The 55,812-nt window shown below is 73.7% G+C and carries 55 protein-coding genes, 1 tRNA gene and 1 pseudogene (2 of these 57 only partly in view); 19 read left to right on the top strand and 38 right to left on the bottom strand.

Translation table 11 applies throughout. The annotated features are described in order from the left end of the window. Positions 1-936, bottom strand: partial view of an adenosylhomocysteinase gene (gene ahcY, locus BJ976_RS08415; protein WP_167736907.1) — the 5' portion only. Its footprint begins 624 nt before the window's first position; 936 of the gene's 1,560 nt are visible here — the first part of the coding sequence; it begins with the start codon at positions 934-936; the stop codon falls past the left edge of the window. Between the two features lie 55 nt (positions 937-991). After that, the gene (locus BJ976_RS08420) at positions 992-1,237 is read right to left on the bottom strand and encodes a DUF3499 family protein (protein WP_135028968.1); all 246 of its coding nucleotides are present in this window, start codon (positions 1,235-1,237) and stop codon (positions 992-994) included. A gap of 73 nt (positions 1,238-1,310) precedes the next feature. Between BJ976_RS08420 and BJ976_RS08425 the strand changes: the two genes are divergently transcribed. Further along, on the top strand, positions 1,311-1,802 hold the full coding sequence (locus tag BJ976_RS08425; RefSeq protein ID WP_184231840.1) for a hypothetical protein: 492 nt from the start codon (positions 1,311-1,313) through the stop codon (positions 1,800-1,802). 29 nt (positions 1,803-1,831) lie between these two features. On the opposite strand, the gene BJ976_RS12025 is transcribed toward BJ976_RS08425, so the two are convergent. After that, positions 1,832-2,368: a WhiB family transcriptional regulator gene (locus tag BJ976_RS12025; protein ID WP_135028966.1), complete on the bottom strand. Its 537-nt coding sequence runs from the start codon at positions 2,366-2,368 to the stop codon at positions 1,832-1,834. Positions 2,369-2,514: 146 nt separating this feature from the next. On the opposite strand from BJ976_RS12025, the gene BJ976_RS08435 reads away from it, so the two are divergent. Further along, positions 2,515-3,171 (top strand): TIGR03089 family protein, encoded by a 657-nt coding sequence (locus BJ976_RS08435; protein ID WP_229667207.1) that lies wholly within the window; start codon positions 2,515-2,517, stop codon positions 3,169-3,171. A 19-nt stretch (positions 3,172-3,190) separates the two neighbouring features. On the opposite strand, the gene BJ976_RS08440 is transcribed toward BJ976_RS08435, so the two are convergent. Beyond that, positions 3,191-3,766 carry a GtrA family protein gene (locus BJ976_RS08440; RefSeq protein WP_135028964.1) on the bottom strand — a complete coding sequence of 192 codons (576 nt, stop codon included), beginning with the start codon at positions 3,764-3,766 and terminating at the stop codon, positions 3,191-3,193. A 161-nt stretch (positions 3,767-3,927) separates the two neighbouring features. Here BJ976_RS08440 and BJ976_RS08445 point away from each other — a divergent pair, with 161 nt between their 5' ends. The 4 genes from BJ976_RS08445 (at position 3,928) to manA (ending at position 8,633) form a co-directional block, all read left to right on the top strand. Next, entirely contained in the window at positions 3,928-5,139 is a 1,212-nt protein-coding gene (locus BJ976_RS08445; RefSeq protein WP_135028962.1) for a 5-(carboxyamino)imidazole ribonucleotide synthase, read from the top strand. Between the two features lie 62 nt (positions 5,140-5,201). Further along, positions 5,202-5,693 carry a 5-(carboxyamino)imidazole ribonucleotide mutase gene (gene purE, locus BJ976_RS08450; protein ID WP_135029203.1) on the top strand — a complete coding sequence of 164 codons (492 nt, stop codon included), beginning with the start codon at positions 5,202-5,204 and terminating at the stop codon, positions 5,691-5,693. A gap of 4 nt (positions 5,694-5,697) precedes the next feature. Then, complete coding sequence (locus tag BJ976_RS08455; RefSeq protein WP_135028960.1) at positions 5,698-7,320, top strand: LCP family protein; 1,623 nt, start codon at positions 5,698-5,700, stop codon at positions 7,318-7,320. A 38-nt stretch (positions 7,321-7,358) separates the two neighbouring features. Then, complete coding sequence (gene manA, locus BJ976_RS08460) at positions 7,359-8,633, top strand: mannose-6-phosphate isomerase, class I (RefSeq protein ID WP_135028958.1); 1,275 nt, start codon at positions 7,359-7,361, stop codon at positions 8,631-8,633. Positions 8,634-8,675: 42 nt separating this feature from the next. On the opposite strand, the gene glpX is transcribed toward manA, so the two are convergent. Continuing rightward, positions 8,676-9,692: a class II fructose-bisphosphatase gene (gene glpX / locus BJ976_RS08465; protein ID WP_135028956.1), complete on the bottom strand. Its 1,017-nt coding sequence runs from the start codon at positions 9,690-9,692 to the stop codon at positions 8,676-8,678. 110 nt (positions 9,693-9,802) lie between these two features. Between glpX and BJ976_RS08470 the strand changes: the two genes are divergently transcribed. Genes BJ976_RS08470 through BJ976_RS08480 form a run of 3 tightly spaced genes read left to right on the top strand, consistent with a single transcriptional unit; the run spans position 9,803 to position 12,523 of the window. After that, complete coding sequence (locus tag BJ976_RS08470; RefSeq protein WP_135028954.1) at positions 9,803-10,387, top strand: DUF4245 domain-containing protein; 585 nt, start codon at positions 9,803-9,805, stop codon at positions 10,385-10,387. A gap of 35 nt (positions 10,388-10,422) precedes the next feature. Continuing rightward, complete coding sequence (locus tag BJ976_RS08475) at positions 10,423-11,058, top strand: carbonic anhydrase (protein ID WP_135029201.1); 636 nt, start codon at positions 10,423-10,425, stop codon at positions 11,056-11,058. Positions 11,059-11,101: 43 nt separating this feature from the next. Further along, the gene (locus tag BJ976_RS08480) at positions 11,102-12,523 is read left to right on the top strand and encodes a class II fumarate hydratase (RefSeq protein WP_135028952.1); all 1,422 of its coding nucleotides are present in this window, start codon (positions 11,102-11,104) and stop codon (positions 12,521-12,523) included. Between the two features lie 265 nt (positions 12,524-12,788). Here the strand turns inward: BJ976_RS08480 and BJ976_RS08485 are convergent, their stop codons facing one another. Next, positions 12,789-13,292 carry a prepilin peptidase gene (locus BJ976_RS08485; RefSeq protein WP_135028950.1) on the bottom strand — a complete coding sequence of 168 codons (504 nt, stop codon included), beginning with the start codon at positions 13,290-13,292 and terminating at the stop codon, positions 12,789-12,791. Positions 13,293-13,721: 429 nt separating this feature from the next. Continuing rightward, positions 13,722-14,634 (bottom strand): annotated as a pseudogene (locus BJ976_RS08490) (PhoH family protein). 182 nt (positions 14,635-14,816) lie between these two features. On the opposite strand from BJ976_RS08490, the gene BJ976_RS08495 reads away from it, so the two are divergent. After that, positions 14,817-15,476: a rhomboid family intramembrane serine protease gene (locus BJ976_RS08495; RefSeq protein ID WP_135028948.1), complete on the top strand. Its 660-nt coding sequence runs from the start codon at positions 14,817-14,819 to the stop codon at positions 15,474-15,476. Positions 15,477-15,501: 25 nt separating this feature from the next. On the opposite strand, the gene BJ976_RS08500 is transcribed toward BJ976_RS08495, so the two are convergent. After that, positions 15,502-16,275, bottom strand: coding sequence for an isoprenyl transferase (locus BJ976_RS08500; protein ID WP_135028946.1), 774 nt, complete (start codon positions 16,273-16,275; stop codon positions 15,502-15,504). A gap of 77 nt (positions 16,276-16,352) precedes the next feature. Here BJ976_RS08500 and trhA point away from each other — a divergent pair, with 77 nt between their 5' ends. Continuing rightward, on the top strand, positions 16,353-17,069 hold the full coding sequence (gene trhA, locus BJ976_RS08505) for a PAQR family membrane homeostasis protein TrhA (protein ID WP_135028944.1): 717 nt from the start codon (positions 16,353-16,355) through the stop codon (positions 17,067-17,069). Positions 17,070-17,097: 28 nt separating this feature from the next. Here the strand turns inward: trhA and BJ976_RS08510 are convergent, their stop codons facing one another. Together BJ976_RS08510 and mca are read right to left on the bottom strand one after the other, a co-directional pair. Continuing rightward, entirely contained in the window at positions 17,098-17,499 is a 402-nt protein-coding gene (locus BJ976_RS08510; protein ID WP_135028942.1) for a hypothetical protein, read from the bottom strand. A gap of 57 nt (positions 17,500-17,556) precedes the next feature. Then, positions 17,557-18,477: a mycothiol conjugate amidase Mca gene (gene mca, locus BJ976_RS08515; RefSeq protein ID WP_135029199.1), complete on the bottom strand. Its 921-nt coding sequence runs from the start codon at positions 18,475-18,477 to the stop codon at positions 17,557-17,559. A gap of 136 nt (positions 18,478-18,613) precedes the next feature. Here mca and BJ976_RS08520 point away from each other — a divergent pair, with 136 nt between their 5' ends. From BJ976_RS08520 to BJ976_RS08530, 3 genes are all read left to right on the top strand, one after another. Next, a complete protein-coding gene (locus BJ976_RS08520) occupies positions 18,614-19,051 on the top strand; it encodes a DUF4307 domain-containing protein (RefSeq protein ID WP_135028940.1) in 438 nt (145 codons plus the stop codon). Between the two features lie 180 nt (positions 19,052-19,231). Next, positions 19,232-19,726, top strand: coding sequence for a transcription elongation factor GreA (gene greA / locus BJ976_RS08525; RefSeq protein ID WP_135028938.1), 495 nt, complete (start codon positions 19,232-19,234; stop codon positions 19,724-19,726). 73 nt (positions 19,727-19,799) lie between these two features. After that, entirely contained in the window at positions 19,800-20,444 is a 645-nt protein-coding gene (locus BJ976_RS08530; RefSeq protein WP_135028936.1) for a GOLPH3/VPS74 family protein, read from the top strand. Positions 20,445-20,450: 6 nt separating this feature from the next. Here BJ976_RS08530 and ilvA read toward each other — a convergent pair whose 3' ends face one another. The 20 genes from ilvA to BJ976_RS08630 all read right to left on the bottom strand — a co-directional run bounded on the left by ilvA (position 20,451) and on the right by BJ976_RS08630 (position 43,639). Continuing rightward, positions 20,451-21,719, bottom strand: a complete 1,269-nt coding sequence (ilvA, locus tag BJ976_RS08535; protein ID WP_167736920.1) for a threonine ammonia-lyase — start codon at positions 21,717-21,719, stop codon at positions 20,451-20,453. Positions 21,720-21,769: 50 nt separating this feature from the next. Further along, entirely contained in the window at positions 21,770-23,029 is a 1,260-nt protein-coding gene (locus tag BJ976_RS08540) for an AI-2E family transporter (RefSeq protein ID WP_184231841.1), read from the bottom strand. Continuing rightward, positions 23,026-24,063, bottom strand: a complete 1,038-nt coding sequence (locus tag BJ976_RS08545; protein ID WP_135030947.1) for an aldose 1-epimerase family protein — start codon at positions 24,061-24,063, stop codon at positions 23,026-23,028. The genes BJ976_RS08540 and BJ976_RS08545 overlap by 4 nt, the downstream gene beginning before the upstream one ends. A gap of 181 nt (positions 24,064-24,244) precedes the next feature. After that, complete coding sequence (locus BJ976_RS08550) at positions 24,245-25,138, bottom strand: Bax inhibitor-1/YccA family protein (protein ID WP_135030946.1); 894 nt, start codon at positions 25,136-25,138, stop codon at positions 24,245-24,247. 198 nt (positions 25,139-25,336) lie between these two features. Next, positions 25,337-25,410: transfer RNA gene (locus BJ976_RS08555), tRNA-Leu, on the bottom strand. Between the two features lie 78 nt (positions 25,411-25,488). After that, complete coding sequence (locus BJ976_RS08560) at positions 25,489-26,901, bottom strand: NAD(P)/FAD-dependent oxidoreductase (protein ID WP_135030945.1); 1,413 nt, start codon at positions 26,899-26,901, stop codon at positions 25,489-25,491. 63 nt (positions 26,902-26,964) lie between these two features. Beyond that, a complete protein-coding gene (locus BJ976_RS12190) occupies positions 26,965-28,542 on the bottom strand; it encodes a DUF501 domain-containing protein (protein ID WP_135030944.1) in 1,578 nt (525 codons plus the stop codon). Between the two features lie 35 nt (positions 28,543-28,577). Next, the gene (locus BJ976_RS08570; protein WP_135030943.1) at positions 28,578-29,330 is read right to left on the bottom strand and encodes an FtsB family cell division protein; all 753 of its coding nucleotides are present in this window, start codon (positions 29,328-29,330) and stop codon (positions 28,578-28,580) included. Positions 29,331-29,517: 187 nt separating this feature from the next. After that, the gene (gene eno, locus BJ976_RS08575; protein WP_135030942.1) at positions 29,518-30,795 is read right to left on the bottom strand and encodes a phosphopyruvate hydratase; all 1,278 of its coding nucleotides are present in this window, start codon (positions 30,793-30,795) and stop codon (positions 29,518-29,520) included. Positions 30,796-30,858: 63 nt separating this feature from the next. Continuing rightward, positions 30,859-31,686: a MazG nucleotide pyrophosphohydrolase domain-containing protein gene (locus tag BJ976_RS08580; protein WP_135030941.1), complete on the bottom strand. Its 828-nt coding sequence runs from the start codon at positions 31,684-31,686 to the stop codon at positions 30,859-30,861. Positions 31,687-31,711: 25 nt separating this feature from the next. Then, positions 31,712-32,932 (bottom strand): adenosine deaminase, encoded by a 1,221-nt coding sequence (locus BJ976_RS08585; protein WP_135030940.1) that lies wholly within the window; start codon positions 32,930-32,932, stop codon positions 31,712-31,714. Between the two features lie 34 nt (positions 32,933-32,966). Beyond that, positions 32,967-33,614: a DedA family protein gene (locus BJ976_RS08590; protein WP_184231842.1), complete on the bottom strand. Its 648-nt coding sequence runs from the start codon at positions 33,612-33,614 to the stop codon at positions 32,967-32,969. Between the two features lie 4 nt (positions 33,615-33,618). Continuing rightward, positions 33,619-34,977 (bottom strand): thymidine phosphorylase, encoded by a 1,359-nt coding sequence (locus BJ976_RS08595; protein ID WP_135031005.1) that lies wholly within the window; start codon positions 34,975-34,977, stop codon positions 33,619-33,621. A 100-nt stretch (positions 34,978-35,077) separates the two neighbouring features. Further along, positions 35,078-35,503 (bottom strand): cytidine deaminase, encoded by a 426-nt coding sequence (locus BJ976_RS08600; protein WP_135031006.1) that lies wholly within the window; start codon positions 35,501-35,503, stop codon positions 35,078-35,080. A 3-nt stretch (positions 35,504-35,506) separates the two neighbouring features. Continuing rightward, a complete protein-coding gene (locus BJ976_RS08605; RefSeq protein WP_135031007.1) occupies positions 35,507-36,802 on the bottom strand; it encodes an ABC transporter permease in 1,296 nt (431 codons plus the stop codon). 38 nt (positions 36,803-36,840) lie between these two features. Further along, positions 36,841-38,220: an ABC transporter permease gene (locus BJ976_RS08610; protein WP_135030101.1), complete on the bottom strand. Its 1,380-nt coding sequence runs from the start codon at positions 38,218-38,220 to the stop codon at positions 36,841-36,843. Beyond that, positions 38,217-39,746, bottom strand: a complete 1,530-nt coding sequence (locus tag BJ976_RS08615) for an ABC transporter ATP-binding protein (protein ID WP_135030099.1) — start codon at positions 39,744-39,746, stop codon at positions 38,217-38,219. The genes BJ976_RS08610 and BJ976_RS08615 overlap by 4 nt, the downstream gene beginning before the upstream one ends. Before the next feature lie 109 nt (positions 39,747-39,855). Further along, positions 39,856-41,007, bottom strand: coding sequence for a BMP family lipoprotein (locus tag BJ976_RS08620; protein WP_135030097.1), 1,152 nt, complete (start codon positions 41,005-41,007; stop codon positions 39,856-39,858). 189 nt (positions 41,008-41,196) lie between these two features. Next, a complete protein-coding gene (locus tag BJ976_RS08625; RefSeq protein WP_135030095.1) occupies positions 41,197-42,453 on the bottom strand; it encodes an amidohydrolase in 1,257 nt (418 codons plus the stop codon). 64 nt (positions 42,454-42,517) lie between these two features. After that, a complete protein-coding gene (locus BJ976_RS08630; protein WP_135030127.1) occupies positions 42,518-43,639 on the bottom strand; it encodes a mannose-1-phosphate guanylyltransferase in 1,122 nt (373 codons plus the stop codon). Positions 43,640-43,840: 201 nt separating this feature from the next. Between BJ976_RS08630 and sdhC the strand changes: the two genes are divergently transcribed. The 4 genes from sdhC to BJ976_RS08650 all read left to right on the top strand — a co-directional run bounded on the left by sdhC (position 43,841) and on the right by BJ976_RS08650 (position 47,418). Continuing rightward, entirely contained in the window at positions 43,841-44,245 is a 405-nt protein-coding gene (gene sdhC / locus BJ976_RS08635; protein WP_135030093.1) for a succinate dehydrogenase, cytochrome b556 subunit, read from the top strand. Positions 44,246-44,247: 2 nt separating this feature from the next. Beyond that, positions 44,248-44,724, top strand: coding sequence for a succinate dehydrogenase hydrophobic membrane anchor subunit (locus tag BJ976_RS08640; RefSeq protein ID WP_167736938.1), 477 nt, complete (start codon positions 44,248-44,250; stop codon positions 44,722-44,724). An 82-nt stretch (positions 44,725-44,806) separates the two neighbouring features. After that, on the top strand, positions 44,807-46,594 hold the full coding sequence (gene sdhA, locus BJ976_RS08645) for a succinate dehydrogenase flavoprotein subunit (protein ID WP_135030091.1): 1,788 nt from the start codon (positions 44,807-44,809) through the stop codon (positions 46,592-46,594). Beyond that, positions 46,594-47,418 (top strand): succinate dehydrogenase iron-sulfur subunit, encoded by an 825-nt coding sequence (locus BJ976_RS08650; RefSeq protein WP_184231844.1) that lies wholly within the window; start codon positions 46,594-46,596, stop codon positions 47,416-47,418. The genes sdhA and BJ976_RS08650 overlap by 1 nt, the downstream gene beginning before the upstream one ends. A gap of 88 nt (positions 47,419-47,506) precedes the next feature. Here the strand turns inward: BJ976_RS08650 and BJ976_RS08655 are convergent, their stop codons facing one another. The 8 genes from BJ976_RS08655 to BJ976_RS08690 form a co-directional block, all read right to left on the bottom strand. Beyond that, complete coding sequence (locus BJ976_RS08655; RefSeq protein ID WP_135030089.1) at positions 47,507-48,034, bottom strand: hypothetical protein; 528 nt, start codon at positions 48,032-48,034, stop codon at positions 47,507-47,509. A 7-nt stretch (positions 48,035-48,041) separates the two neighbouring features. Continuing rightward, a complete protein-coding gene (locus BJ976_RS08660; protein ID WP_135030087.1) occupies positions 48,042-48,563 on the bottom strand; it encodes a hypothetical protein in 522 nt (173 codons plus the stop codon). 155 nt (positions 48,564-48,718) lie between these two features. After that, on the bottom strand, positions 48,719-49,417 hold the full coding sequence (locus BJ976_RS08665) for a hypothetical protein (protein ID WP_135030085.1): 699 nt from the start codon (positions 49,415-49,417) through the stop codon (positions 48,719-48,721). A gap of 75 nt (positions 49,418-49,492) precedes the next feature. Beyond that, positions 49,493-50,779, bottom strand: coding sequence for an ABC transporter permease (locus BJ976_RS08670; RefSeq protein ID WP_135030083.1), 1,287 nt, complete (start codon positions 50,777-50,779; stop codon positions 49,493-49,495). Continuing rightward, complete coding sequence (locus tag BJ976_RS08675; protein WP_135030081.1) at positions 50,776-51,534, bottom strand: ABC transporter ATP-binding protein; 759 nt, start codon at positions 51,532-51,534, stop codon at positions 50,776-50,778. Before BJ976_RS08675 ends, BJ976_RS08670 begins: the two co-directional genes overlap by 4 nt. A 106-nt stretch (positions 51,535-51,640) precedes the next feature. After that, on the bottom strand, positions 51,641-52,747 hold the full coding sequence (trpS, locus tag BJ976_RS08680) for a tryptophan--tRNA ligase (protein ID WP_135030079.1): 1,107 nt from the start codon (positions 52,745-52,747) through the stop codon (positions 51,641-51,643). A gap of 20 nt (positions 52,748-52,767) precedes the next feature. After that, positions 52,768-53,691 (bottom strand): exodeoxyribonuclease III, encoded by a 924-nt coding sequence (locus tag BJ976_RS08685; RefSeq protein ID WP_135030077.1) that lies wholly within the window; start codon positions 53,689-53,691, stop codon positions 52,768-52,770. Next, complete coding sequence (locus BJ976_RS08690; protein WP_135030076.1) at positions 53,691-54,242, bottom strand: phage holin family protein; 552 nt, start codon at positions 54,240-54,242, stop codon at positions 53,691-53,693. The genes BJ976_RS08685 and BJ976_RS08690 overlap by 1 nt, the downstream gene beginning before the upstream one ends. A 119-nt stretch (positions 54,243-54,361) precedes the next feature. Between BJ976_RS08690 and BJ976_RS08695 the strand changes: the two genes are divergently transcribed. Then, positions 54,362-55,812, top strand: partial view of an MFS transporter gene (locus tag BJ976_RS08695; RefSeq protein WP_229667213.1) — the 5' portion only. 73 nt of this gene lie beyond the right edge of the window; 1,451 of the gene's 1,524 nt are visible here — the first part of the coding sequence; the start codon lies at positions 54,362-54,364; its stop codon lies off the right edge, out of view.

The following is a 55,812-nucleotide window of genomic DNA, read 5'->3' on the forward strand; positions in this document are numbered from 1 at the left end:
CCGGGCGCCCTGGCCGCGCAGCGCCTCGGCGGCGCCCTTGCCCACGTCCCCGTAGCCGCACACCACGGCCACCTTGCCGCCGATCAGCACGTCCGTGGCCCGCATGATGCCGTCCGGCAGGGAGTGGCGGATGCCGTACTTGTTGTCGAACTTGGACTTGGTCACCGCGTCGTTGACGTTGATGGCCGGGAAGAGCAGGGTGCCGGCCTGGGCCAGCTGGTACAGGCGCATCACGCCGGTGGTGGTCTCCTCGGAGACGCCGCGCAGGGTGCCCGCGGTGCGGGTCCAGCGCTGCGGGTCCTCCGCGAGGGAGCGGCGCAGGGTCTCCAGGATGATCCGGTACTCCTCCGGGTCCTCCTCCGTGGCGGAGGGCACCGCGCCGGCCGCCTCAAACTCCACGCCCTTGTGCACCAGGAGGGTGGCGTCCCCGCCGTCGTCGAGGATCATGTTGGGGCCCAGCTCCGGGTCCTCCGCGGCGCCGGGCCAGGTGAGGATCTGCGAGGCGGTCCACCAGTAGTCCTCGAGGGACTCGTTCTTCCATGCGAACACGGGCACGCCCCGCGGGTCCTCCGGGGTGCCCTCCCCCACCACGACGGCGGCCGCGGCCTCGTCCTGCGTGGAGAAGATGTTGCACGAGGCCCAGCGGACCTCCGCGCCCAGGGCCGTGAGGGTCTCGATCAGCACGGCGGTCTGCACCGTCATGTGCAGCGAGCCGGCGATCCGGGCGCCGGCCAGGGGCTGGGACTCGCCGAACTCCTCGCGCAGGGACATCAGGCCCGGCATCTCGTGCTCGGCCAGGCGGATCTGGTGACGGCCGGCCTCGGCCAGGGAGAGGTCGCGGACCGCGAAGTCGAAGCGCGCGCCGGGCACGGTGGTGCGGTTGGCGTACGCGGGGTCCACGTCGGGGGTCTGACGTGCGGAGGGGGTGTTGGTCATGGACCCCAGCCTACCGAGGCGCCCGGACGCCGCAGGCGGGCCGGGACGGCGCAGGTCACCAGGCGTCGTCGACGGCGCGCAGCGGGCCCCGCGCGGGGGCCGCCGGGGCCGGGGCGTCGATGCGCAGGACCTCCCAGCCGCGCGGGGCGGTGATGCGGTCCGCGTGCGCGGCGCAGAGGTCGTAGGCGTGGGGCTCGGCGAGCTGGGACAGCGGGCCGATCACCACCTGGGAGTCGGCGTAGTTGTACGTCAGCGTGGCCAGGGCAGGCTCCTGGCACGGCGTCTTGCTGCAGCGTCGCATGGCTCCCACGGCAGATCACCCTACCCGCCCCGGGGGACCGGGCGGCCTGCGCCCGCTGGCCTAGCATGGGCCCATGTCCGCCGACCCCCTCGCCCCGCTGCCGCCGACGTCCCCGCGCGCGCCGGGCCACGGGCGTCGACCGGGCCGGCGCCGGGACGTGCGCGGCCGCGGGCTCCGGCACCCCCTGCCCTTCGGGGTGCGCAACCCGCGCGGGCGCGTGGAGGCCTTCGTGGACGCCGTGCAGTCCGCCGTGGAGCGCCTCGCCGGCCTCGGCGTCCCCGGGCTGCGCCGGGTCACCGCGCGGGTGGAGCGCATCCCGGACCGTCTGGACGACCGCCTGGCCCTGCTCCGCGCCCGCGCGGACGGGGACGACGAGGAGCTGTTCGGCCGCGCGGAGACCGACGGGCCGGACGGGGTGGTGCTCACCCTCTTCGAGCGGCCCCTGCGGGAGACCGTGGAGACCGCCGACCTGGAGGACGCCGTCTACGGGGTGGCCCTCAGCCGCTGTGCGGCCGCGCTCGGCGTGGACCCGCAGACGCTCGACCCCTCGTGGGGTCGGGTCTGACCGACCGCACCGGCCGGACCGAGCACCGGTCAGCCGCGCTCGCGGCGCAGGCGGCGGCGCTCCCGCTCGGAGAGCCCGCCCCAGATGCCGAACCGCTCGTCGTTGTCCATGGCGTAGTCCAGGCACTCCTGGCGCACCAGGCACGCGGCGCACACCCGCTTGGCGTCCCGCGTGGACCCGCCCTTCTCCGGGAAGAAGGCCTCGGGGTCCGTCTGGGCGCACAGGGCGTCCACCTGCCACGCCAGCTCGCCCTCCACGGGCTCCATCACGACGCCGGGCACCGGCTCCCAGCGCTCGGCCCCCTCGGCGCGGGCGGCCTCGCGGCGCGGGGCCAGCTCGGTGACGGTGGCGCCCGGGGTGCCGGCGTCGTCGTCGTCGTCGTCCAGGAGGTCATGGGCGGCGAGGAGCGCCGAGGCCCGGTCCTCGAGGGAGCCGGAGGCGTCCCACGCCCCGGCGGCGGGGTCGGCGGGGTCCAGGAACCAGTCGCTGGGAACGGCGCGGGAGCGGGCGGCGGCCTGGGCGCGCTCCGCGTGGCCGGCGTCCTCGATCCGCTGCGTGTCCTGCATGGTCAGCACTCTCCTGTGGCCCTTGCTCGACGGTCCCGTGGCCCGGGACGGCGCGCGGCGCGGCCCCAGGACTCCGACCAGATTACACGGTTGTCATTCGCCCCCCGGCCGGTCGCCGGCGCGGTCCGGGGTGCCAGACTGAGGCCATGGTCTCCCTCTCCACACCCCGCGCCCAGGGCCCGCTGGTCACCCGGCTGGCCGCCTCGCCCCGCCCCGCGCTGCGGCAGGATCCCGCACCGGATGCCGGCGGCGGCCACGGCGGCGTGGACCAGCGGATCGAGCTGTCCGGCGCCGTGGTGGTGAACTGGGCGGCCAAGGCCGCCGGCCTGCTGCTGGACGAGGGCGTGGGCCCCGGGGACGCGGTCCTCGTGGACCTCCCCGACCACTGGCTCTCCCGCGCCCTGGCCCTGGGCGTGCTGGTGTCGGGCGCACGGCTGGACCCCGCCTCGGGCGCCCCCTGCCCCGCCGAGGACGCCACGGCGGCCGCCGTGCTCACGGACCGCCCGGAGGCGTGGCAGGACCCGGCGCTGACGGTCGTGGCGGTGCGCCTGCCGCGCGGGCTCGAGCCGGACTTCGGGGACGGCTCCGCGGACCCCTCCGTGGTGGACCTCGCCGCGGAGATCCGCGCGCAGCCGGACACCCTGCCCGGGCCCGTGGACCACGTGACGCCGGACGCGGTCCCGGCCTCCGGTGCCGGCACGGGTGACGGCCGCGGCGAGGGACGCGCGCGGCTGGGCGCCGACGTCGTGCGCGGGACCCTGGAGGAGTGGGACGCGGGGCGCTGCGCCGTCGTGCCGGCCTGAGACCGGCGCGGGGCCGCGGTCAGCGGGCGTCGTCCTCCGGGTGCGGCCGGTGGCGGTGCACCACGCCCGGGGCGTGCTCGGCGTGGTCGTGCAGCACGGGGATCTGGCCGGTGATCACCGCGATGTCGTTGGCGAAGCCGGGCTCCTCGTCCAGCTCCTCCCGGAACACCCAGAAGCGGTAGGCGAAGTACCGGAACATGGTGCCGAAGAACAGGCCCACCACGTTGCCGGCGATGAACAGGCCCGTGGGGTCCGTGATCCCCATGAGGTACTGGGCGATGAAGACGCAGCCGGCCTGGATGCCCAGGCCGATCGCGTTCATGAGGAGGAACATCACGAGCTCGCGCACCTTGTTGGTGGAGCGCTTGTCCCGGAAGGTCCAGTAGCGGTTGGCCACCCAGCTGAACATCGTGGCCACCACGCCGGCCACGATCTTGGCCTTGACGTTCGAGCCCTCGAGCGGGCCGGTCATCATCCACCAGAAGACGAGCGAGTCGATCACGAACGCGGCGGCACCCACCGTGCCGAACTTGGCGACCTCGCGCCACAGCATGGAGACGACACCGGTGGCGCGGCGCCAGAGATCGGACGGCATGGGGCGGGACACCTCGGTTCGGACGACGGGGTCCGTGCGGCGGTCGGCCGCCGGACGGCTGGGGAACACTGTAGTGCCGGGCGGGGCCGGCACCGGCCCCGCGGAGACGGCACGGCGGCGATCCTGACGGAGTTCCCAGCCTGCGCCACTAGCCTGGTGCCGTGACTTCCCCTCGACTCGGTGTGATCGGCGGTGGCCAGCTGGCCCGGATGATGGCGGGCCCGGCCGCGGAGCTGGGCGTGCCCTTCCGCGTGCTCGCGGAGGCCCCGGACGCCTCCGCGGCCCAGGTGGCCCCCCACGTGGTGGGCGACCACGCCTCCCTGGACGACCTGCGCGCCTTCGCGGCCACGGTGGACGTGGTGACGTTCGACCACGAGCACGTGCCCACGGAGCACCTGCGGACGCTCGAGGCGGAGGGCGTGGCCGTGCGCCCCGGCCCCGACGCCCTGCAGTTCGCGCAGGACAAGCTCCTGATGCGGGAGGCCGTGGAGCGCCTGGGCCTGCCGAACCCGGCCTGGGCGCCGGTGAGCACGCTGGACGAGGTGGTGGCCTTCGGCGACCGGCACGGCTGGCCCATGGTCCTGAAGACCGCCCGCGGCGGCTACGACGGCAAGGGCGTGCTCGTGGTGGACTCCGCCGAGGACGCCCGCGCCGGCGCCGAGGAGGGCACCCTCGCCACGTGGCTGGGCGCGGGCATCGCGCCGCTGCTGGCCGAGGCCATGGTGCCGTTCTCCCGCGAGCTCTCCGCGCAGGTGGCCCGCACGCCCTCCGGCCGGATCGCCGCCTACCCCGTGGTCGAGTCGGTGCAGACGGACGGGGTGTGCGACGTCGTCACCGCGCCCGCCCCGGACCTGGACCCCGCCGTGGCGGAGGCCGCGTCCGCGGCGGCCGCCCGGATCGCCGAGGAGCTCGGCGTGGTGGGCATGCTCGCCGTCGAGCTGTTCGAGACCCCAGGCGTGGGCCCGGGCTTCCAGGTCAACGAACTGGCCATGCGCCCGCACAACTCCGGCCACTGGTCCATGGACGGCGCCGTGACCGGCCAGTTCGAGCAGCACGTGCGCGCCGTGCTGGACCTGCCGCTCGGAGACACCTCGCCCCACGGCCGCGGCACCGTCATGAAGAACATCCTGGGCGGGGCCCGCGAGGATCTGCATTCCGGCTACGCCGACGCCATGGCCGCCCATCCCCGGGCCAAGGTCCACACCTACGGCAAGGACGTGCGCCCCGGCCGCAAGGTGGGCCACGTGAACGTGGTGGCCGAGGCCGGGCTCGGCCTGGCCGACGCCGCCCTCGCCGCCGACTCTGCCGCCGCCGTCCTGCGCGACGGCACCGCGCCCCGTCCCCTCGACCCCGCCCCGGAGGCCCGCCCGTGACCGCACCCGACGCCCCCTTCACCCAGCCCCTCCAGGACGCGGCGCCCGTGGTCTCCGTGGTGATGGGCTCCGACTCCGACTGGCCCGTGATGCGCCAGGCGGCCGAGGCCCTGCGCTCCCTCGACGTGCCCGTGGAGGTCGGCGTCGTCTCGGCGCACCGCATGCCGCATGAGATGACCGCGTTCGGCGCGTCCGCGCACGAGCGCGGGATCCGCGTGATCGTGGCCGGCGCCGGCGGCGCGGCGCACCTGCCCGGCATGCTCGCCGCCGTCACCCCGCTGCCGGTGATCGGCGTGCCCGTGAAGCTGAAGTCCCTGGACGGGCTGGACTCCCTGCTGTCCATCGTGCAGATGCCCTCCGGCGTGCCGGTGGCCACCGTCTCCGTGGACGGCGCCACGAACGCCGGCCTGCTGGCCGCGCGCATCCTCGCCGCGGGCGACTCGGACGAGGCCGCCCGGCTCCGCGACGCCCTCACGGCCCACGCCGCGGACCTCAACGCGCAGGCCCAGGCGAAGGGGGCCCGACTCCGGGACCGGCTGACCGCCGAGGCCTGAGACCGTGCCCTCCTCCCCCCTGCACCTGCACAGCACCGCGGACCCGCTGCGGGACCCGCGGGCGGCCTCCCCCGCCGAGCGCCGCCGCCGCGCCGGCATCCTCTTGCTGCTCACCGCCCTCGTGCCCGGCGGCGCCCAGGCGGTCGCCGGCAGCCGCCGGCTCGGGCGCGCCGCGCTGCGGGTCACCCTGACGGTGTGGGCCGTGCTGGCCGCGGCGCTGGCCCTGTACCTCGCCTCCCGCGCCACGCTCCTCTCCCTGCTGGCGAACGACGTCGTCCTGATCGGCCTCGGCGCCGCCCTCGTGGCGCTGGGCCTGGGCTGGGCATGGCTGTGGCTGGACACCTTCCGGCTCATCCAGGCGCGCCTGCTGGCGCCCCGGGCGCGCGCGGCGACGGCCGCCGCCACCGCCGCGGCCGTGCTGGTCACGAGCGGCGGACTGCTCTACGGCGGCTGGGCCTCCCAGGCCGGCCGCGGGGCGCTGGGCAGCGTGTTCGGGGACGGCCCGGCCCTCGCGGCCGCGGACGGCCGGTACAACGTGCTCGTCATGGGCGGGGACGCCGGCGAGGGCCGCACCGGCCTGCGCCCGGACTCCATGCACGTGGTCTCCCTGGACGCAGACACCGGCGCCGCGGCCATGTTCTCCCTGCCCCGGAACCTGCAGAACGCCCCGTTCTCCGAGGGCTCCCCCCTGTGGCAGGCGTACCCCACCGGCTACGACTGCGGGGACGCGTGCATCCTCAACTCCCTCTACACGGACGTCGAGGAGAAGCACCCGGACCTGTACCCGGACGCGGAGCATCCGGGCGCGGAGGCCATGATGGACGCCGCCGGCGGGATCCTGGGGATCGAGGTGCACGGCTACGCCATGATGGACATGGCCGGGTTCGCCCAGCTGATCGACGCGATGGGCGGGGTGGAGGTGGTCTCCGGCGGCTACGTCACCCACCGCGGCCAGCGCCCCGACGGCGAGTGGGGGGACATCTGGTGGGCTCCCGGCACCCACCGGTTCGACGGCGAGGACGCCCTCGCGTTCGCCCGCTCCCGCAAGTTCGCCACGGACTACGCCCGCATCCGTCGCCAGCAGTGCATGCAGGCGGCGATGCTCGAGCAGTTCACCCCGGCCACCGTGCTCACCCGCTTCCAGGGCATCCTCGACGCCGGCCAGCAGATCGTCACCACGAACCTCCCCCAGCGTCAGCTGGGCACCTTCGTGGACCTGGCGGAGGGGTCCCGGAGGTACGAGATGCCCCGCCTGACGATCGGCGCCCCCGACTTCGGCACCGCGGCGGACCACTTCACCGCGGACCCGGACTACGACCTCGTGCACCGGCGCGTGGCCGAGATGCTCGACGCCGAGCCCGAGGCGCGCGCCCGGGCGGGGGCCGCCCGGACCACCCCGACGACGACGGCCGCCGGGGCGGTCCCCGTGCTCACCGTGCTCGCCGCCCCGGCCGCCGGGCGGCAGGACGGCGTGGACGTGGACGACCCGGACACGTGGCCCGACGCCCCCTCCCATGCGGACGGCAGCCCGTACTCGGCCGAGGAGCTGATGGCGCTGCAGGACGCCGGGTACGAGGCGGAGCTCGTGCGGATCGCCTCCACGAACGACCTGTGCGCCCCCGCCTGACCAGTGGCCCACCGGCCGGTCTGGCCTACCCTGGGGGCATGCATGTGCTCGACGCGGCCGTCCGCGACTACGCCTGGGGATCCCCCACGCTCCTGCCCCGGCTCGAGGGCCGGGAGCCCACCGGCGCCCCGGAGGCGGAGAAGTGGCTCGGGGCCCATCCGGGGGCGCCGAGCGCCGTCGTCGGGGAGGACGGGAGCCGGCGCGGCCTGGACGAGGTGATCGCCGCGGACCCGGAGGGCACGCTCGGGGCCGCCCGGCGCTTCGGCCGGCTGCCCTACCTGATGAAGCTGCTGGCGGCCGCCCAGCCGCTGTCCATCCAGGCCCACCCCACCCTGGGCCGGGCCCGCGAGGGGTTCGCGCAGGAGGAGGCGGCGGGCGTGCCCGCGGACGCCCCCCACCGCAACTACAAGGACGACAACCACAAGCCGGAGATGATCGTGGCCCTCACGCCGTTCTCCGCGCTGTGCGGGTTCCGTCGGCCGGAGGAGGCCACCGCGACCTTCGAGCGCGTGGCCCTCGCCCTGACCGAGTGGGCGGACGGGGACTCCACGCAGGTGGCCGTGGCCGCGCGCCGCATGGCCGTGCTCCTCGCGGACGAGGACGTGGAGGGCGCCTTCACCGACATCCTCGACCCCGCCTCCGTGTGGACCGCCGAGGGCGGCGTCGACCAGCTCGTGGAGGCCCTGCGCGGCATGCCGGACCTGATCCGGCAGGACGAGGCGCTCGAGACCGCCCTCCAGGTGGCCGAGCACTTCCCCGGGGACCCGGGCGTGGTGGTCACCCTCCTGCTCAACCGCGTGGACCTGCAGCCGGGCCAGGCCGTCCACCTGCCGGCCGGCAACGTGCACGCCTATCTGCGCGGCCTCGGCGTGGAGGTCATGGCCGCCTCGGACAACGTGCTCCGGGGCGGCCTCACGGACAAGCACGTGGACCTGGCGGAGCTGCGGGCCGTGGTGGAGTTCGAGCCGATGCCCGTGCCCTACACGGATCCCGAGGCGGACGGCGACGGCGTCACGCGCTACCGTCCGCCGTTCGACGAGTTCGAGCTCACGCGCCTGAGCGCCGACGCCGGTCGGCTCGCCCCGACCGGGGACGCGCCGGGCGCCGGGGTGCGCGCCCACGTCGCCGGGCCGGCGATCGCCGTGGCCACCGAGGGCACGGCCGTCCTGCGCTGCGGGGACGAGGCCGTCCGTCTCACCCCCGGCCAGTCCGTGTTCGTCCCGGCCGCGCAGACCGCCGACGCCCCTCTCGCGCTGACCGCCGAGGGGCACGGCCGCGCCACCGTGTTCGTGGCCGCCCTGCCCTCGTCCTGACGGCCGAGGGCCGGGCCCCTGCGGGCCCGGCTCAGCGGGACGTCACCCGCGGCCGTCGAGCCACTTGGCCCACTTCTGCACGTCGTGCTCGGCGTCCACGGTGCGCACGGTGCCGGACTTGGAGCGCATCACGATGGACTGGGTGTGCACCCGGCCGTGCTGGAAGCGGACGCCGCGCAGCAGGTCGCCGTCGGTGATGCCGGTGGCGGCGAAGTAGCAGTGGTCCGAGGAGACCAGGTCGTCCGTGGTGAGCACCGCGTCCAGGTCCAGGCCGGCGTCGATCGCCTTCTGCCGCTCGTCGTCGTCGACCGGGGCGAGACGTCCCTGGATGACGCCGCCGGTGGCCTTGATGGCGCACGCGGTGACGATGCCCTCCGGGGTGCCGCCGATGCCCATCATCATGTCCACGCCGGTGTCGGGGCGGGCGGCCGCGATCGCGCCGGCGACGTCCCCGTCGAGGATGAACTTCACGCGGGCGCCGGCCTCGCGGATCTGGCGGACCAGGTCCTCGTGGCGGGGGCGGTCCAGCACGCACACGGTGACCTGGGAGACGGGCTTGTCCAGCGCCTTGGCCACGAGGGTGACGTTCTGCTTCACGGGCAGGCGCATGTCGACGAAGTCCGCGGCCTCGGGGCCCACCACGAGCTTGTCCATGTAGAACACGGCCGAGGGGTCGAACATGGTGCCGCGCTCGGCCACCGCGAAGACGGACAGGGCGTTGTTGTAGCCCATGGCGGTCAGGCGGGTGCCGTCGATCGGGTCCACGGCCACGTCCACGGGGGCACCCGTGCCGTCGCCCACGGACTCGCCGTTGAACAGCATGGGGGCCTCGTCCTTCTCGCCCTCGCCGATCACCACGGTGCCGTCCATGGAGACGGTGTCCATGAAGGCGCGCATCGCGTCCACCGCGGCCCCGTCCGCCCGGTTCTTGTCCCCGACGCCCACCCAGGGGCTCGCGGCGATCGCCGCCGCCTCCGTCACCCGCACCAGCTCCATGGCGAGGTTGCGGTCCGGGACGTGGTTCTCGTAGCCGGTCTTCTCCGAGGACGCGCTGGTCATCCTGCTCTCCGATCCTTGAGCTCGATGCGCCGCGCACGGCGGACGCCGGGGCCACTCTGCCCCGGGCCCATCCTATGGGGGCGTGCCGGACGGTGGCAGAATGCCCTCTGATGAGCTCCCCCGCCCCCACCGACGCCCCCGCCCCGCGGCCGGTCCTGACCGTCAAGCAGGCCCAGCGGGCCCGCGCACCCTGGATCGCCATGGTGCTGTCCACCCTGATGGTGCTCGGGATCGCCGCGGCCGTGCTGCTGATGAACCAGTCCCCGGCCACCCCGCCGCGCGCGGACCGCGTGGACGTGGCGGCCGCGGCGGCCACCGTGCCGCAGGAGGAGGGGGACCTGCCCGCGCTCGCGCCGCAGGTGCCCGAGGGCTGGACCTCCAACTACGCCCGGCTGACCCGCCTGGACGGCCTGCCCACGTGGGAGGTCGGCTGGGTGGTCACCGAGACCGTGTTCGCGGGCCTGCGCCAGTCGGCCGAGGCGGACCGCACGTGGACCACGCTGCGCGTGGGCACCGCGCCCGCCGTGGGCACCGTGGAGACAGACGGGATCACGTGGGAGCACTTCACCCCCCAGGGCACGGACGAGCAGCACCTGGTCGCACGGACGGAGGGCGGCACCGTGGTGCTGACCACCACCGGCGACCGCGCGGTGCTCGAGGACCTGGCCCGCGCCGTCGCGAAGGAGATCCGATGACCGCCGCACCCGACCAGAGCCCCGACGGCGCCGCCATGGCGCAGGACGAGGCGCCGCGCCGCCCCACCCCTGCGGAGGCGTGGGAGATCCTCTCGGCCGGCAACCGCCGGTTCGTGGCCGGGGACCCCGGCCACCCCAACCAGGACGCCGAGCGCCGCCACGGCCTGACCGCGGGCCAGGAGCCGATCGCCGTGATCTTCGGGTGCTCCGACTCCCGCCTGGCCGCGGAGATCATCTTCGACGTGGGCCTGGGGGACGTGTTCGTGATCCGCACCGCCGGCCAGGTGATCGACGACGCCGTGCTCGGCACCCTCGAGTACGCCGTGGACGTCCTGGACATCCCGCTCGTGGTGGTGCTCGGCCACGACTCGTGCGGCGCGGTGACCGCCGCCGTGGAGTCCTACATCTCCGGCTCCATGCCGCCCGGGTTCATCCGCTCGCTGGTGGAGCGCATCACCCCGTCCGTGCTGGCCGGACGCCGTCGCGGCGTGGAGGACATCGACGACTTCGTGGCCGAGCACGTGGACCAGACCTGCGACCGCCTCGTGGACACGTCCCAGTCCCTGGCGCGGGCCGTGGAGCAGGGACGCACCGCCGTCGTCGGGCTGACCTACTCGCTGCACGAGGGCACCGCCCAGCCCGGTCGCGTGGTCGGAGACCTCACGATCTGACAGACGGGGCGCGGGCGTGGGGCCGTTCACTAGGATGAGCCGCATGGCAGAGAACAACGATCAGCAGTTCCGCATCGAGCACGACACCATGGGCGAGGTGAAGGTGCCGGTGGACGCGCTCTACCGGGCTCAGACCCAGCGTGCCGTGGAGAACTTCCCCATCTCGGGGAAGACCCTCGAGCCGGCCCACATCCACGCCCTGGCCCAGATCAAGAAGGCTGCCGCCAAGGCGAACGCCGAGCTCGGCATCCTCTCCCAGGAACGCGCCGACGCGATCGTGGCCGCCGCGGACGAGGTCATCGCCGGGAAGCACGACGGCGAGTACCCGATCGACGTGTTCCAGACCGGCTCCGGCACGTCCTCCAACATGAACACCAACGAGGTGCTCGCCACCCTCGCCACCCGCCGCCTCAAGGACGCGGGCTCCGAGGAGGAGGTGCACCCGAACGACCACGTGAACGCCTCGCAGTCCTCCAACGACGTGTTCCCGACCTCCGTGCACGTGGCCGTCACCGGCGCCCTCGTGAACGACCTGATCCCGGCGTTCGAGCATCTCGCGGAGTCCCTCGAGAAGAAGGCCGAGGAGTTCAAGGGGATCGTGAAGTCCGGCCGCACCCACCTCATGGACGCCACCCCGGTGACCCTGGGCCAGGAGTTCGGCGGCTACGCCGCGCAGATCCGCTACGGCATCGAGCGCGTGCAGTCCTCCCTGCCCCGCGTGGCCGAGGTGCCCCTGGGCGGCACCGCCGTGGGCACCGGCATCAACACCCCGAAGGGCTTCTCCGCCCGCGTGATCGAGCTGCTCGCCGAGGAGACCGGCCTGCCGATCACCGAGGCGCGCGACCACTTCGAGGCCCAGGCCAACCGCGACGGCCTCGTGGAGGCCTCCGGCCAGCTGCGCAACGTGGCCTACTCGATCATGAAGATCAACAACGACCTCCGCTGGATGGGCTCCGGCCCGAACACCGGCCTCGGCGAGATCTTCATCCCGGACCTGCAGCCGGGCTCCTCGATCATGCCGGGCAAGGTCAACCCCGTGATCTGCGAGGCCGCCATCATGGTGTGCGCCCAGGTGATCGGCAACGACACCACGGTGGCGCTCTCCTCCACCAACGGCGCCTTCGAGCTGAACGTGGGCATCCCCGTGATGGCCGCCAACCTGCTCGAGTCCATCCGCCTGCTGGCCAACACCGCCCGCGTGATGGCGGACAAGATGATCGACGGCATCGAGGCCAACGAGGAGCGCTGCACCTTCCTGGCCGGCGCCTCCCCGTCCATCGTCACCCCGCTGAACAAGGTGATCGGCTACGAGGCCGCCGCGAAGATCGCCAAGCACTCCGTGGCCAACAAGATGACCGTGCGCGAGGCCGTGGTGGACCTCGGCTACGTGGAGCGCGGCGAGGTCACCGAGGAGCAGCTGGACAAGGCCCTCGACACCATGTCCATGACGCACCCGGGCCAGTGACCCCCGGCCGCGCTTGACGCGGCAACCGGCACCACCGACGACGACGGGCCGTCCCCTGCGCAGGGGGCGGCCCGTCGCGTGTCGCCACCGCAGCCGCGGACATCAAGCTCACTTACTCCGACAACACCGGCATGGGCAAGGTCTGGACGAAGACCTCGTCCCCCACTGGCATCTGACCCCCTCCCGCACCGGCGCGGAGGCGCCGGGGCAGCTCGAGGGCCACCGACCCGCGTCAGGGTCCTTCGGCATGCCACCCTCGAGGTCTTCATGGGAGCACGAGCGCACCCATCGCTCCGAGCACCATCGCCGGGCCGAAAGGCAGGGCGGTCGCCCGCGTGGCCCGTCGGAGCACCAGCATCACCAGGGCGGTCAGCCCGCCCAGCAGGACCGCCAGCACGCCGGCGGCCACCACGGCGTCGAACCCGACCACGCCCGTGTAGGAGCCCAGGCCGCCGGCGAGCTTCACGTCCCCCATGCCCAGGCCCCCGCGGCTGAGCAGGTGGAGAGCCAGCATGGCCGCTGCGTATCCCAGACCTCCGAGCAACACCGAGGCGACCACCTCCCACCGGCCGCCCAGCACCGCTCCCCCGCCCATGGTCGCCAGGCCGCCGGCCCACAGGCGCAGCGTCCACCGGTTCGGCAGCCGGTGCTCCCACAGGTCCGTCCGCACCAGCACGGCCGCGCACCCGGCGAACCACACCAGCCCGGCTCCCCACAGCACAAGCGTCGGCCACGCTCCGGCTTCCCAGGCCCACCCCCACCACGTCATGGACCCAGGCTAGACACCCGCACGCCGCCGGCACCGCACCGATCCACAGCCCCATCGGTCCATGGTTGACAATCACAGCACCGGCCCCTGCCGCAACCCGTCGAAAGTGCAGTTGCGCCCATCGACAGTGACGGGTACGCTCGCTTCATCGGCTCCCTTCTGGGTAGAGCCGATCCTGAGACCCATGGCCTCGATCCCGTTTCAAGGGGCCATGGACGCGGGCTTCCTCGGTCCCCCATCCCCCCTCCGCGGGGCCGAGCACCCCCGCCGGGGGCCGCTGTTCGCAGCGGCCCCCCTTCTCTTTGCCGTCACATAGGCGAGTGGCGTGGCATCGTCCCGGCCGGAAGTCCTGTCCGATCGGTCACCCGGCGCTGGCCGATCGTCCAGCCTTCCTGCACGATCGGCCAACGGTCCGATCCGTCGTCGCCGTCAGGCCCCGCCCTCCTCGAGCAGCTCCGTCACCAGTCCCGCGATGGGCGAGCGCTCCGGCCGGGTCAGCGTGACGTGGCCGAACAGCGGGTGGCCCTTGAGCCGCTCCACCACGGCCGCGATCCCGTCGTGCCGGCCCACCCGCAGGTTGTCCCGCTGGGCCACATCGTGGGTCAGGACGACCTTGGAGTTCCGCCCGATCCGGGACAGGGCCGTCAACAGCACCGTCCGTTCGAGGGACTGCGCCTCGTCCACGATCACCCACGCGTCGTGCAGGGAGCGGCCGCGGATGTGCGTCAACGGCAGCACCTCGAGCATCCCGCGGTCCACCACCTCGTCGATCACGGACGAGGACACGATCGAGCCGAGGGTGTCGAACACCGCCTGCTCCCAGGGACACGATCCCGACGCTCGGGTCCAGCAGCAGGTCCAGGGCCAACCGCTGGGCCGCGGACCGCCCATGCAGGCCGAACACCTCCTGGTCCCCGCGGACGATCCGCGCCACGCCGCCCTCCCGCACGCGGGCCAGACCGGCCCCCCCCGGGAGGAGGCCAGGCGCAGCCCGGTGTTGACGGGCAGCCGCTCCGCCGTCGGCGCCGGATCCCCGGGGGCCACCTCGATGCCGGACCCGGCCGCCCTCGGCGGTGAGCGGGACGGGCCGGTCGAGGTGGCCGTGGCGACGGCGCAGCTCGTCCAGCAGGCGCAGCGCGGCCCGCGCGGTGTGGCCCAGGTCCGGGTCCGCACGCTTGGACTCCAGCTCGGTCACCACCACGAGCGGCAGGACCACCTCGTGCTCGGCGAAGTGCAGCGGCGCCCGGGGGTCCGAGAGGAGCACGGAGGTGTCCACCACGTAGGTCCGCCGTTCGTCGGCCAGTGCCGCACCATCCCTCGTACCCGTCGCCGTCGTCGTCATGCCGTCCTCCTCGCTGAGCGCACGCGGGCGGGGCCGCCCGCTCCCGACCCACGCTAGGCGGCCTCCCGGGACCGCCCGGGGAGTGTCCCGTGAACGGCGGGTGAAGCCCTCGGGGCCCGGGCCGGGACCCCGCCCACGCCCTAGACTGGTCGCGACCCCCGCACCCCGCCCAGGAGCCCGCCATGTCCCTGACCCCGTCTCACCGGCAGACCGGCCTCACCGCGGGCCGACCCCGCCCCATGGAGACCCTCACGGACCGGGCTGGCCGCGGGCTGCTGCGGGCCGTGGCCCCCACCGCGCTCCTGCTGGCGCTCATGTGGGCCATGTTCCTGGTGACCCTCGTGGCCGGCCGCCCCCTGATCGACGGGCTGGGCCTGATCCCCCGCAGCACCGCGGGCGTGGACGGGATCCTGTTCTCCCCGGTGCTGCACGGGGGCTGGCGGCACCTGATCGGCAACACCACCGCCCTGCTGGTGCTGGGCCCGACGGCGGCGCTCGTCTCCCGGCGCCCCCTCGCCCTGCTCGCGGCCGCGTGGCTGCTCTCCGGGGCGTTCTCGTGGCTGATCGGCACGCCCGGGGTGCACATCGGCGCCTCGGGGATCGTCTACGCGCTCACCGCGTTCCTGCTGGTCTACGGGATCGTGGCCCGGCGTGTGCTCGCGGTGGCCGTCTCCCTGGTGGTCGCCGTGACCTACCTGGGCTCGTCCCTGATCGGCCTGCTCCCTCAGCCCGGCGTCTCCTGGACCGGCCATCTGGCCGGGGCCGTGGCCGGCGTGCTGCTGGCCCTGGTGTGGGGGCGGGCGGACCGGGCCGAGCGTCGGCGTCGTCCGCTGGAGGTCTGAGCCTGCCCCGGCAGGCCGGCGCCGCTCAGGCGCCGAAGCGGCGCTGACGCCGCCCGTAGTCCCGCAGGGCGCGGAGGAAGTCCGTGCGGCGGAAGGCCGGCCACATGGCCTCGCAGAAGTAGAACTCGGAGTACGCGGACTGCCACGTGAGGAACCCGGACAGCCGCTGCTCCCCGGAGGTCCGGATCACGAGGTCGGGATCGGGCTGGCCGCGGGTGTAGAGCCGGTCCGAGATCGCGTCCACGGTGAGGGCGTCCGCCACGTCCCCGGCGCTCGTGCCGGCGGCGTCCGCCTCGCGCAGCAGCTCCCGGACCGCGTCCACGATCTCCCGCCGGCCCCCGTACCCCACGGCCACGTTCACGTGGACGCCGGTGTTGTCCTTCGTCTGCTCGGCCACGTCCCGCAGACAGCGCGCCATGCGCGGGGGCAGGAGGTCGACGGCGCCCACCGGCTGCACGCGCACCGGCGCCCGGTCCTCGCGCGGCTCGGCGAGGCGCTCGGCCGTGGTCATGATGATCTCGAGCAGCGGGGCGAGCTCGGCTGCGGGCCGGGCCAAGTTCTCCGTGGAGAGCATGTAGAGCGTGACCACGGGCACACCCACCTCGTCGCACCAGCCGATGAAGTCCAGGATGCGCTCCGCGCCGGCCCGGTGGCCCTCCTCCGTGGTGGCGCCGAACGCGCGCGCCCAGCGGCGGTTGCCGTCCACCAGCACGCCCACGTGGTGCGGGAGGCGCTCGGGGTCCAGGCCACGCGCGAGCCGACGCTCGTACAGGCGGTAGAACGCCTCGGGTCGACGCACGGTGCACCTCGCTCTCCAGGTGGGGCCGGGGTGATCAGGATACGTGTCCGCCCCCGCCGATGCGCGAGGATGGAGGCATGCCCCTCTCCGAGCACGCGCCGACGAACCGGACCGGACGCCCGATGCGGTGGCGGATCGAACGCGTCCGGGACCCCGACCATCCCCTGTTCAAGCCGCGGCTGCGCGGCTGGGTGCACGCCGCCATGACGCCGCTGGTGCTCGCGGCGGGGATCGTGCTGATCGTGCTGGCGCCCACCACCCCGCTGCGCTGGGCCGCCGTGGTGTACACCGTGACGGGCCTGCTGCTGTTCGGCGTCTCGGCCACCTACCACCTGGTGCAGTGGAACGAGTCCGTCTCCCGGGTGCTCAAGCGCCTGGACCACACCAACATCATGCTGGTGATCGCGGGCACCTACACCCCGCTCTCCCTGGCCCTGCTGCCCCCGGACAAGGCCGCCGTGCTGCTCACCGTGGTGTGGGTGGGGGCACTGCTCGGCGTCGCGTTCCGGCTGCTGTGGACCGACGCCCCGCGGTGGCTCTACACGCCCGTCTACGTGGCCCTGGGCCTGGCCGCCGTCCTGTACCTGGGCGACTTCTTCGCCGCGCACCTGCCGGCGGCGGTGCTGATCTGCGCCGGCGGCGCCGCGTACATCGTGGGCGCCGTGTTCTACGCCCTCAAGGCCCCCACGATCCACCGCGAGTGGTTCGGCTTCCACGAGCTCTTCCACGTGTTCACCGTGGGCGGCTTCGTGTGCCACTGCATCGCGGTCTTCATGGCCTACCTGGCCCGCTGACCCGGGCCGGGACGACGCGCGGCCGCGCTCAGTCGCGGCCGGTGTCCGGGGCCTCGGGCTCGGGCGTGGGGTCCTGGAGGTACCCGGGGTACGTGCGCTGCAGGCGCGTGAGGCGGTCCTCGGCGTCGCCGTCCAGCTGCTCGCCGCCGGCACGGACCTCCTCGGGCAGGTGCCCCTGGTGGCGCTCCACGAGCATGGCCTCGGCCTCCGGGGAGCGCTGCTGCACCCGACGCACGGAGCGGACCATCAGCCGGATCACCAGGATGGTCATGGCCACCATGAGGGCGGTGAAGAGGAAGCCCTCGATGCCCGGGGTGATGTCCGCCTCGGACAGGCCCGGCTTCAGCGTGGGCTCGGGCACCGCGGGCGCGGGGGCGGCGGACACGGCGGCCGCGAGCGCGGCGGACAGGGCGAGGGGGCTCAGGGACATCACGACGTCCGAGTCTACCGGCGCGGGCCGGACACGCTCAGCGCACCCCGGGGAGGATCAGCGCAGTCCGTTGAACAGGTCGTCCTCGGGGGTCGGTGCGGGCACCCGCGACTCGATCAGCGCGTAGTCCTCCCACGGCCACGTGGAGCGCAGCATCTCGTTCGGGGCGGCGAAGAACGGGCCGTCCGGGTCCACCTGCGTGGCGTGCGCGCGCAGGGCCGCGTCCCGCTCGTCCAGGAAGTCGGCCACGGGGATCTGCGTGGTCACCTCGTGGTGCGGCGGGATCCAGGCGGGAACGTCCTTCGGATCCGGCACGTCCTCCCCGGCCTCGCGGCGGCGGAGGACCTCCCGCATGGCCTCCGCCTGCTCGTACCAGGCCATCCGCGTCGCGAACGGCGACTCCTGGCCGGAGGCCACGAAGCCCTCGTGCAGGGCACGGAACTTCTCCGGGTTGAAGGCGCGGTCGTAGTACAGCTTGCCGATCTCCCACGGCTCCCCCGTGCCCGGGTAGGCCTCGGCGTCGCCGGCCGCCCGCCACGCCTCGAGGGTGACGTGGTGGGCCTGGATGTGGTCCGGGTGCGGATAGCCGCCGGCCTCGTCGTAGGAGATGAGCACGTGGGGACGGAACCGCCGGACGAGCGCCACCAGGGGGGCCGCCGCGGTCTCGAGGGGCAGCTGGGCGAAGCAGTGGTCCGGCAGGGCCGGCAGCGGGTCGCCCTCGGGCAGGCCCGAGTCCAGGAAGCCCAGCCACACCTGCTGCACGCCCAGTGCCTCGGCGGCGCGGGCCATCTCCTCCCGGCGGACGGCGGTGATGTCCCGCTCGGCCCGGACCAGGTCGGCGAAGGACGGGTTCAGCAGCGAACCGGCCTCGCCGCCGGTGCACGTGACCACCAGGACCTCGGCCCCGGCCGCGGCGTAGGCGGCCATCATGGCGGCGCCCTTCGAGGCCTCGTCGTCCGGGTGCGCATGGACGGCCATGAGCCGCAGGCCCGTGGAGTCGGGCAGGGGTGCGGAGGCGGCGGGGGACGGCGCGGACACGACGGCGGGGTTCCTTCCGGGAGACGGTCCCCCCGCACGACCGCGGGGGCGGGACGCGGCGGATAGGCTGGAGGGGATGTCCTCGACCCCCGCCCATGATGCGCACGCGCAGGAGAACACCCTAGCCAACCGCTACGGGGTGGTACACCGCCGCGCCTCCCGCCGGCCCCTGTGGCTTGCCCTGGGCGCCGTCGCCCTGGCCGCCGCCGTCGCCCTGGCCGTGGTGATCGGCCTCAACGTGTCGGTGGGCAAGGTCCAGGCCAAGGACGTGGGCTACCGGATCCACGACGCCGGCGCGGCCTCCGTGACCTTCCAGGTGTCGGTCCCCGAGGGGGTCGCCGCCGAGTGCGACCTGGTGGTCATGGACGCCCAGGCCGCGCCCGTGGGCTTCCGCACCGTGCGCATCGACCCCGGCCCGGAGGCGGACCCCGGCCGGGACGCCACGTACACCGTGGACGTGCGCACCGTGGCCCGCGGCGTCACCGGCGTGGTGGACGGCTGCCGGGCCGCGTGACCGGCCGCCCCCGGTTGGGGTGACGTGCGTCTCGCCGGTAGACTGGTCCACGGATTCCCCGCCCCGTCGCCCCGGGCGTGCCGATCGTCCGCGCACCGCGCGGGGTCGCCCACCCGGCCGGCGGGGCGCTTCGCATCCCCGGCGGCCCTGAGGCCGCCCCGACCCGAGAGGACACCGCCCATGGCCACCACCCCCTCCGACGCCCCCTGGCTGACCCAGGAGGCCTACGACCGCCTCAGCAAGGAGCTCGAGCACATCTCCGGCCCCGGCCGCCAGGAGATCATCGAGCGCATCGAGGCCGCCCGCGACGAGGGCGACCTCAAGGAGAACGGCGGCTACCACGCCGCCCGCGAGGAGCAGTCCAAGAACGAGGGCCGCATCGCCGAGCTCAAGCAGCTCCTGGAGACCGCCCGCGTGGGCGAGACCGGCACCGCGGACGGGACCGTCCAGCCCGGCACCGTGGTCACCGCCGTCGTGGCCGGCGACGAGATGACCTTCCTCTTCGGCAACCGGGAGATCGCCGCCGACGGCGAGGACCTCGAGGTCTACTCCGAGCGCTCCCCGCTCGGCGAGGCCATCAACGGCGCCTCGAAGGGGGACACGGTGTCCTACACCGCCCCCAACGGCAAGGAGATCGAGGTCGAGGTCAGGAAGGTCGAGCCCTACACGGCCTGACCCCCGCCCCTCCCGCGCAGCGGCCGCGCCCCGACCCCGGGGCGCGGCCGCTATGCGTTGCTACGCTGATCGCATGCTCACCGCCGAGAAGCTGCACCTGGTCCTCACCGCCGAGGACGGCCGTCCCCTCGTCCCCACCCACCACAGCACGGCCCTGGCCGCGGCCGCGCTCGCGGACCTGCGCCGGGCCGGCGTCGTGGCCCTCGAGGAGGACGCCGGCGTGGACCGCGCCCGGGTCACGGTCGTGTCCGCGGGCACCACGGACCACCCCGTCCTGGACGCCCTCCTGCCCGAGGCGGACGCGCTCTCCGGGAAGAAGGTCGCCGCGGTCGTGGGCAAGGGCCGCCCCCGGGCCCGCAAGCCCGTGGTCGCGCACCTCACCGAGACCGGCGAGCTCGAGGAGCACAAGGCGCTCCTGAACACCCGTCACGTGCCCACCTCCCCCACCACCCGGCAGGAGATCCTGGACCGGCTCTCCCGCGCGCTGACGGAGGGCGGTGACCCCTCCGACGAGGACCTGCTGATCCTCGGCGTCCTGCACCACCTCAACGTGGCCCGCCACCTGCTGCCCCAGGCCCGCGAGCAGGAGGCCTCCCGCCGCGAGTTCACCCGCCGGCTCGAGCGCCTCACCCGGGACGACCTGCTCGTGCGGTCCGTGGGCCGCGCCGTGGGCCTGACCTCGGCCACGGCGGCCGCCACCGCCGCCCAGCACAGCTGACCCGGCTCAGGTGAGGCGCAACGGGGCGTAGCCCGCCTCGCGGAGGGAGGTGAGCACGGCGTCGGAGTGCTCCCAGCCCTTGGTCTCCATGTCGATGGTGATGTGGACGCCGCCCATGGACAGCTCGGGCCCCACCCGCGTGTGGTCCACGCGCACCACGTTCGCGTCCGTGTCCGCGATGATCCGGGAGATGGTGGCCAGCTCGCCGGCGCGGTCCGGCAGCGGGATCCGCACCGTCATGTACCTCCCCGCCGCGGACAGGCCCGACTGGATGGACTTGAGCAGCAGCATCGGGTCGATGTTGCCGCCGGAGAGGACCGCCACGGTGGTGCCGAGCTCCTCCCCCAGGTCCGCCACGCGTCCGGAGAGCAGCGCGGCCACGCCCACGGCGCCGGCCGGCTCCACCACCAGCTTGGAGCGCTCCAGCAGGTGCACCATGGCGGCGGCGATCTCGTCGTCCGTCACGGTCACGACGGCGTCCACCAGCGCCGCCACGATCCCGAACGGCAGATCTCCGGGCCGGCAGACGGCGATGCCGTCCGCGATGGTGGACACGCTCTCCAGCACCTGCACGCGACCCTCGGCGAGGGAGACGGGATAGGCGGCGGCGGTGGCCGCCTGCACGCCCACCACGCGGACGGTGCGGCCCTGCTGCCGGGCCCGCTCCTTCACCGCGACGGCCAGGCCCGCGATGAGCCCGCCGCCGCCGATGCCCACCACCACGGTGTCCACCTCGGGCAGGGCGTCCATGATCTCCAGGCCCACCGTGCCCTGGCCGGCCACGATCGCCGGGTCGTCGAACGGGGGGATGAAGACCGCCCCGGTGCGCTCGGCGTAGTGCCGGGCCTCCGCGAGCGCCTCGTCCACCGTGGAGCCGAACAGCTGCACCTCCGCCCCGTGGTCCCGGGTGGCCTGGAGCTTGGGCAGGGCGACGCCCCGCGGCATCACGATCCGGGCGTGGATGCCCAGCTTGGCGGCGGCCAGGGCGACGCCCTGCGCGTGGTTGCCCGCGGAGGCGGCCACCACGCCGCGGGCGCGCTCCTCCGCGGACAGCTGCGCCATCCGGACGTAGGCGCCGCGCACCTTGAAGGATCCGGCGCGCTGCAGGTTCTCGCACTTGAGGTGCACGGGGGTGCCCAGCTCCCGGGTGAGGGCGCGGGAGAGCTGCAGGGGCGTGGTCTCCGCCACGCCTTCGAGGGCGCGCTGCGCGGCCTCCACGTCCGCCAGGCCCACGGGGAGGCGGTCGGGACCCCCCGCGCGAGCCGCGGCGCGGATCCAGGGGGCAGGGGCGCCGGCCGGCGCCGGGGCGGTCTCCGGGGTCCCCGTCACGGCTGCACCCCCGCGGCCGTGGACCCGGTGTGCTCACCGCCGGTCCCGCCGCCGCCCGGCTCCTCGCCGGGGATGTCGGACGGGTCGCGCTCCGGGTCGAGCTTGGCGGACTCGCGGGCGCCGGCGAGGGCCTTCTCGCTCGGGATGTACACGTGCTCGCCGGCCACGACCTCCTCGTCCGGGTCCTTGGTGCGCAGGGCGCGGATGAAGGCGTTGACGAACGCCAGCAGCGGCACCGCGAACACGGCGCCCACGATGCCCAGGACCACCGATCCGGTGGCCACCGCCAGGAACACGGCGAGCGGGTGCAGGGAGACGGCCTTGCCCATCACCAGGGGCTGGAGGATGTTGGACTCGATCTGCTGGACCAGGAGCACGACGCCGAGCATCAGCAGCGCGGTCACCGGCCCGTTGGTCACGAGGGCGATCAGCACGGCGATGGCGCCGGTGAGCACCGCGCCGACCATCGGGATGAACGAGGCCAGGAACACGAGCACGGCGATCGGGAAGGCCAGGGGCACGCCCAGCAGCCAGGCGCCGAGGCCGATGCCGAGGGCGTCCACCGCGGCCACGAAGATCTGCACGCGGACGTAGGAGCCGAGGGCCTCCCAGCCGGAGCGGCCGGCCACGTCCACGCGCCCGCGGCTGGTGCGCGGGACGAAGGCGAGGAGGAAGCGCCAGACGCGGTCGCCGTCGTACAGGAAGAAGATCAGCGTGAACAGGGCGATGAAGGTGCCGGTGACCACGTTCGCGGCCGTGGATCCGAACGAGACCACGCCGTCCATGATGGTGGACGAGTTCTGCTGCAGGGTGTTCCACATCGAGTCCAGCGAGGAGGCGTCCAGCTGCAGCTGGTACCCCTGCGCGGCGAGCCACCCGCTCAGCGCGTTCACCAGCTCCTGCAGACCCGTCACGACCTGGTCGCCCAGCTCCGTGAAGCCCTGCACGATCTGCTGGCCGGCCATCCAGAACAGGCCCACCACCACGGACACCAGCAGGAGGATGCAGAGGATGGCCGCGAGCACCGCGGGCACCTTCGCCCGCAGCAGCAGCCGGTACACCGGGGCCAGGAGGACGGCCAGCAGCGCGGCGACGATCACGGGGATGATCACCAGGCTCACGAAGCCGGAGAGGTACCAGACCACCCCGAGGCCGATCACGATGGCCACGATCCGCCAGGACCAGGCGGCGGCGACGGTCAGCCCGTAGGGGACGTCCTTGTTGATCTTGGTCTGTGCCGCGAGCGTGGCGCTCATGCCCGGCTCTCCTGTCGGTCGATGTGGGAGGGGGTGCGGAGGTCCGCGGTGATGCCCCAGCGGGCGGTGAAGGTCTCCCCCGGGGCGAGACGGTGGAGGCCGGTGCCGGAGTTGAGGGCGTCCGCGGGGGCCGTCAGCGGCTCCACGGCCAGGGCCACTGCCCGCCCCGGGAGGCGGTCGGTGACGAAGACGTGCGTGCACGTGAACGCGGGGTCGCTCCACAGTGCCACGGTGCGTCCGTCCGGGGCGACGAGCCGCGCCCGGTGCCGGCCGTCCGCGTCCGGGGTGAGGCTCGTCAGGCCGACGTCCAGGGCGGCGGAGCCCACCCGACGTCCGCCGCGGAAGTCGTGATCGGACCCCTCCGCGGGCTCGGTGGCCACGGGGATGAGGCGCTCGTCCGTGCGGATCCAGGAGTCCGCGGCCACGCGCAGCGTGAGCTCCTCGGTGGGCACGTCCCCGATGCGCAGGAACGGGTGCGCCCCGAAGGCCACCGGGGCGACGGCGGCGGCGTGGTTCTGCAGGGACATGGTCACGGTGAGCGCGCCGTTCTCCGCGAGGGCGTACGTCACCCGGTGGGTGAGGCGGAACGGCCAGCCGTGCTGGGGGTGGATCTCGCCCCGCAGCGTCACCGCGTGGTCGGAGACCTCCTCCGGCACCAGGTGGGTGTTGCGCAGCAGGCCGTGGATCGCGTTCCCGCGGGCGGGCTCGGTGACGTCGAGCACCTGCTCGGCGCCGTCGAGGCTCCACCGGCCGCCCGCCACCCGGTTCGGCCACGGGCTCATCTGGATGCCGTTGCCGGCGGGCGGGACGATGTCCGGGCCGTAGGGCTCGGTGACGTCGACGCCGTCCACCCGGTAGGTGCGCAGCGCGCCGGCCAGCCCCACCACCATGGCCTCCGCGCCGCCGCGGGCCAGACGGAACTGGGCGCCCGAGGCCGCGGGCGCGCCGAAGCGCGCGTCCTCGGCGGCCGGGAGGGCGGCGCCGGCGGGGCGGGGAGCGGCGTCGGCGGCGGACGCCTCGGGCGGCACGCTCATGCGCGGGTCTCCTTGCGGTGGGGGGCGTCGGGCTGGGGGCCGGACGGGACGGACGGGGATCGCTCCCAATCTACGCCGCTCGGGGTGCCAGACTCGGACACGGCGACGCCCCCGGGCGCCGGGGTGGAGTCCACCGGCGCCCGGGGGCGTCGTCGGGGTCGGCCCGGGAGGGCCGGGGGTGTCAGTCGTTGCTGCGGAAGATCGCGATGATGCGCAGGATCTCGACGTACAGCCAGATGAGGGTGACCGTCAGGCCGAAGGCCACGGTCCAGGAGTACTTCTGGGGGGCGCCGTTCTTCACGCCCTGGGCGCCCATCTCGAAGTCGAGGGTGAGCGAGTAGGCGGCGAGGAGCACGGCGATCGCGCCGACGACCAGGCCCAGGCCGCCCTCACGCAGGTTGGCCACGCCGGTCCAGGTCAGGACCAGGTTCAGCAGCATGAAGAGCATATAGCCGACCATGGCCGCCAGGACGATCTTGGTCATGCGCGGGGTGGGGCGGAACTTGCCGGAGGTGTAGAGCGCCAGCATCACGGCGAACACGGAGAAGGTGCCGAGCACGGCCTGCACCACGATGCCCGGGTAGGAGGCATCGAACACGGCGGAGATGCCGCCGAGGAACAGGCCCTGCGCCAGGGCGTAGGCCATGATGAGCACCGGCGAGGGCTCCCGCTTGAAGGAGTTCACCAGGCCGAGCACGAGGCCCACGATGGCGCCGATGATCATCAGCCCCGGCGAGGACCAGCCGACGACGCCGCCGGCCACCACGAGCACGAGCATCAGGGCGGTCTTGCCCACGATGTCGTTGTAGGTCATGCGGCCGGTCTGGCCGGCGCCCGCGGCGGGCGCGCGGAAGGCGTCCTCCATGGACTGCTGGTGCGCCGCCTGCTGGGCGGCCTGGCCCGCGCCGAACGCCTGGGCCTGGCCGTAGGGGCTCTGCTGTCCGTAAGGGCTCTGCTGCTGCCCGTACGGGCCGGGGGCGGTCTGCTGGCCGCCGCCCTGGTACCACCCCGGCTGCGGGGCGCCGGCGTGCATCTGCTGCTGGAAGTTCTTCGAGTTCATCACCGGGTTGGCCACGGCTCGCTCCTTCGGGTCATGATCGGCCCGGACACACGGCGTGAGGTGCACTTCACTCGTGTTCCGGGGGTTGCGGTCCAGTCTACCGGGGCGGCCCCGGCCCGCCACGGGTAGGCACCGCCCCGGGACCGTTCCCGGCCCCCTGTTCTCGCAGGGCCGAGTTCCTGGGGGCGGACTGAGAGCGACGGTGCCGTCGAGTGCCCCCGGCGGGACTCGAACCCGCACCACGCCGATTTTAAGTCGGATGCCTCTGCCGATTGGGCTACGGGGGCTGGCCGGCGCCCTCGGACGCCGGGGGTGCCGCACGGCCCCGCCCGAGGGATCGCGGGCGGGGCCGTGCGGTACGGAGGTCAGGCCTTGGCGGCCTCGAGCTCGGGCTTGGTGAACCTGCCCGGCTCCAGCTCCACGCCGGCGGCGGCGCGGAACTCGTTGAACGGGGTGTCCTGCGCGGCGATGGAAGTGGAGTCGCGGCCGAACAGCGTCTCGGCCACCCAGCCCGAGAGGATGCGGAACTTCCGCTCCAGGGTGGGCATCGCATAGCCGTGGTAGCCGCGGTGGGCCAGGAACGCCGGGATGCCGGAGATCTTGGTGCCCAGCGGGTTGCCCACGCCACGGCCGAAGCCCATGCCGGCCACGGTGCCCAGGGACTTGTGCACGTACTCCTGCACCTCGCCCTCGCCGTGGCGCACGGCCATGTAGTTGGCGGCCAGGCGCTTGGCCTGACGGATGGCGTGCTGGGCGTTCGGGACGCAGAAGCCGCCCGGGCCGGCGCCGGTGAGGTCCGGCACCGCGGAGACGTCGCCGCAGGCCCACGCGCCCTCGAGCGCGCCGGCCTCGCCGTCCTTGATCTGCAGGGTGGGGGTGGCCTCCACGCGGCCGCGGTCGTCCACCGGGAAGTCGGTGCTCTTGACCACGGAGTTGGCCACCACGCCCGCGCACCACACGAGGGTGTCCGCGGCGAAGGTGTCCGCCTCCTCCTTGGAGGGCATGGACACCAGCTTCATGACGCCGTCGGTGGCGTCCCCCAGGGAGGTGTTCAGCAGCACCTCGATGCCGCGGGACTTCAGGTGCTCCACCACGCCCGCGGCCTGCTCCTCGGACACCTCGGGCATGATCCGGCCCATGGCCTCCACGAGGACGATCCGGACCTCGGACTGCGAGAGGCGCTCGTTGCGCTCCACCGCGTTGCGGATGAGGTTCTCCATCTCGGCGATGGTCTCGATGCCTGCGAACCCGCCGCCCACCACCACGAAGGTGAGGGCGCGCCGGCGCTCCTCGGCATCGGTCATCAGGGAGCCGGCGTCCAGGCGCTCCAGGATCTGGTTGCGCAGCTGCACGGCCTCCTCGACCGAGCGGAGGCCGATGCCCTGCTCGCCGAGCCCGGGGATCGGGAACACGCGGGTCACGGCGCCCGCGGTCATCACGATGTCCTGGTACGGGATCTCGAACTCGTCGCCGCCCTCGCCGCGCACCACGGCGGTGCGGCCGGCGTGGTCCACGGACACGACGGCGCCGCGCACGACCTCGGCGTCCTTGAGGTGCGTCTGCAGGTCCACGTTCACGTGGCGGCCCTCGATGTGCCCGCCCACGACCTCGGGCAGGAACGGGTAGTACGTCATGTACGGGCGCGGATCGACGACGGTCACGACGCCGCCGCGGTCGGCGACCTTCTTCTGCAGCTCGCGGGCGACGTGGTATCCGGCGTAGCCGCCGCCGACGATCAGCAGGCGCGGCTTCGGGGAGAGATCTGGGGTGGTAGACATGGGGCCCATCCTATGCCCGCGGCCACGGGCGCTCCCACGTCCGGGGGCCCCGCCGCGGTCACCTCAGCGGCGCAGGGACCGGGCGATCCCGTCCAGGATGTCGTGCTCGCTGGTCACCACCCGGCCCGTGCCGGACGCCTGCGCGACCCGCTCCACGATCTGTGCCCAGATCAGCGCACCGGCGCCGATCACGTCCACCCGCCCGGGGTGCATGAAGCCGCGCGCGGCCCGCTCCTGCCGGGTGGCGGACACGAGCCGGTCCGCCGCCGCCCGGACCTCCGCCACCGACAGCTCCGCCCCGTGCAGGACCGCGGGGTCGTACTCCGCCAGCCCGAGGGCCTCGGCCGTCACGGTGGTCACCGTGCCCGCCACGCCGACGACGGCCCGCACCCGCTCCAGCGGCAGGCGCGCGGCGACGTCGTCCAGGACGGCGGACACGGACGCGCGCGCGGCGGCGAGCTCGTCCTCCGCGGGCGGGTCGGAGAGCGCGAAGCGCTCGGTGTAGCGGACGCAGCCCATGTCCATGCTGACCGCGTCCGCCACGCGCCCGTCCGGGGTGCCCACCACGAACTCCGTGGAGCCGCCGCCGAGGTCCACCACCAGCACCAGGTCCTCGGCGCCGAGCGCGGTGACGTCCACCGCGGAGACCGCGCCCGCGAAGGACAGACGCGCCTCCTCGACGCCGGAGACCACCTCGGGCGCCACGCCCAGGCGCTCGGACACCCCGGCCACGAAGGCCTCCCGGTTGGAGACGTCGCGGCTGGCGGAGGTGGCCACGAAGCGCACGGTCCCGGCGTGGTGCCGCTTGACGAGATGGGCGTACTCGTCCACCGCGGCGAAGGTGCGCTCGAGCGCGGCGGCCGAGAAGGCGCCGGTGGCGTCCACGCCCTCGCCCAGGCGCACCACGCGCATCTCCCGGACCACGTCCTCCAGCGGAGCGTCCGGCGCCGGGCCGTCGGCGTCCTCCGCGCCCGCGGGGCGGGCGATCAGCAGCCGGATGGAGTTGGTGCCGCAGTCCACCGCGGCCACGGTGACCCTCTCCAGGGCCTCCACCCGGGCCAGGTGCCGGACATGCCGGGACAGGTCCTTCGAGGGGACGGGGGCGGACTCGTCCCACGCCCCGGCGCACGCGCACGCCTCGGGGGTCCACCACTCCCGGACGGCGGCCAGCGCCTCGTCGCCGAGCGGGTCGACGCCGGGGCCCGCGGCCAGCGCGTGGCCCACCAGCGCATGGAGGCACTTCACCCTCTCGGGCAGGCCGCCCGCGGAGACGTGGGCGATCTCCGGGACCTCTCCGGTGCCGGCCTCCCGGCCCACCCGCTCCCGCTCGGCCAGGTACGCCTCGTGGGCGGCGCGGTGGGCCGCGGCGAGGTCGTCGTCCTGCGCGAGGCGCTCGTTCATCTCCGCCATCACCCCCGCGGCCTCGAGCCGGGACACGGCGGAGGTGAGCACGGGGTGGGTGAGGTAGAAGGTCGTGGGGAAGGGGATCCCGTTGGACAGGCGCGGGGCGGTGGTGGCCACGAGGGGGTTCCCGCACACGCAGCGCGCACCGATCTCCACCACGTCGCGCACCGGTCGGCCGAGCTGGCGGGACAGCGTGTCCAGGTCCTGCTCGGTGACGGTGCGGGGGTTCTCGGTCATGGCGTCCTCCGGGTCGGGGCTTCTGTGCGGGCGGGTCATTCGGTGGCGGCGCGGACGGCGGAGTCCCACAGGCCCTCGACCCACGGCAGGCGCGCGTTCACGCCCTCCTCCTCGGGCCCCCCGGCGGGCTCCTCCGCCGCGGTGTCCTCCTCCGGCAGGTGGGTGGCGGTGTAGAGGGTCTCCCCCGGCATCACCAGGCCGAGCCGCTCCCGGGCCTGCTGGGCCACGTACTGCGGGTCGTCCCAGCGGCGGATCTGCTCCTCGTACTCCGCGTGCAGCCGCTCCTGCTCGGCGATCTCCTGCTCCATGGCCGCGATCTCCAGCCGCTGGTTGAGCAGCAGCCGCGCGGTGGGCGCCACCAGGACGGCGGCGATCAGCAGCACGGCCACCACCACGAGCGAGCGGCCGGTGATCTGCCGGGCGGGCACGGGCTCGGGCAGCGGTGCGCGACGCCGGGCCCCGGCCACGCGCGCTGCCCGCATCCGGTCCTCCGCGCGGTCGTCCTCGAGACGGCTGCGGGCCGCCCGGGACGCCGCGCGGCGCTCCTGCGTCCGCCGGTGCGCCTGCGCATGAAGGGCGGTCTCCTCCTCGCGGTGCCGCTGGGCGCGGCGCAGGTCGATGACCTCGCCGCCGTCGGGTTCCACGGGCGCGGCGACGGGCGGCGTCGGCTCGACGAGGACGGGGCGCGCCTCCGGGGCTGGACGGGCTGCGGGGCGGCGAGGGGGCGCGGCGACGACCTCGGGCTCCGCGGCCGCCACGCGGGGCAGACGGGGGCGGCGAGGGCTCATGCCGGGCTCCTTCGGGTCGGGCGGCCGTCCTCGGCGGACGGGCGGGACGGCCCGCCGCCGGGGCGACGGGCGTGCCCTCCCAGGGTAGTCGCCCCGCCTGGACGGGGGCTGCGGGGCGGCGCCGACCCCCGGACGCCACGGGCCCGCCCGGAGCGAGTCCGGGCGGGCCCGTGGCGGCGGGGCGCGGTCAGCCGCGGAAGCGCGGGAACGCGGAGCGCCCGGCGTACACGGCGGCGTCGCCCAGGTCCTCCTCGATGCGCAGCAGCTGGTTGTACTTGGCCACCCGGTCCGAGCGGGCCGGGGCGCCGGTCTTGATCTGGCCGGCGTTGGTGGCCACGGCGAGGTCGGCGATGAAGGTGTCCTCGGTCTCGCCCGAGCGGTGGGAGATCATGCAGTGGAACCGGTGGCGCTGGGCCAGGGCGATCGCGTCGAAGGTCTCGGTCAGGGAGCCGATCTGGTTGACCTTCACCAGGAGGGCGTTGCCCGACTGCTCGTCGATGCCGCGCTGCAGGCGGGAGACGTTGGTGACGAACAGGTCGTCGCCCACCAGCTGCACGCGGTCGCCGAGGGCCTCGGTGAGCAGGCGCCAGCCGTCCCAGTCGTTCTCGTCGAGCGGGTCCTCGATGGAGACGATCGGGTAGTTGTCCACGAGCTCGGTGTAGTACGCGGCCATGTCCTCGGAGGAGCGCTTCTCGCCTTCGAAGGTGTAGGAGCCCTGCTCGCAGAACTCGGAGGAGGCCACGTCCAGGGCCAGGGCGATGTCCTCGCCGAGGGTGTAGCCGGCCCTCTTCACGGCCTCGGCGATCAGGTCCAGGGCGGCGCGGTTGGACTCGAGGGACGGGGCGAAGCCGCCCTCGTCGCCCAGTCCGGTGGACAGGCCCTTCTCCTGCAGCACCTTCTTGAGCGTGTGGTAGACCTCGGCGCCCCAGCGCAGGGCCTCCGAGAAGGAGGGCGCGCCGATCGGGGCGATCATGAACTCCTGGATGTCCACGTTGGAGTCCGCGTGGGCGCCGCCGTTGAGGATGTTCATCATCGGCACGGGCAGCACGTGGGCGTTCGGGCCGCCCAGGTACTTGTACAGCGGAAGGTCGGCGGACTGGGCGGCGGCCACGGCCACGGCCATGGAGACGCCGAGCACCGCGTTGGCGCCCAGCTTGCCCTTGTTCTCCGTGCCGTCGATGTCCAGCATGAGGCGGTCGATCGCGCGCTGGTCCGCGGCGACCTCGTCCTCGAGCTCCTCGGCGATCTCCTCCACCGCAGCGACGGCGTCGCGGACGCCCTTGCCCAGGTAGCGCTCCGTGTCCCCGTCGCGGCGCTCGACGGCCTCGAACTCGCCGGTGGACGCGCCCGAGGGCACCGCGGCGCGGCCGAGGGAGCCGTCGGTCAGCAGGACCTCCACCTCGACGGTGGGGTTGCCGCGGGAGTCCAGGATCTCGCGGGCATGGATGGCGTCGATGAGGGCCATGGAACGGGTCTCCTTCAGTCGAGTCGACTTCGCGTGCGCGCGTCGGTGCGGCACGCGTTCAGCCTAGCGTCCGGGCCCCGGCCCGGGGCCTCCTGGTCGCCCGTCCCGCGCCCCGCCGAGGGCGGCCCAGTCCCCGGCGCGGACCCGGGCGACGACGTCGCGCAGGGCCCGCTCCGGGTCCAGCCCCGCGGCGCGCGCCCGGCGGACGAGGGCGAACAGCTCCGCGCCGAGGGCGGCCTCGTCCGCCCACGCGTGCGGGGCGTCGACGAGCGGGGCGTGGACGGCCAGGATGTCCATCTCCTGCCGCCCGGCGCGGTCGGCGACGGCGGCCGCCGCGGCCAGGGCCGGCAGGCGGGCGGGGATGCCGCCGAACCCGGCGTCGGGGGCCCCGGCCGCGGAGGCGGGGACGGCGTCGTCGTGCGGGGCGCCGGCCGCGGCGCGCTCCTGCTGCTTGGCCCGCTCCCAGGCCAGCTCGACGTCCGCGGGCGTGATGCCGGCGAGGTCCTCGGCGGGGCGCACGCGGCCGTCGGGGGTGAACACGAGCGGGTTGCGCCGCACCATCTTGGCGGTGAGCGCCTCGGCCGCGTCGGCCAGGCGGAACCCGGCCTCGGACGCCGGGGCGTCCGGATGCCGGGACACCGCGGCGTGCAGCACCACCTGGAACAGGACGTCGCCCAGCTCCCCCGCGAGCGCCGCGTAGGCCCCGTCCGCGCGGCGGGCGGCGGTGTCCGCCCACTGCGCGTCCGTGCGGGCGTCGATCTCCTCGACGGCCTCGTACGCCTCCTCCACGAGGTACTCGGTGAGGGCGCCGTGGGTGAGCGAGCGCGTCCACGGGCAGTGGGTGCGCAGCGCCTCGACCGTGGCCACGAGGCGGTCGACGGCGTCGCTCACCGATCCCCTCCGCGCCGGCCGCGGATCAGGCGTCCGCCTCGTCGTCGTCCTCGGCCGGCAGGGCCTCGAGGACCGGGCCGGAGGCCCCGGAGATCGCCTCGCTCCAGCCGGCCACGAGGATCTCGGCGAGCTCCTCGCGCTCGTCGACGGACAGGAAAGCGGCCTCGGCCGCGTTGAGCTGCAGGTCCAGCAGCTCGGAGAGGGAGTAGCCGAAGGTCTCGGCCAGCAGGTACAGCTCGTCGGTCAGGGAGACGTCCGAGACCAGGCGGTTGTCCGTGTTCACGGTGACGCGGAAGCCCAGCTGCACGAGCAGGTCGATCGGGTGGCCGGCGATCCCGGACCCGGCGTCCACGGCGCCGGTCTGGAGGTTGGAGGACGGGCAGACCTCGAGGGCGATCTGGCGGTCGCGCACCCACGTGGCGGTGGGTCCGAGGTCCACGATCCCGGTGTCCGCGTCCACGGGGACGCCGTCCTCGTCCAGGCCGCCGAACTCCACCCGGATGTCGTCCGCGATGCGCACGCCGTGGCCCAGGCGCAGCGCACGGCCGGAGACGAGCGCGTCCTGGATGGAGGACAGGCCCTCGGCCTCGCCGGCGTGCACGGTGACCGGCAGGTGCTGCTGGGCCAGGTACGTGAAGGCGTCCGCGAAGCGGGAGGGCGGGAAGCCGATCTCGGCGCCGGCGATGTCGAAGCCCACCACGCCGCGGTCCCGGTGGCGCACGGCCAGCTCGGCGATCTCCTGGGCGCGGTCGGCGTGCCGCATGGCGGTCACGAGCTGGCCCACGCGGATGACGTGACCGTCGGCGTCGGCGGCGTCCACCGCCTCGTCCAGGCCCTCCTGGACGGCCTCCACGGCCTCGTCCAGGGAGAGCCCGCCGGCCAGGTGCTGCTCGGGGGCCCAGCGGATCTCGCCGTAGACCACGCCGTCCGCCACGAGGTCCTCCACGAACTCGCGGGCCACGCGGCGCAGCTGCTCGCGGGTCTGCATCACCGAGGTGGTCAGGGCGAACGTCTCGAGGTACTTCTCGAGGGACTCGCCGTTGGCGTGCTCGGCGAACCAGTCGGCCAGGCCGTCCACGGTGTCCGCCGGGACCTCGACGCCGGCCTCCCGGGCCAGCTCGAGGACGGTGGCCACGCGCAGGCCACCGTCGAGGTGGTCGTGCAGGGACACCTTCGGCAGGGAGCCGAGGTCGGTCTCGAGGGGCGAGGGGGCGTCGGCGGAGGGTTGCGAGGAGGTCGTGGTCACGCGCCACACTCTACGTCAGGGCCGTCGGCCGCCCTCAGTCCAGGACCGCGTGCTCGACGGGCCCCAGCGTCCCGCCGCCGCGGGCCAGCCGCCGGCGCAGCACGGCCTTGACCACGCGGTCCAGCAGCAGCCCCACGAGCGCCGCACCGGACACCGAGAGGGCGATCTGCAGGATCGCATCGTCCAGCCAGCCGGCCGTGAGCCGGGCGATCACGATCGAGTACGCGGCCCAGAGCGCGGTGGACACCAGGTCCAGCAGGACGAAGCGCGGCAGCGGGTAGCGCATGGCGCCGGCCGTGATGTTCACGGCCACCCGGCCCCCGGGGATGAACCGGGCGGTGAACAGCAGCAGCGCCCCGTGGGCGTCCAGGTTCCGGCGGGCCAGGGCCACCGAGGCCTGCACCCGCGGCCGCCGCATCCACGCAAAGCGGTCCACGCCCACCCCGCGGCCGATCGCGTACGCGGACACATCCCCCAGGAACGCCCCCGCGAAGCCGGCCAGCCACAGCGCGGTGAGCGGGAAGGGCTCCCCGTCCCGGACGATCGAGGCCAGCGCCACGAGGACGGACTCCGAGGGGAAGACGGGCACGACCCCGTCGAGCAGGCACAGCGCGGCCGCCACCGGCAGGACCCACGGATGGGACGCCGCGGACAGGATGAGGGCCTCGACCTGCTCCAGCACCGGCTCAGCCGATCCGGTCCAGGACCACGGAGCGCTCGCGCAGGGCCGCCGCGGCGGCGTCGTCCGGGGTGGCGACGGCCCAACCGCCCTCCAGGGCCTGACGGGCCCGGTCGAACCGTTCGGGGGTGTCCGTGTGCAGGGTCATCACCGGCTGCCCGGCGCGCACGTGGTCCCCGGGGCGGACGTGCAGCTCCATGCCGGCGCCCGCCTGGACCGGCTGGCCCTGGCGCTCGCGGCCGGCGCCGAGGCGCCACGCGGCCAGACCGACGGCCATCGCGTCGAGCTCGGTGAGGACGCCGTCGGTCTCGGCCGTGACGGCGTCGGTGTGGCGGGCCACGGGCAGCTCGGCGTGCGGGTCGCCGCCCTGCGCGGCGATCATGCGCTCCCACACGTCCATGGCCTTGCCATTGGCCAGGTTCTCCGCCGGGTCCACGCCGGTGATCCCCGCGCCGGCCAGCATGGCGCGCGCCAGCTCCACGGTGAGCTCCACGACGTCGGCCGGGCCGCCGCCGGCGAGCACCTCCACCGACTCGCGCACCTCGAGGGCGTTGCCCGCGGTGAGGCCCAGCGGCACGGACATGTCCGTCAGGAGGGCGGAGGTGTCCACACCGGCGTCGCGGCCGAGGTCCACCATCGTCCGGGCCAGCTCGCGCGCGGAGGCCTCGTCCTTCATGAACGCGCCCGAGCCGCACTTGACGTCCAGCACGAGCGTGCCGGTGCCCTCGGCGATCTTCTTGGACATGATCGAGGAGGCGATCAGCGGGATGGCCTCCACCGTGCCGGTGACGTCCCGCAGCGCGTAGAGCTTCTTGTCCGCAGGGGCGAGGCCGGAGCCGGCCGCGCAGATCACCGCGCCGACCTCGGAGAGCTGGCGCATCATCTCCCCGTTGGTGAGGTCCGCGCGCCAGCCGGGGATCGACTCGAGCTTGTCCAGGGTGCCGCCCGTGTGGCCCAGGCCCCGGCCGGAGAGCTGCGGGACGGCCACGCCGTAGGACGCCACGAGCGGGGCCAGGGGCAGGGTGATCTTGTCCCCCACGCCGCCGGTGGAGTGCTTGTCCGCGGTCGCCAGGCGGCGGCCGTCGGGAGCCGTGAGGCCGGAGAAGTCCATGCGCTCGCCGGAGGCGATCATGGCGGCGGTCCAGCGGGAGATCTCCGCCCGGTCCATGCCGTTGAGCAGGATCGCCATGGCCAGGGCGGACATCTGCTCGGGGGCCACCACGCCGCGGGTGTAGGCGTCCACCACCCAGTCGATCCGCGCGTCGTCGATCCGGTGGCCGTCCCGCTTGAGGCGGATGACCTCGATGGCGTCGAACGCCTCGGGGGCGGCTGCGCCGTCCTGGGCGGACGAGGAGGAGGTGGTCATGGCGGAGAGGGTCCCTTCCGGCGTCGTGGCTCGCCGGCGGCGCGCGCCGCCGGCGGCCTCAGCCTAGCCACGGAGCCGGGGCGTCCGCTGGACGGGGCGGTCAGGCCTCGAGGTCCCCCGGGCCGAACGCCTGCGGCAGCACATCCTCGATCCCCCGCACGCCGGCGGGGGTGAGCAGCACCATGCCGGGGGCGTGGTGCTCCCAGAGCAGCTGCCGGCAGCGCCCGCACGGCATGATCAGCCGCCCGTCCCCGCCCACGCACACGAACGCCGTCAGCCGGCCCCCGCCGCCCAGGTGCAGCTGCCCCACGAGCGCGCACTCGGCGCACAGGGTCACGCCGAAGGAGGCGTTCTCCACGTTGCAGCCGCGCACGGTGCGGCCGTCCTCCGTGAGCGCGGCGGCACCCACCCGGTAGCCCGAGTACGGCGCGTAGGCCAGTTCGAGCGCGTCGGCCGCGGTCGCCCGCAGCCGCTCCCAGTCCGCCTCCGTCAGCTCCTGCGTCGGCACGGCGCCCGCCTCGGTCATCCCTCACTCCTTCACGTAGGGCACGCCCGCCGCGGCGGGTCCGCGGGAGCGTCCCACCAGGCCGGCGACGGCGAACACCGTCACCAGGTACGGGAGCATGGCCATGAACTGGCTCGGCACGGGCGTGCCGAGGATCGCCAGGACATACTGCATGTTGGTGGCGAAGCCGAACAGCAGCGCCGCGAAGAACGCGCCGATCGGGTTCCACCGTCCGAAGATCACCGCCGCGAGGGCGATGAACCCCTGGCCGGCCGTCATCTCCTTGGAGAAGGAGGACGCGGAGACGAGCGTGAAGAACGCGCCGCCCATGCCGGCCACGGCACCGCCCAGCAGGACGCTGAGGTACCGGGTGCGGTTGACGGCGATGCCCACGGTGTCCGCGGCCTTGGGGTGCTCGCCCACGGCGCGCACGCGCAGGCCCCAGCGGGTGCGGAACAGGCCGAACCACAGCAGGCCCACGATCAGGTACATGCCGTAGCCGAGGATCGTCTGGTCGAACAGGATCGGGCCGATCACGGGGATGTCCGCGAGCCCCGGGATGCGGATCTGCGGGAACCGCGGCGGGGAGTTCAGCGTGGACGAGTTGTCCGAGAGCACCGTGGAGAACAGGAAGCTGGTCAGGCCGGCCACGAGCACGTTCAGCACGACGCCGACGATCACCTGGTTCACCAGGTACTTGATGGAGAACACGGCCAGCAGCCAGGAGACCAGCACGCCGGCCACCACGGCGGCGATCAGCCCGGCCCACGCGCTGCCGGTCAGGGACCCGACGACGGCGGCCAGGAAGGCGCCCGCCAGCAGCTGGCCCTCGATGGCGATGTTCACCACGCCGGAGCGCTCCGAGAGGATGCCGGCCATGGAGCCGAAGATCAGCGGCACCGCCAGGGTGAACGACCCGGCGATCAGGCCGGTGAGGAACACGGTGGTGTTGTTCGCGGACCCCACCACCCACACGAGGAACGCCGCCACGAACGCCAGGGCGAACAGCCCCGCCAACCAGCCGGGCACGCGGCGCCCGCGCACCGTGAGCAGCCATGCGACGACGGTGACCGCCGCGAGCACGGCGGTGAGGATCCAGGCGGTGGGGCCGGTCGGCGCCGTCAGGTCCGGCAGGACCACGGCGTCCGAGGGGTTCGAGATGCGGAAGGTGGCCGTCTCGGCCGGAGCGTTCAGGGCGAACACCAGGAGCGAGACGAGGGTGAAGACGGTCAGCAGGATCGGGACCGACCAGTGCCGGACCGCCACGCTCTGGGGCTGGGCGGCCTCGGGCCGGACGGCGGTCCGGGCCGTGCCGGACACGGCGGGCCGGGGCGTCACGGGCTGGGGGGCGGCGGTGCTCACAGGGCCTGTCCCTTCTCACGGTGCGGGTCGCCGTCCTGCTCCGCCGGCGCGTCGGCGGCGGAGGCGGACACGGCGGCGTCCTGGGTCTGGGCGGAGGGCGTGGCGGACTGGCCGGCAGCCCCGGTGACGGCCGCGCCGGCCACGGCCGACTGGGTCACGGGATCCGCGCTGCGGCGGGCCCGGGCCGCGCCGGGGGCCGGCAGGCGGAAGATCGCGCGGACGAGCGGCGGGGCCGCGATGAACAGCACGATCATGGACTGCACCACGAGCACGATGTCGATCGGCACGCCCGTCTCGGTCTGCATGGTCACGCCGCCGGCGCGCAGGGCGCCGAACAGCAGGCCCGCGAAGAGCACCCCCACGGGATGGGAGCGGCCGAGCAGGGCCACCGTGATGGCGTCGAAGCCGAACGAGCCGGCCACCGAGGTGTTCAGGGAGCCCTCCGTGCCGGAGACGTGGGCCATGCCGGCCAGGCCGGCCAGACCGCCGGAGAGGGCCATGGCGGCCACGTAGGTGCCCTTGACGGACATGCCGGCGGTGCGGGCGGCGTCGGGATTGGCGCCCACGGCGCGCAGGCGGAAGCCGAGCGTGGAGCGGGACATCAGCCACCAGGCGAAGGCCGTGGCCAGCAGGGCCACGAGGAAGCCGGCGTGCAGCCGGAACCCGTCGCCGAGCAGCTTCGGGAACATCGCGGTGGCCGGCAGGAAGTCGGACACGGGGTTCGTGGTGCCCGCACGGCGCAGCACCGGCGTGTTCAGCAGGTACGCCAGGAGGTTCACCGCTACGTAGTTGAGCATGATCGTGAGGATCACCTCGTGCGCGCCGGTCCACGCCTTGAGCACGCCCACGACGCCGCCCCACAGGACGCCGCCGAGGATCGCCATGGCCATGACCAGCAGCAGGTGGACGCCGAAGGGCAGGTCCAGGTGCACGCCGAACCACGTGGCGAACATCGCGCCGAAGATGAACTGGCCCTGCGCGCCGATGTTGAAGAGGCCCGCGCGGAACGCGATGGCCACGCCGAGGGAGACGATGATCAGCGGGGTGGCCACCGTCAGGGTCTCGGTCAGCGGACGGAACATGTCCGCGGCCGTGTCCGCCCGGTAGTTCAGGATCGAGCCGCGGAACAGGGCGGCGTACGCGCCGGAGACGGCCTCCCATGCCGCGCGCAGCGCATCCGCGGGCCGCGCGAGGAGGTAGCCGGCGGACTCCTGCACGTCCTCGTCCGTGAGGACGATCAGGACGGCGGAGATGATCAGGGACAGGAGGACGGCCAGCAGGGTGACCATCCCGTTGCCGGAGACGATCCGCCGGAACGCGGACTCCCCCCGGGGTGTGGACGTCCCGGCGGGACGCTCGGCCACGGCGGTGCTCATGCGCGCGGTCCTTCCTGGTCGGTGTCCTGGGCGGTCTGTCCCGCCATCAGCAGGCCCAGGCGGTCGCGCGAGGCGTCCCCGGGCACGATGTCCACGATCCGGCCGTGGTACATCACGGCGATCCGGTCGGCGAGCTCCATGACCTCGTCCAGCTCGGTGGACACGATCAGCACCGGGGTGCCGGCGTCGCGCTCGGCGACGATCCGGTCATGGAGGAACTCGATCGAGCCCACGTCCACGCCGCGCGTCGGCTGGGAGGCGATGAACAGGCGCAGCCCGTCCACGAGCTCGCGGGCCATGACGACCTTCTGCTGGTTGCCGCCCGAGAGCGTCCCCACGGGCACATCCACGCCCTGCGTCCGGACGTCGAACTCGGCCACGCGCTGCTCGGCGAGGGCGCGCACCGCGGAGGGGCGCATCTGCAGGGCCGAGCCCGCCGGGGCGGTGTCGTAGCGGTTCAGCACCATGTTCTCCGCCACGGAGAACGAGCCCACGAGGCCGTCGGTGGAGCGGTCCTCGGGCACGTAGCCCACCCCGGCGCGGATGATCCGGCGGGTGCTGCGGCCCAGCAGCTCCTCGCCGTCCAGCCGCACGGAGCCCGTGGCCTTGGCCTGGAGACCCATGATGGCCTCGATCAGCTCGGTCTGGCCGTTGCCCTGCACGCCGGCGACGGCCAGCACCTCGCCCTGGCGGATGCCGAAGGAGACGTCGTCCACGAGGACCTGGCCGGTGGGGCCGACCACGGTGAGGTGCTCCACGCGGAAGGTCTCCTCGCCCAGGCGCGGCTCCGCCTTCTCCCGGTGGAGTGCAACGTCCCGGCCCACCATGAGCGCGGCCAGCTCGGCCGCGGAGGCGGAGGGGTCCGCGGTGCCGACCACCCGGCCGCGGCGGAGCACCGTGATGTCGTCGGAGATCGCCTTGACCTCGCGCAGCTTGTGGGAGATGAACACCACCGCGGTGCCGTCCGCACGCAGCTGGCGGATGATGTCGAGGAGCTCGTCGGTCTCCTGGGGGGTGAGCACCGCGGTGGGCTCGTCGAGGATCAGGATGCGGGCGTCCCGCACGAGGGCCTTGATGATCTCCACACGCTGCTGGACGCCCACGGGCAGGTCCTCCACCACCGCGTCCGGGTCCACGTGGAAGCCGTACTGGTCCGAGATCTCCCGGATGCGGCGGCCGGTCTGCTCGAGGTCCAGGACGCCGGCGGCGCGGGTGCTCTCGTCGCCCAGGGCCACGTTCTCCGCCACGGTGAACACGGGCACGAGCATGAAGTGCTGGTGCACCATGCCGATGCCCGCGCGCATCGCCTCGCCCGGGCCGGAGAAGCGCACGGGCCGGCCGTCCAGGAGGATCTCCCCCTCCGTCGGCTCGTAGAGGCCGAAGAGGACGTTCATCAGGGTGGACTTGCCGGCGCCGTTCTCGCCCAGCAGGGTGTGGACGCGGCCGGACTCCACCGTCAGGTGGACGTCCTCGTTGGCGGCGAAGGAGCCGAAGCGCTTGGTGATGCCGCGCAGCTCGAGCTTCATGGGGGGCCTTCCTGTGACGGGGTGCGTCGGACGCGGGCCGGGGCCGACGCCAGCCCTCCGAGGAGGGACGACGCCGGCCCCAGTCTGCCGGAGTCCACAGCGGTGCGGGTCAGGACTTCGGGGAGTACTCGGAGTCGACCGTCAGCTCGCCGGAGATGATCTGCTCCTGCAGCTTCTTCAGCTCGTCCTTGGTCTCCTGGGAGACCTCGTCCTCGAAGTCGTGGAACGGGGCGAGCTTCACGCCCTCGTTCTCCAGGGTGCCCACGTACGGGGCGCTGTCGAACTCGCCCTTCACGTCCTGCCCCAGCACGTCGGCCACGGACTGGCCCATGTTCTTCACCACGGAGGTGAGCATGATGTCGCCGGCCTCGGTGGACTCGTAGCCGTCCGAGTCGACCCAGATGACCTTGACGTCCTTGCCGGCGCCGTTGGCCTCCTTGACGGCGTCGATGGTGCCCAGGCCCACGGGCCCGGCCACGGGCATCACGATGTCCGCGCCCTCGTTGATGAAGTTGGCGGTGTTGGTCTTGCCGTTGGCCTGGTTCTCGAAGTCGCCGGTGAAGGAGCCGGTCTTGGCCTTGCGGTCCCAGCCGAGGAGCTTGACGTCCTCGCCCTTGGTCTCGTTGTAGTGCTCCACACCCGCGGCGAACCCGTCCATGAAGATCGTCACGGTGGGGATCTCCATGCCGCCGTAGGTGGCCACGGTGCCGGTCTCGGTGGTCGCCGCGGCGGCGTAGCCGGCCAGGAAGGCGGCCTGCGCCGTGTCGTAGGTGAGCTTCTTGACGTTGTCCGAGAAGCCGTCGTCGGTGACGTCCACGCCCAGGAAGTGGGTCTCCGGGTTGGCCTGGGCGATCGGCTTGATCGCGTCGCCGAGGAGGAAGCCCACGCCGATCACGGAGTCGCAGTCGGCCTGCACCATGGAGTTGACGTTCGGGGTGAAGTCGCCCGGGTCCTGGGACTCGGCCTCGTTGGTCTCGATGCCGTAGGCCTCCTCGGCGGCCTTCAGGCCCTCGTAGGAGGACTGGTTGAAGGAGCGGTCGTCGAAGCCGCCCTGGTCGGAGACGATGCAGGCCTTGTAGTCCTTGTTGTCCGAGCCGGCGGCGGCGTCGGCGGTCACGGCGGCGGAGCCGCCCGACGCGGAGGAGCCGGACTCGGCGGGCGGGGCGCCGCAGCCGGCCAGCAGCAGGCCGGACGCGCCCAGGAGGGCGGCGGGGAGCAGGAGGGAGCGGCGGCGCTCGGACGACGGGGAGACGATGCCCATGGGGATCCTCATTTCGAGAAGGCGCGGTGCGGACTGCCCCTCCGGGGACGGAGGGACGATGCGGTGCCCGGGCCGGCGCGGGGCGTGGGACGGGTCACAGCATCCTGGGTGGGAGTTTACCCAAAGTTCGCCTGGGGCATGATGCCGGGCGGGTCCGCGGACGCCCCGCCGTCCCGGCCCCCGGCCCCGTCACACCCCTCCGGAGGTCAGCGCCTCGAGGGCCGCGGCGGCGAACACGCGCATGCCCACACCGATCGCGCGCTCGTCCGGCGCGTAGTCCCCCCGGTGCAGGTCGTACGTGGTGCCACCCGGCGTGCGGGTGCCGAGGCGGAGCATGGAGCCGGGGACCTCCTGGGTCATCCAGGCGAAGTCCTCTCCGCCCATGGACTGGGGGGTCAGCTGGATGGCCCGGGCCCCCAGCTCACGACGTGCGGCGGTCTCGATCAGCGCCGTCTCGGCCTCCGTGTTGACCACCGGGGGCACGCCGCGGATGTGGTCCATCCGGACATCCACGCCGTAGGGGGCCGCCACCTGCGTCACGACCTCGTCCAGGAGGGTGCCGGCCTCCTCCCACACCCCGGCGTCGAGGCAGCGCATGGTGCCCGCGAGGTAGCCGGTGTTGTCGATCGCGTTGGGCGCGGACCCCGCCGCGATCTGGCCCCACACCACGGACACGGCGGAGCGCACGTCGATGCGCCGGGAGAGCACCGCCGGGACGTTGACGGCGATCTGGGACAGCGCGAAGACCATGTCCTCCGTCAGGTGCGGACGCGAGGTGTGGCCGCCACGGCCCGTGAGGGTGATGCGCAGCGTGTCCGCCGCGGACGTGATGGCACCGATGCGCGTGCCGATCGTGCCGACGTCGAAGTGCGGGTCGCAGTGCGCGGCCAGGATGCGCGGCACGCCCTCGAGGACTCCCTGGCGGATGACGGACAGCGAGCCGCCGGGCAGCCGCTCCTCGGCGGGCTGGAAGATGATGCGCACCCGGCCGTGAGCGCGGTCCGCGACGGCCCGCAGCGCCCGGTCGGAGGTGGCGCCGCGCAGGATCCGGGCCAGGGTCAGGGCGGTGCCCACCATGACGGCGGTGTGCATGTCGTGTCCGCAGGCGTGGGCCACGCCGTCGTTCACGGAGACGTACGGCAGGGAGGTCTCCTCCTCCACGGGGAGGGCGTCGATGTCCGCGCGCAGGGCCAGCACGAGCGGCCCCTCGCCGACGTCCACGTACGCACCGGTGTCCTGCAGGCGCACCGGGGAGAGCCCGTGCTCGGCGAGCGCCTCCATGATCCGGTCCGTGGTCCGGTACTCCTCGTAGGACAGCTCCGGGTGGCGGTGCAGGTCCCGGCGCACGCCGATCACCTCCCGCTCCAGCTGCGCCACGACGGAGGCCACGGACGGAAGGGCGACGCGCGGGGCGGGCTCGGCGACGACGGACTCGGAGGTGCTCATGGCCCAGCACCCTACTCCGGCCGGCCCGGGCGCATGCGGGGCCGGGCGGACGGAGCCGGACGGGTCAGAGGACGTCGTCGGCGCCGCGCGCCTTGAGCGACTCGACCGCCTTCTTCACGTCCTGGGCGTGCTCCGTGGTGGTCACCAGCAGGGCGTCGCCGGTGTCCACCACCACCACGTCCTCGATCCCGATCAGGGCGATCACGCGGTCGCTGTCCGTGACCACGACGCCGGAGGCGTCCGAGGAGTAGACGCGGGGCGTGTCGCCGATGACGGTGATGCCGGACGCGTCCCTCGCCGGGTTCAGGCGGGCGATCGCGGCGAAGTCGCCCACGTCGTCCCACGTGAACGTGCCGGGGATGACGGCGACGTCGCCGGCGGTGGCGGCGGGCTCCGCGACCGCGTAGTCGATGGCGGTCTTCTTCAGGCCCGGCCACACCCGCGCCATGACCTCGTCCCGCTGCGGGGTGTCCCATGCGCGGGCGATCTCCATGATCCCGGCGTGCAGGTCCGGCTCGTGGGCCGCGAGGTGCTCGAGCATGAGGGCCACGGGGGCCACGAACATGCCGGCGTTCCACAGGTAGCGGCCGGAGGTCACGTAGCGCTCGGCCACCCGCCGATCGGGCTTCTCCACGAACGCGGCGACGTCGTGCGCGTCCGGAGCGCCCTCGACCCGAAGCCGCCGACCGGAGCGGATGTACCCGAAGCCCGTGGCCGGGTGCGAGGGGGTGATGCCGATCGTCACGATCCGGCCCGTGGCCGCGGTGGCCACGGCCTGCGCCACGGCGTCCTGGAACACCTCCACGGGGCCGATCACCTGGTCGGCCGCGAAGGAGCCCATGATCGTGTCCGGGTCGCGCAGGGACAGGATGGCCGCGGCCAGGCCGATCGCGGCGGCGGAGTCCTTGGGCTCGGGCTCGAGCACGAGGTCCTGCTCCTGCAGGTCCGGCAGCTGCCGGCGCACGGCGCCCTCATGGGCCTCCCCCGTGACCACCATGACACCGCGGGCGAGCGGGGCCAGGCGGTCCCACGTGGCGCGGATGAGCGTCTGGCCGGAACCGGTGAGGTCGTGGAGGAACTTCGGCGCTGCGGCACGCGAGAGCGGCCACAGGCGGGTGCCCACGCCGCCGGCGGGGATCACGGCATGGAAGCGCTCGAGGGCGGGCACGGACGCGGCGTCCCGGATGGCGTCGGAGGCGGCCGGGGCCGCGGCGGAGTCGGTGTTCACGCGCTCAGCGTAGGGAATGCCGCGGACACATGCACTCTGCGGGGCCCATGGCCGCGGCCGAGGGTCTACCCTGGAGAGCAGGAATCCACTCGCATCCGCCCGGTCGGGGCCCTCACGCGACCCCACCCCGTGCGGAGCATTCCCCTGGAGGTATCAACCATGTCCAGCGCCACTGCGCAGGCCCCGGCCAAGAGCGGCCGCGGAACCCTGTATCGGGGCCATGGCGGCATGTGGTCCTGGGTGGGCCACCGCATCACCGGCGTCGTCATCTTCTTCTACCTGCTCGTCCACGTCCTGGACACGTCCATGGTGCGTGTGTCGCCGGAGGCCTACGACGCCGTCATGACGTCGTACAAGACGTGGTACTTCGCCCTCGGCGAGACCGCTCTCGTGGCCGCCGTGCTGTTCCACGCGCTGAACGGCCTGCGGATCATCCTGGTCGACTTCTGGAAGGGCGGCACCCGCCACCACAAGACCCTCCTGTGGGTCGTCCTGGCCCTCTGGGCGGTCCTGCTGATCGGCTTCTCCGTCCGTCACCTCACGCTCGCCTTCGGAGGTCACTGATCATGAGCACCCCTGAGACCACCATCGCGGCCCCGCGCACCGGCCGCATCGATCCCAAGTACACCCGCGGCGAGTCCGGCAAGGGCAACTTCGAGATGCTCGCGTGGCTGTTCATGCGGGTGTCCGGCGTGATCCTCGTCGTGCTCGTGTTCGTGCACATCTTCTCGAACCTGATGGTCGGGGACGGCATCTCCGGGATCGACTTCGGGTTCGTGGCCGGCAAGTGGGCCCACCCGCTGTGGCTGTTCTGGGACCTGGCCCTCCTGTGGCTGGCCATGCTGCACGGCGCCAACGGCGTCCGCACGATCATCAACGACTACGCCGAGCGTGACGGCGTGCGCTTCTGGCTCTCCATGATCCTGTACGTGGCCACCGCCGCGATCATCGTGCTCGGCACCCTCGTGATCTTCACCTTCGAGCCCTGCATGGTGGACGCCACCGGCGCCCTGCTCGAGAACTCCCCCGCGATCTGCCGCTGACCGGCCCGATCCGCCGTCCCGGACGCCGGCGTGCACGCCCCACGTGCACGCCGGCCACTGACACTGAGAGAGAGAAACCTGAATGCAGGTACACAAGTACGACGTGGTGATCGTCGGCGCCGGCGGCGCGGGCATGCGCGCCGCCATCGAGTCCGGTCAGCGCGCCCGCACGGCCGTGCTCACCAAGATCTACCCCACCCGCTCCCACACCGGCGCAGCCCAGGGCGGTATGTGCGCCGCCCTCGCGAACGTCGAGGAGGACAACTGGGAGTGGCACACCTTCGACACCGTCAAGGGCGGTGACTACCTCGTGGACCAGGACGCCGCCGAGGTGATGGCCAAGGAGGCCATCGACGCGGTGCTCGACCTCGAGAAGATGGGCCTGCCCTTCAACCGCACGCCCGAGGGCAAGATCGACCAGCGCCGGTTCGGCGGTCACACCCGCGACCACGGCAAGGCCCCTGTGCGCCGCGCCTGCTACGCCGCGGACCGCACCGGCCACATGATCCTCCAGACGCTCTACCAGAACTGCGTCAAGCACGACGTGGAGTTCTACAACGAGTTCTACGTCCTGGACCTGGTCATGGTCGAGGAGGAGGCCACCCGTCAGGACGGCACCCCCTACGCGCAGAAGCGCGTGGCCGGCGTCGTGGCCTACGAGCTGGCCACCGGCGAGCTGCACACCTTCCAGGCCAAGTCCGTGGTGTTCGCCACCGGCGGCGCCGGCAAGGTGTACAAGACCACCTCGAACGCGCACACCCTGACGGGCGACGGCATGGCCATCGCCTACCGCTCCGGGCTGCCGCTGGAGGACATGGAGTTCGTCCAGTTCCACCCGACCGGCCTGGCCGGCCTGGGCATCCTCCTCTCCGAGGCGGCCCGCGGTGAGGGCGGCATCCTGCGCAACGCGGACGGCGAACGATTCATGGAGCGCTACGCCCCCACCATCAAGGACCTCGCCCCGCGCGACATCGTCGCCCGGTCGATGGCCCTGGAGGTCCGCGAGGGCCGCGGCGCCGGTCCGAACAAGGACTACGTCCTGCTGGACCTCACGCACCTGGAGCCGGCCCACATCGACGAGAAGCTGCCGGACATCACCGAGTTCGCCCGCACCTACCTCGGTGTGGAGCCCTACACCGAGCCGGTGCCGGTGTTCCCGACGTGCCACTACTTCATGGGCGGCGTCCCCACGAACGTCAAGGCCGAGGTCCTGCAGGACAACGACACCGTGGTGCCGGGCCTCTACGCCGCGGGCGAGGTCGCGTGCGTGTCCGTGCACGGCTCCAACCGCCTGGGCACCAACTCCCTGCTGGACATCAACGTGTTCGGCCGCCGCGCCGGCATCTACGCGGCCGAGTACGCCGCGCAGGCCGAGTTCGTGGAGCTGCCGGAGAACGGCGAGGAGCGCACCCGCCGGCACATCGAGAGCCTGCGCTCGGCCACGGGCGACGAGCGCGTCGCGGACATCCGCGCCGAGCTCCAGGAGTCCATGGACGCGGACATGCAGGTGTTCCGCGACGAGGAGTCGATCCGCCGCGCGCTGGCGAAGATCGAGGAGCTCCGCCGCCGCTATGAGAACGTCTCGGTCCAGGACAAGGGCCAGCGCTTCAACCTCGACCTGCTCGAGGGCATGGAGCTGGGGTACCTCCTCGACATCGCGGAGGCCATGACCCTCGCGGCACTGGGCCGCAAGGAGTCCCGCGGCGGCCACTACCGCGAGGACTACCCGGACCGCGACGACGCCAACTTCATGGCCCACACCATGATCTACCGTGATGAGAACGCCGAGTTCGAGGGCGTCAAGGGCAACCGGTTCGAGACCAAGCCCGTGATCGTCACCCGTTACCAGCCGATGGAGCGCAAGTACTGATGAGCCACGCAGCAAACGAGACCGTCGCCCCCGCCGCGGGCACCCCGGTGGCCGAGGAGACTGCGGACACCCGTCCGGCGGACCAGTCCTCCCAGGGCGGCGCCGGTGGGATCGAGTCCTTCGACATCGTCCTGAAGGTCCGCCGCTACCTCCCCGAGGCCTCCGAGGAGTCCTACTGGGACGAGTGGCGCCTGACCATGTACGGCACGGACCGCGTGCTGGACGCCCTGCACAAGGTCAAGTGGGACCACGACGGCACCCTGTCCTTCCGCCGCTCGTGCGCGCACGGCATCTGCGGTTCGGACGCGATGCGCATCAACGGCCGCAACCGCCTGGCGTGCAAGACCCTGCTCAAGGACCTGGACCTGTCCAAGCCCATCGTGGTGGAGCCCATCAAGGGCCTGCCGGTGGAGAAGGACCTGATCGTGGACATGGACCCGTTCTTCCAGTCCTACCGCGAGGTCATGCCGTTCCTGGTGGCCAAGGGCCAGGAGCCCACGACGGAGCGCTACCAGTCCCAGGCGGACCGCGCGCGCTACGACGACACCACCAAGTGCATCCTCTGCGCCGCGTGCACGTCCTCGTGCCCGGTGTTCTGGACCGACGGCCAGTACTTCGGCCCCGCCGCGATCGTGAATGCGCACCGCTTCATCTTCGACTCGCGTGACGACGCCGGGGACATGCGCCTCGAGATCCTGAACGACAAGGAGGGTGTGTGGCGCTGCCGCACGACCTTCAACTGCACCGACGCGTGCCCGCGCGGCATCCAGGTGACCCAGGCGATCGCCGAGGTCAAGCAGGCCATCCTGGCCCGCACCTTCTGATCGACCGACGACGGCGGCCCGTCTCCCCCACACGGGGAGGCGGGCCGCCGTCGTCGTGGTGAGGGGCGCGATGGGGGCGGGGCGCCGGTCAGCCGTCGAAGGCGTCCCGCGTGTCCCGGCGATGGGCCACGAGGAGCCAGACCGCGCAGAACACGACCATGGCGCACGCGGCCAGCAGGACGAGCACCCCCGCGGGCCCGGCGGCCACCATGCGCCCGCCGTCCACCGACCAGAACGCCCCGGAGAGCATCCCGACCACCGCGGCCACCGTGCCGGCCCAGCGGGTGGGGCGCCACAGCCGCTGGATCCCCCACACCAGCAGGCCCGTGAGCGCCAGGATCACCGCGGCAGTCAGGGGCGCGCCGCCGTCGGGCGTCAGGAAGGCGGCCACGTCCGCGTCCGTCACCTCGACGGCGCCCCACGAGCGGGCCTCCAGCACGGCCCGCGCGTAGCCGCGGTCGGCCTGGAGGGTCAGCACGCCGGCGGAGGCCAGCGCGGAGAGCACCCCGGTGCCGAGGGTCGTGGCCTGGAGCCGGCGCACGGGACCGCGGACAGCCGTCTCGGCGAGGCCGGCCGGGCGGTCGGCGGCGGGGGTCACGGGATCGTGGGAGGGCATGGACCCATCATGGCGCACGAGGGCCGGACCGGGCCCGGCTGATCCCCTTGCACGCGTCCCCGAACGGTCGGTGGAAGGCGCAGACGAACCAGCCGACCGCGGCCGCGCACAGCAGCCCGGCCAGGACCACGAGGAGGGGCCACTGCGCGGGCGGGAACGCGAACATCCGAACGGTGGTGAGCAACGTGGTCAGGGTGAGTCCGCCGACCACGAACGCCCCGACGAGCCGCGCCGCCTCGCTGTAGCGGGCCACACCGACGGCCAGGCCCGCATGCACGGCCACGAGGAGGGCGGCGGCCACGAGCAGCGAGGCCGGCGACCCGCCGGGCGGGTCCGGGGGCACGGGGCCCATCCCCGCCCCGGGCGCCGTCAGCAGCCGTGCCGCCCCGAGCACGCCGATCGCCGCGGTGAGGACGGCGAGCACGGTCCGGACGAGGCGCACGCGCGGGGCGACCTCGCCCGGCGTCGTGGGACGTGCCGTCGGGGCCGAGGGGGACGCGGAAGCGGAGGTCGGAGGATGCGGGGCCATGCCTCCATGCTGGCCGCACGGGCCCGGGTCCGGCCAGGCCGGGCGGTGTGGTCTCGCCGCCGGCGCAACACCCCTCCCCCGCACGACGACGGCCCCGTCCCCCGCACCGGACGGGCACGGGCGGACGGGGTCGTGGGGTCGGCAGCGCGGCCGGGTCAGGCGGCCACGCGGCGGCCCTGCTTCGTGTAGGCCGCCACGTCCTTGTTGAACGCGTGCACGAGCCACAGGATGTTCACCACGAGGCCGGCCAGGGAGAGCACCGTGGCGACGATCCCGAGGGGGCTGCTCAGGTCGAGGCCCGTGTTCATGCCGAGGCCGGCGAGCAGACCGGCGGCGAGCATCCCGAGCACGGCGCCGACGACGCTGAGGATGGCGAGCACGATGCCCAGGATCCGCGCCCAGTTCTTCACGGACTTCAGGCCGAAGTACACGAGCGCGTAGAGGCCCAGGCCGATGAGCAGGATGGCCACCGCACTGATGACGCCCACCGTGCCGCCGAACTGCAGGGCCTGTTCGATCTCCTCCGGGCTCATCCCGGCCTGCTCCAGCTGGGCGCGCGTCTGGCCCTCGGTGTCCATGAACAGTCCGGGGATGCTCGAGAGCAGGTACAGGACGGCCGAGAGCAGCGTCAGCGTCAGCAGGGTCCGGAACTTCGCGGGCTCCGCCACCGGGGCGCCGTACGGGGCATCGGCGCCGTACGCCTGCGTGCCGAAGCGCGAGCCCACGGGCGGGCCGTACGGGTCGGCCGCGCCGCCCTGGGCGGGCTGCCCGTACTGCGGGGCCCGGCCGCCGTCGAACGGGGGATCGGCCGGGTTCTGGCCGGGGTTCTGGAACTGCGGGTCCTGGTTCGTCATGGTGTGTCTCCGATCTCGAGGTGCGAGGGGGCAGGGGTGTCAGGGACGCCGGCCGGTCGGCCGGCGCCCGAGCGGTCACTCGTGGCGCAGGGCCTCGATGGGGTCCTTGCGGGCGGCGCGGGCGGCCGGCAGGGTGCCGGCGAGGAACGCGATGGCCACGATCAGGCCGATGATCAGCAACAGGGCCCACGGGTTCACGGCGAACAGGACCAGGCCGGTCACCCCGCTGAGCACGCCCTGCGTGAGCACCTGGTTGGCCACCAGGCCGACGGCCACGCCGAGACCCACGCCGATCAGGGATCCGAGCAGGCCGATGACCACGGCCTCGAGCGTGAACAGGCCGAAGATCCTCCCGCCGGTCATGCCGAGCGCCTTCATCAGGCCGATCTCCCGGGTCCGCTCCTGCACGGCCATGAGCAGCGTGTTGATGATGCCGAAGCTCGCGGCCAGCAGCGCGATGAGCGCGAAGCCGTTGAGCACCCAGGTGACCGCGTCGATGATCCCGCGGACCACGCCGAGCTGGTCCTCGAGCGTCTGGGCCTGGTAGCCCCGGTCGGCGAGCGCCGCCTTCACGGCGGCCTCGTTCTCCGGCATGCCCTCCACCGTCACGATGGCCTGGAAGTACGTGTTCCGCTGCTCCTCCGGCAGGCCCTGCGTGGTGACGTCGTGCAGGCGCTGCTCCAGCTCGGGGGACGGCACGGGGCCCGCCCCGGAGCCGGAGGCCACGGGCTCGGTCACGCCCACCACGGTGGCGTCGACGCCGGACTGCGCGCCCAGCGGGTCCGAGGCCACGAGGGTGACCTCCTGGCCCACCACGTCCTCGGGCGCGGCACCGCCGAGGGACTCCACCCAGTCGGTCGGCACCGTCACCTCGAGGGCGTCCCCGTCCTCGGCGGGCGCCCGGCCGGCCGCGAGGGAGAGCATGTCGATCTCGAACGAGGCGCCCATGAACGGCACCTCCCACTTCCGACCGTCGGCGCCCTCGATGTAGTCGGGCTCCACGAGGCGGGCGGTCTCCACGCCCGTCACATGCTCGGTGGCGCGGAGGGCGTCCAGGTCGTCCTGGGTGAGCAGGGGCATGCCGAACATCTCCCCGGACGCCGCGGCATCCGGGTCGTACTCGGTCGGCTCGCCGCCGGGCGCCAGCGAGGGCCCGTCCGCCTGCTTCGACACCGTCAGCTCGTCGGGGGCGCCGAAGCCCTCGACCATGGTGTCCACGTACTTGTTGATGCCGGTGCCCAGACCACTCGTGAGCGTCAGGGTGAAGGCGCCGATCACGATCGCGATCACGGTGAGGAAGGTGCGCAGCTTCGAGCGCAGGGTGTTGGTGACGGCCGTCCCGGCCAGGTCCAGGGCCTTCACGGGCAGACCCCCGTCCCGGTCGCGGCGCGCTCGTCGGAGACGATCCGGCCGTCCTGCATCTCGAGGCGACGGCCGCACTTGGCCGCGAGGTCGTCGTCGTGGGTGACCACCACGAGGGTGATGCCCTCGTCCCGGTGGAGCCCGAAGAGGATGTCCTCCACGGCCGCCGACGTGGCGGAGTCCAGGTTGCCGGTGGGCTCGTCCGCGAAGAGCACGGTGGGCTCGTTCACCAGGGCGCGGGCGATGCACACGCGCTGCTTCTGCCCGCCGGACAGGTCCGTGGCCCGGTTCTTCGCCTTGTCCGCAAGCTCGAGCCGCTCGAGCACCGCCATCCCGCGGCGCGTGCGCTCGGCGCGTCCCACCCCGGCGATCTTCAGGGGCAGAACGGTGTTCTCGAGGACCGTCTGACCGGCGTTCAGGAAGAACTGCTGGAACACGAACCCGAAGCGCTCGTTGCGCAGGTGGGAGACCTCCCTGGTCTTGAGCTGGGAGACGGGCCGGCCGTCCATCGCGACGACGCCGGCGGTGGGCTGGTCCAGCAGCGCCAGCAGGTGCATCAGCGTGGACTTGCCGGACCCGGACTTGCCGACCACCGCCACGGACTCGCCGCGGCCGATCTGCAGGGTCACGCCCTTGAGGGCGTCGAAGCGGGACGCTCCCCGTCCGTAGACCTTCACCAGGTTCTCGGTCTCCAGGACCGGCTCCTCGCGGCTCGGTGCGCCCGGCACCGGCGGCGCGTCGTAGGCCGTGGCCATGCGCGTTCTCCCTCCGTCCGTCGGCCGCCCGGCGCGGGCCGACACCGCCATCCTGGCACGCGCCTGTGCGCCGCCGGCTCCCCCTTGGGTCGGAGATCCGGAAGGGTCAGCGCAGCGGCGGGAGGAAGCCGACCTTCGCGTAGACGTCCTCGAGCACGGGGGTGGCCACCTCGCGGGCCTTCGCGGCGCCGGCGGCGAGGATGCGATCCAGCTCGGCCGGGTCGTCCAGCAGCTCCAGGGCGCGCTCGCGCACGGGGGCCAGACGCTCGACGACGGCGTCCGTCACCGCCACCTTGAGGTGGCCGTACATCTGCCCGGCGAAGCGCTCCTCGAGCGCGGGGATCGGGGTGTCCGTGACCGCGGAGAGGATGGTCAGCAGGTTGGACACCCCGGGCTTGGCCTCGCGATCGAAGCGGACCTCGGTGCCGTCGTCGGTGACCGCCGACTTGATCTTCTTGGCCGTCTTCTTCGGCTCCTCGAGGATGTTGATCAGCCCGTTCGGGGACGCGGCGGACTTGGACATCTTCGACGTCGGGGCCTGCAGGTCGTAGATGCGCGCCCCGGTCTCCGGGTAGAAGCCGGCGGGCACCACGAAGGTCTCGCCGTAGCGGTGGTTGAACCGCTGGGCGAGGTCGCGGGTGAGCTCCACGTGCTGGCGCTGGTCGTCGCCCACGGGCACGCCGTGCGGCTGGTAGAGCAGGATGTCCGCGGCCATCAGCATGGGGTACGCCAGGAGCCCGACGCCGGCAGCGTCCTGGCCCTGCTTGGCCGCCTTGTCCTTGAACTGGGTCATGCGCATGGCCTCGCCCATGCCCGTCATGCAGGTCAGCACCCACGCCAGCTGGGCGTGCTCGGGCACCTGGGACTGCACGAACAGCACGGAGCGCTCGGGGTCGATGCCCCCGGCGATGTACTGGGCCGCCGCCACCCGGGTGCGCTGCGCGAGCGCCTCCGGGTCCTGCGGGACGGTGATCGCGTGCAGGTCGGGGATGAAGTAGAACGCGTCGAAGTCGTCCTGCACCCTCACCCAGTTCACGAGCGCGCCCAGGTAGTTGCCCAGGTGCAGGGAGTCGGCCGAGGGCTGCATGCCGGAGAGCACGCGGTGGCGCGCGGAGGCGCCGGCCAGGTGGGCGGTGCGGCCCGCGTCCTGGGCCAGGACGTCCGCCACGGTGGGGCGGCGCGCGCCGGTCTCGGGGGTGGTCTGCTCGGTCATCGTGGTCCTCCTCGGGCCGGTCAGAACTGGTAGTCGGCCACGAGCGGGGCGTGGTCGGAGAAGCGGGTGCCCCACGTGGGGGCGCGGTCCACGACGGCGGAGGTCGCCCGGGCGGCGAGGTCCGCGGTGGCCATCTGGTAGTCGATGCGCCAGCCGGCGTCGTTGTCGAACGCCTTGCCGCGCATGGACCACCACGTGTACGGCCCGGCCACGTCGCCGGCCTGGGCCCGGCCCACGTCCGTGAAGCCGAGCTCGCCGAAGAACCGGTCGAAGTAGGCCCGCTCCTCGGGGAGGAAGCCCGCCTTCGTCACGTTGCCCTTCCAGTTCTTGATGTCCCGCTCGGTGTGGCCCACGTTGAGATCGCCCGTGACGAGCGCGGGGTGGTCCTGGGCGGCGAGCTCGCCGAGGCGCCGGGCCATCTCGTCCAGGAAGCGGTACTTGTCGTCCTGCTTCGGGGTGCCGGCCTCGCCCGAGTGCACGTACGCGGACACCACGGTCAGCAGCGTGCCGTCCGGCAGGCGCACGTCCGCCTCGATCCAGCGCCCGGCCGCGTCGAAGTAGCCCTCCGCGTCGGCGATGCCGGTGCGCACCTGCTCGAGGGGGAAGCGCGAGGCGATCGCGACGCCGGCCCGGCCCTTGGCCTCGGCCTCGGCGTCCGCCACGTGGACCTCGTCCCACTCCTGGCCCACGATCTCCGGGACGAGCTTCTCGACGATCGCGCGGGGCGCGCGGACCTCCTGCAGGGTCATCACGTCCACGCCGCGACCGGCGAACCAGCCGATCATGCCCTTGCGGTGGGAGGCGCGCAGGCCGTTGACGTTCACGGTGGCCACGCGCACGGCGCCGTCCGCCTTGGGGGCGCCGGCGTTCGCGTGCACCACCGGCTCGCCGGGGGCCGGCTCCGGCGGATGGGCGGGGTTCCTCGCGGGGGTCTGCTCGGCCATCAGGACACCACCGTCCCGGACACCGGGCCCTCGGAGTCCCCGCGCCCCTCCTTGATCATGTCCCGCGCGTTGGAGGAGGTGATCTGGATGGTCTCCAGCGCCCGGTCCACCATCTCCCGGTCCGCGCCGCCGGCGGCGTCCAGCTGCTCCTTCACCACGCGCGCCTGGACCTGGACGATCTTGAAGGAGTGGTCCAGCTTGGTGTCCCGCATCGGGTCCGCCGCCGGGGACGGCGCCGCCGCGGCGGGCGCGGTCTGCTGCGGGCCGCGCAGGGCCGCCGCGTCCGAGCGCATCTGCTCCACCGTCCGGTCCACCTTCTGCGAGGCGGAGCGCACCCCCTGGCGGACCTGCAGGAACACCACGACGGCGAACACCAGCCAGGCGGCGGCGATCGCCACCACCAGCCACCCGATGAGGTCGTTGGCGTTGGCCGCGAAGACGATGGCCACCAGCAGCACGATGATCATCACCGTGAAGCCGGTCGAGCCGATCGCCAGGCGGGCGCGCGGGGCGGCGGCGGGGCGGGACCCGGACGGAATGCTCTGGGGCATGGGTGTGCTCCTCCAGTGGATGACGGACTCGCCCCCATCATCCCGCACCGGCGGGCCCGGCTCCGAATCCGCAGCGCCGGCCTGCGCCGTCCCCCGCCGCGCGCGCCTAGGCTGGGCCGGTGACCCCCTCCCCCGCCCCCGCCGCCTCCGGCGCGTTCACCGCCGCCCAGCGCCGCATGCTGACGGTCCTGCTCATCCCGCTGTTCCTGGCCCTGATGAGCGTGTCCGTGGTGAACGTGGCGCTGCCGGCCATCGAGCGCGGCCTCGGCGCCTCCCCCGCGGACCTGCAGTGGGTGCTCTCCGGCTACACGCTGACCTTCGGCGTCGTGCTGGTGGCCGCGGGCCGGGCCGGGGACCTGTGGGGACGCAAGCCGCTGTTCCTGGCGGGGATCTCGCTCTACGTGCTCGGCTCGCTCGTGTCCGGTCTGGCCCCCGACCCGCTGTGGCTCAACATCGGCCGGCTGCTGACCGGCGTGGGCGCGGGCGTGTTCAACCCGCAGGTGATCGGCTTCATCCAGACCCACTTCACCGGCCGCGTCCGGGGGCGGGCCTACGGGCTGTTCGGCATGGTCGTGGGGCTCGGCGTCGCCGTGGGTCCGCTGCTGGGCGGAACGCTCATCGGCGCCCTCGGGCCCGCGTGGGGATGGCGCGCCACCTTCCTCATGAACGCCCCGGTGGGTCTGCTCGCGATCGTCATGGGCGCCCTGTGGCTGGCCCCGGACACCCGCGTGCGGGGCGCGGCCGCCCCGGCCCGCGGCGGCCTCGCCGCCCTGGACCCGGTGGGCGCCGTGCTCCTCGGCGCCGCCAGCGTGTCCCTCATGGTGCCGTTCATCGTCCCCGGCACGGGGTGGCTGCTGGCCGCCGCGGCCCTCCTCGGCGCCGCGTGGTGGCTGTGGGAGCGCCGCATGAAGGCCACCGAGACCCGCACCGGGGTCGCCCCCATGGTGGACCCGGCGCTGTTCCGCCGCGCGTCCTTCACCATCGGCGCCGCGGAGACCACCCTGTTCCTGGCGACCATGCCCGCCGTGTTCGCGGTGACGGCCGTGTTCCTCCAGCAGGGACTCGGGTTCACCGCGCTCGCCTCCGGGCTGGCCACCCTGCCCGGCGCCGCCGTGCAGGCCGGGCTCTCCCCGTGGGCCGGCGGGCGCGTGCAGCGGCACGGGCCGCGCCTCGTGGCGCTCGGCGGCGTGGTGGGCCTGGTCTCCCTGGTGCTGCTCCAGCAGACCTTCGAGCGCTCCGCGGCCGGGCAGTGGAGCCCCTGGACCGTGGCCGGGGCGCTCGCGGTCATGGCCGTGGCCCAGGCCCTGATCCTCACCACCGCGCAGGTGCTCATGATGGACGACGTCCAGGGGCACGAGGCCGGCGCCGCCGGCGGCGTGGCCCAGACGGCGCAGCGCACCGGCACGGCCCTCGGTCTGTCCGTGGTGATGGGGGCGTTCTTCGCCGCCCTCGGGTCTGCAGCCGGGGACGGCACGGCGTCGGCCGTGGAGTACGCCCACGCGGGCTCCGCCGCCCTGCTGATGGTCGGCGTGAGCTGGCTCGTGACGACGGGGATCGCGTTCGCGGACCT

Source organism: Micrococcus flavus, assembly GCF_014204815.1.
GTDB classification, from domain to species: domain Bacteria; phylum Actinomycetota; class Actinomycetes; order Actinomycetales; family Micrococcaceae; genus Micrococcus; species Micrococcus flavus.

Bases quoted from the DNA above. Each gene is read 5' to 3' on its own strand.
- BJ976_RS08615 (WP_135030099.1), bottom strand. From the start codon at position 39,746: ATGAAGCTCGAGCTGCGCGGCATCACCAAGCGCTTCGGCTCCTTCGCC.
- sdhA (WP_135030091.1), top strand. From the start codon at position 44,807: ATGCAGGTACACAAGTACGACGTGGTGATCGTCGGCGCCGGCGGCGCG.
- manA (WP_135028958.1), top strand. From the start codon at position 7,359: ATGCATGTGCTCGACGCGGCCGTCCGCGACTACGCCTGGGGATCCCCC.
- BJ976_RS08610 (WP_135030101.1), bottom strand. From the start codon at position 38,220: ATGAGCACCGCCGTGGCCGAGCGTCCCGCCGGGACGTCCACACCCCGG.
- BJ976_RS08440 (WP_135028964.1), bottom strand. From the start codon at position 3,766: ATGCCGTCCGATCTCTGGCGCCGCGCCACCGGTGTCGTCTCCATGCTG.
- BJ976_RS08420 (WP_135028968.1), bottom strand. From the start codon at position 1,237: ATGCGACGCTGCAGCAAGACGCCGTGCCAGGAGCCTGCCCTGGCCACG.
- BJ976_RS08540 (WP_184231841.1), bottom strand. From the start codon at position 23,029: ATGAGCGCCACGCTCGCGGCACAGACCAAGATCAACAAGGACGTCCCC.
- BJ976_RS12025 (WP_135028966.1), bottom strand. From the start codon at position 2,368: ATGCAGGACACGCAGCGGATCGAGGACGCCGGCCACGCGGAGCGCGCC.
- BJ976_RS08650 (WP_184231844.1), top strand. From the start codon at position 46,594: ATGAGCCACGCAGCAAACGAGACCGTCGCCCCCGCCGCGGGCACCCCG.
- BJ976_RS08510 (WP_135028942.1), bottom strand. From the start codon at position 17,499: ATGTCCCTGAGCCCCCTCGCCCTGTCCGCCGCGCTCGCGGCCGCCGTG.
- greA (WP_135028938.1), top strand. From the start codon at position 19,232: ATGGCCACCACCCCCTCCGACGCCCCCTGGCTGACCCAGGAGGCCTAC.
- BJ976_RS08665 (WP_135030085.1), bottom strand. From the start codon at position 49,417: ATGACGAACCAGGACCCGCAGTTCCAGAACCCCGGCCAGAACCCGGCC.
- BJ976_RS08620 (WP_135030097.1), bottom strand. From the start codon at position 41,007: ATGGGCATCGTCTCCCCGTCGTCCGAGCGCCGCCGCTCCCTCCTGCTC.
- BJ976_RS08600 (WP_135031006.1), bottom strand. From the start codon at position 35,503: ATGACCGAGGCGGGCGCCGTGCCGACGCAGGAGCTGACGGAGGCGGAC.
- purE (WP_135029203.1), top strand. From the start codon at position 5,202: ATGGGCTCCGACTCCGACTGGCCCGTGATGCGCCAGGCGGCCGAGGCC.
- BJ976_RS08545 (WP_135030947.1), bottom strand. From the start codon at position 24,063: ATGAGCGTGCCGCCCGAGGCGTCCGCCGCCGACGCCGCTCCCCGCCCC.
- BJ976_RS08570 (WP_135030943.1), bottom strand. From the start codon at position 29,330: ATGAGCCCTCGCCGCCCCCGTCTGCCCCGCGTGGCGGCCGCGGAGCCC.
- BJ976_RS08625 (WP_135030095.1), bottom strand. From the start codon at position 42,453: ATGAGCACCTCCGAGTCCGTCGTCGCCGAGCCCGCCCCGCGCGTCGCC.
- BJ976_RS12190 (WP_135030944.1), bottom strand. From the start codon at position 28,542: ATGACCGAGAACCCCCGCACCGTCACCGAGCAGGACCTGGACACGCTG.
- mca (WP_135029199.1), bottom strand. From the start codon at position 18,477: ATGGCCGTCCATGCGCACCCGGACGACGAGGCCTCGAAGGGCGCCGCC.
- BJ976_RS08640 (WP_167736938.1), top strand. From the start codon at position 44,248: ATGAGCACCCCTGAGACCACCATCGCGGCCCCGCGCACCGGCCGCATC.
- BJ976_RS08685 (WP_135030077.1), bottom strand. From the start codon at position 53,691: ATGGCCGAGCAGACCCCCGCGAGGAACCCCGCCCATCCGCCGGAGCCG.
- BJ976_RS08495 (WP_135028948.1), top strand. From the start codon at position 14,817: ATGTCCCTGACCCCGTCTCACCGGCAGACCGGCCTCACCGCGGGCCGA.
- BJ976_RS08435 (WP_229667207.1), top strand. From the start codon at position 2,515: ATGGTCTCCCTCTCCACACCCCGCGCCCAGGGCCCGCTGGTCACCCGG.
- eno (WP_135030942.1), bottom strand. From the start codon at position 30,795: ATGGCCCTCATCGACGCCATCCATGCCCGCGAGATCCTGGACTCCCGC.
- trhA (WP_135028944.1), top strand. From the start codon at position 16,353: ATGCCCCTCTCCGAGCACGCGCCGACGAACCGGACCGGACGCCCGATG.
- BJ976_RS08690 (WP_135030076.1), bottom strand. From the start codon at position 54,242: ATGCCCCAGAGCATTCCGTCCGGGTCCCGCCCCGCCGCCGCCCCGCGC.
- BJ976_RS08675 (WP_135030081.1), bottom strand. From the start codon at position 51,534: ATGGCCACGGCCTACGACGCGCCGCCGGTGCCGGGCGCACCGAGCCGC.
- BJ976_RS08480 (WP_135028952.1), top strand. From the start codon at position 11,102: ATGGCAGAGAACAACGATCAGCAGTTCCGCATCGAGCACGACACCATG.
- BJ976_RS08595 (WP_135031005.1), bottom strand. From the start codon at position 34,977: ATGACCACCTCCTCCTCGTCCGCCCAGGACGGCGCAGCCGCCCCCGAG.
- sdhC (WP_135030093.1), top strand. From the start codon at position 43,841: ATGTCCAGCGCCACTGCGCAGGCCCCGGCCAAGAGCGGCCGCGGAACC.
- BJ976_RS08560 (WP_135030945.1), bottom strand. From the start codon at position 26,901: ATGTCTACCACCCCAGATCTCTCCCCGAAGCCGCGCCTGCTGATCGTC.
- trpS (WP_135030079.1), bottom strand. From the start codon at position 52,747: ATGACCGAGCAGACCACCCCCGAGACCGGCGCGCGCCGCCCCACCGTG.
- BJ976_RS08485 (WP_135028950.1), bottom strand. From the start codon at position 13,292: ATGACGTGGTGGGGGTGGGCCTGGGAAGCCGGAGCGTGGCCGACGCTT.
- BJ976_RS08470 (WP_135028954.1), top strand. From the start codon at position 9,803: ATGAGCTCCCCCGCCCCCACCGACGCCCCCGCCCCGCGGCCGGTCCTG.
- BJ976_RS08660 (WP_135030087.1), bottom strand. From the start codon at position 48,563: ATGGCCCCGCATCCTCCGACCTCCGCTTCCGCGTCCCCCTCGGCCCCG.
- glpX (WP_135028956.1), bottom strand. From the start codon at position 9,692: ATGACCAGCGCGTCCTCGGAGAAGACCGGCTACGAGAACCACGTCCCG.
- BJ976_RS08655 (WP_135030089.1), bottom strand. From the start codon at position 48,034: ATGCCCTCCCACGATCCCGTGACCCCCGCCGCCGACCGCCCGGCCGGC.
- BJ976_RS08475 (WP_135029201.1), top strand. From the start codon at position 10,423: ATGGCGCAGGACGAGGCGCCGCGCCGCCCCACCCCTGCGGAGGCGTGG.
- BJ976_RS08520 (WP_135028940.1), top strand. From the start codon at position 18,614: ATGTCCTCGACCCCCGCCCATGATGCGCACGCGCAGGAGAACACCCTA.
- BJ976_RS08425 (WP_184231840.1), top strand. From the start codon at position 1,311: ATGTCCGCCGACCCCCTCGCCCCGCTGCCGCCGACGTCCCCGCGCGCG.
- BJ976_RS08530 (WP_135028936.1), top strand. From the start codon at position 19,800: ATGCTCACCGCCGAGAAGCTGCACCTGGTCCTCACCGCCGAGGACGGC.